Genomic DNA, 53,713 nt, shown 5'->3' with positions numbered 1-53,713 from the left:
GATACAACCAAGATTAACAATTAATTGAATACCATGTCACTTTAGATGCAAGGCTAGTGGATTCCGGCACCCGCAGGGCACATTCTGTATGAAATTTCATATATAATTCGCTAAAACCGGTGAATCTGGTGAATTGTATTCGATTTTTCGAACACAATGGTTGACTTAATCGGTCCGCAGCGCGTAAATCGGGCGCAGCTTGGCTGCCTTGTTCGCTGGAATCATCCCAAAGATGATGCCGATGAACAAGGAGAAGCCAAAGGCGATCAGGACGATCGGGAGCGATACGGTGGTCGTTAGCGACGAATAGTGGCCGATCAACGCGCTGGCGCCGTAGCCCAGCCCGATGCCAATCAAGCCGCCGAAGCCGCTAAGTGCCGTCGATTCGACCATGAATTGCATCAGGATGTCACGCTTTTTGGCCCCGATCGCTTTGCGAACGCCGATTTCCCGGGTGCGCTCGCTGACGGAGACGAGCATGATGTTCATGATCCCAATGCCGCCGACGAGCAGCGAAATGCCGGCAATGCCGCCGAGCGCCAGCGACAGTATTTGGGTTGTCGAATTTAGCGTGTCCAGCATCTCCTGGGAGTTAAAGATACTGTAGGCGTTGTCGGCATTTTGGAACTTTTTATCCAAGGTAGCTTCCAGCAACGCTTTGACGGTTTCAATCTGCTTGGTGTCCTCAACCTGTACCGTAATCGAACGCACGCCGCGGCTTTGCAGAAAGCGCTCGGCCGTAGCGATTGGGATCAGCAGCTTATTATCGTTGGAGGCGGTCAGGCTGGAACCTTTCGATTCCAACAAGCCAACGATTTTGAAACTGCTGCCGTTAAGCTGAATCGTTTGTCCAATCGGGTTATCTGTGCCAAAAAAAGTCTCGGCAGCTTCGGTCCCGATCAACGCCACCTTCATGCGGAACTCATTGTCCATGTCGATGATGTAACGTCCGGCTTGGACGTGGAAATCCTGGACCTCCTCGTAGGAAGGCGCGATGCCTTCTACCGAAAGACTGTCATTTACCGTTCCTTTCTTGGCCGTTACAGAGCCGTTGATCACGGGGGATACGGCCTTCACCCCTTCGATCTTCCCCAGAGCCATCGCTTCCTCAAAGGAGAGTGAGGTGGAGCTGCCCCGGCCCATGATGTTCACCGTAAGCAGGTCGGTTCCCAAGCCTTCGAGTTGGTCCGTAATCTGCGATGTGGTGCCTTGCCCCACAGATACGAGCGTAATCACCGAGGAGACGCCGATAATGATGCCTAGCATCGTAAGAAAAGAGCGGATCTTCGCTCCGGCGATGCTTTTCCAGGCCATTTTGATGCTTTGCAGAAGATTCATGCCCGGCTCCCCCGATCTTCAACAATTCGTCCGTCCTGGATTCGGATGACCCGTTTGGCTTGCTCAGCGATGGACAGATCGTGGGTGATAATAATGATCGTGTGGCCGAGTGCATTCAGTTCCTTCATCTTATCCATCACTTCGATGCCAGTCTTGCTGTCCAGCGCGCCGGTCGGTTCGTCCGCGAGCAGGAGCGGCGGGGAGCCGGCGATTGCACGGGCGATGGCCACCCGCTGCTGCTGCCCGCCTGACAACTCGGAAGGACGATGGTGCATCCGGTCTTCCAAACCAACGAGACGGAGCGACTCTTCGACTGATTTTTTTCGCTCCTTGTGCGGGACGTTGCGGTAGATGAGCGGCAGCTCAACATTTTCGTAGGCGGTTAATTTGGGCAACAGATTAAACTGTTGAAAAATAAACCCAATCTTCTCATTGCGAATCGTGGCCAGCTTGTTATCGGACAGCTTGCGTATGTCCTGCCCGTCAAGCAAATACGTCCCTTCGTTGGCGACGTCCAGACAGCCCAGCATGTTCATCAGCGTCGACTTCCCGGAGCCGGACGGGCCGATGATGGCGACGAATTCGCCATGCCGGACCTGAAAGCTGATATCGCTGAGCACGGTCATCATCTCTCCGGCCATACGGTAGCCGTGTCCGAGGTTCTGCACGTCGATCAGTGGGGGAGATATTGCCGCCATTATCGGCCACCTCCGCCGCTGAACCCGCCTCTTCCGGATGGAGCCGCACCGCCCCCGCCAGGAGCGGCGCCTCCGGCTCCGCCAAATCCGGCACTGCCTCCGCCGAACCCTCCCTGCATTCTCATTTGCTGTTGGGTGGAGGAACTCGAAGAGTTGCTGATGATCGTCGGGATCACAACCTCCTGGCCTTCGGTTAGTCCGCTGACAATCTCGATATATGATTCGTTATGCACGCCAACCTCAACGACCTGAATACGGCCGTTCATGCCGCTGGTGCCTCCGGCAGCACCAGCTGCGGCATCGGGCTGTGCAGTGCGGCCTGTGCTGGGCGTGCTGCCTTCGGCCGGTGCGCTGCCCGTGGTCGGCGCACTGTCAGCGGCCGGTGCGCTGCCTGTAGCCGGCCCGCTGCCCGACCCTTGCGGACTGGCTGCGCCACCTGCCGCACTTGTTCCGTCGCTCCCCGTTTCGGGCAGCATGACGAAATACCGGCCGGCCCGCTGCTGAACCGCCTCGATCGGCAGGGTTAAGATATCCTTTTTCTCCTCGGTGATGATCGTTGCTTCCGCTGACATGCCTACCCGCACGCCTTCAGAATTGTTCAGGGCGATCGTGACATCAAATAACGACACACCGCCCGAGGCAACCCCTTCATTCGCGATGTCAGAGACAACACCTTCAAAAGTCTGATCCGGAAAAGCGTCAACTTGAACGTTCGCCTTCATGCCCTTTGTGACGCTGGGGATATCCAGCTCGTCAACCTGAATTTTGACGCTGAGCTTCTGGTAATCGTTAATGACAAACAGCTCGCTTCCGCTTTTAGCCTGTTCCCCGGCGGTGATGTTGACTGCGGTGACCGTGCCGTCAATCGGGGAGGTTAACGGATCGGGAGGAACCATTGCCTCCTGCAGCTTAGCGATTTCCGCTTCCGTATTGCTGATGTTTAGCTCTTGCTTGGCAATTGATTTTTTCGTGGCGTTTAGTGTTTGCTCGTCGGCGCCTTCTTGCACTTGACGTTTAAACTGATTTTGCAAATCAACCAGGTCCAGTTTCTGCATTTCCAGGGAGGATTGCTGTTCCTTGATGTTGTCGGTATTATCCGTGCCCTCAAATGTCAGCAGCACCTGGCCTTCTTCCACGACGTCTCCCGTCTTTACAAGAACTTCGCTTACTTTCCCCTCGTCCTTCGTACGTACGCTTTCGCTCTCGGTTGAGACGATCGTACCTGATCCGGACACGCTAACGGTAATGTCGCCCTTGCTGACCCGGGTCGTATTCTGAACGGGCGCCGCCGTCTGATTCTGCTTGTCCGGCAGCTTTAGAACAAGGATGAGGGCAATGGCGATCAGAACCAAGGCTCCGCCCCCAATCCACAACCATTTCTTCTTCATCGAATCCCTCCAACGATGATGTATTCTACCGGCAGACGGCAGTGCTTGTACCGGTTCTCTGCAAATCAAAACCATTTTAGAAGATGAAGATGAGGCGAACCTTAAGTGAAGCTGAAAGTTTTCTGAATGATTTTTCATAAAAAGACCAATTCACGGGAAATAGCCATGGCGCCATTCACAACGATCAAGTACAATGGATGTAACATATTTTGGGGAGGACTTTTTTTTCATGGATCAACGTCCGTCTGAAACATCTTATTCGTATTCTACATTTAACCAATTTCCGCCGCCGCCGCCAACGACACCGCCAAAAACCAACGGCAAATCCATCGCCTCGCTGGTGCTCGGGATTCTCTCGATCGTGATTCCGTATGTCGGTTTTATTTTGGGGATCGTTGCGATTGTCTTCGCCAGCTTGTCGTTTAAGGAGATCAAGCGGAAGGGCGAGCAGGGCAAGGGACTTAGCATCGCAGGGCTCGTTTGCGGCATCATCGGTACGGCAGTGTACGGCGTCATTATTGTACTTGCCATTATTGCGATCGTAATCTTTGCGGCTGCAACGCCAGACATCTATGGTACGTTTTAAAGAACGGAATGAAAGCACCGTTGCCTGGGGCACGGTGTTTTTTTTCGTTGACGTTGACTTCCATGTCGCTGGACAAGCTGGAAAAGGCGCGCAAAGTTTGTGATAATAGAAACAATCGCAATTTTTTGAATGAAAGAGGGATAGGGCCATGGCGCAAACGGAGACGAACGGAACAGCGGTGCAAAGTACGGCCGATGCGGGGGAACAGGAGCGAATTATCGCCCAGATTGCGAAGGAGCTGGGACTCTCCCTGAAGCAGGTGCGAACAACGATCGGGCTGCTGGATGAGGGCAATACGATTCCGTTTATCGCCCGTTACCGGAAGGAAATGACCGGAGAGCTGGACGAAAACCAGCTGCGTAATATTGAAGAGCGGACGCAATACCTTCGCAACCTGGAGGAACGGAAGCGGGAAGTCATCCGGATGATCGACGAGCAAGGCAAGCTGACGGATGAGTTGGCAGCCGCAATCACGAAGGCCGTGAAGCTGCAGGAAGTGGAGGACTTATACCGACCTTACCGGCAAAAACGCAAAACCCGCGCGAGCGTAGCGAAAGAAAAGGGACTGGAGCCGTTGGCGGAATGGCTGCTTACGCAGCCGAAGCAAGGCGATCCGCTCACGGAAGCAGCGAAGTTCACCCAGGCTGCCGGGATCGAAGGGGGCGTGGAAACGGCCGAGGAGGCGCTGCAAGGGGCGATGGATATCGTCGCCGAGCAGGTCGCGGATGAAGCGGCAACGCGGGCATGGGTTCGCAAATATACGATGGACCACGGCATGATGGTGTCCGAAGCGAAGTCGCCGGAAGAGGAATCCGTCTACGAAATGTACTATAACTATCGGGAACCGGCCAAAAAAATGCCGCCTCACCGCATCCTCGCCATGAACCGCGGCGAGCGGGAGAACGTGCTGAAGGTGTCACTCGAAGTGGACGCCGAGGCGATCTGCCGCCACATCGCCGGTCAGGTGATCCGCGGGCGTTCCGCAACGGAGGACGTGCTGCGCGCGGCGATCGAGGACGCATACAAACGCCTGATCGCCCCGTCGATCGAGCGGGAGGTACGCGGCGAGTTGACGGAAAAAGCCGAAGCTCAGGCGATTTCCATCTTCGCCGCCAATTTGCGCAGCTTGCTGCTGCAGCCGCCGGTACGCGGCAAAACGGTGCTTGGCGTTGACCCGGCCTACCGCACCGGCTGTAAGCTTGCCGTTGTTGACGACACCGGCAAGTTGCTGGAGGTGGCGGTCACCTACCCGACGCCGCCCAACAACAAGAAAAAGGAAGCGGCGGTCAAGTTCCACGAGCTGATCGACAAATACGGGATCGAGCTGATCGTGATCGGCAACGGTACGGCTTCGCGGGAGACCGAGCAATTTGTCGCCGAGGTCATCGCCGAGCGTAAGGGCAAGGATCGCGAGCTGGCGTACCTGATCGTCAACGAGGCGGGAGCCAGCGTTTATTCGGCCTCCAAGCTGGCGCAGGAGGAGTTTCCAGATCTGGACGTCGCGGAGCGAAGTGCCGTATCCATTGCACGGCGGGTGCAAGACCCGCTGGCGGAGCTGGTCAAGATTGAGCCGAAGGCCATTGGCGTCGGTCAATACCAGCATGACGTATCGCAGAAGCATCTCGACGAAAGCTTAAAGAACGTGGTGGAGTCGGCGGTGAACCATGTTGGTGTGGACGTTAATACCGCTTCACCGGCGCTCTTGTCCTACGTGTCCGGCGTGAATGCGACGATTGCGAAGAATATCGTGAAGTTCCGCGAGGAGAACGGACGCTTCAAGAGCCGAAAGCAGCTGCAAAAAGTGCCGCGGCTTGGCGCCAAAACCTTCGAGCAGTGCGTAGGCTTCCTGCGAATCGACGGCGGCGAGAATCCGCTGGATAAGACGCCGATCCACCCGGAATCTTATGACGTGGTGCATCGCTTGTTTGCCGAGCTGGGGGTGTCGATGGAACAGCTGGGCTCTAAGGAGCTCAATGAGAAGCTGGATACGTTGAATCCGGATGAACTGGCCCCTCGACTTGAAGTGGGCGTTCCAACGCTGCGCGACATTCTGGAAAGCTTACAGCGCCCAGGGCGTGACCCGCGGGAGGAGCTGCCGCCGCCAATCTTCCGCACGGATGTGCTGAAAATTGAGGACTTGGTGCCCGGCATGGAACTGCAGGGGACGGTGCGCAACGTTATCGATTTTGGGGCTTTTGTGGATATTGGCATCAAAAACGATGGGCTTGTCCACATCTCCCAACTAAGCAACGGGTACGTCAAGCATCCGATGGACGTCGTCTCGGTCGGTGACAATGTCACCGTCTGGGTGCTGAATGTGGACGTGAAGAAAGGCCGGGTTGGATTGACAATGCGGGGACCTTCTGAGGTGAAGGCGCAATAAACGTCAGGAGAGCCGGTAAACGGGATTTCCCGTGGAGCCCGGCTCTTTTTTTGCGAGAGCGAGGGCCGTACTCCAGTAGATTTTCTGCTGTGGAGCCGGCCCTTGTTGCATTGAAGTGCTATTGCATTTGGTTTGAGGATTCGGTTTGGCTTTTTTGACGACTATAATAAAAAAACCAACAATCGTTTAACAGCCGAATTTGACGGCGATCTCTCTTGTTAAAGGCACGCATGATCTGATTGCTAAGCCAGTTTGGCAAGCGTATCCCCTCCTCCGGTAACCCATTGGTATGGTTAAGGTATGGGGAATTTCCCCAATCCGTGCAAGTCCCTTGCAAATCGACGGTAAATTCTGGATTGTGAGCACGGTGGGAAATCGGAAGGGACGGGGGCAGCTGGCCTGAGCTGACGACCGGGAGGGTGGTGCGAGGGTTGACGCCACTCTAACAGAAGTTTGGAGCGTTGGCGCTGCCTCCGCGTTAGTTGGGTCCATTCTAACGGAACTCAGAGACGTTATTTGCGAGGAAACGGGCATGATCCAATCCTAACGGAACCAGGAGACCTTATTTGGGGCGTGGATGGTGATATGGTCGCCAAAAAGGTGCAATAAGGTCATTACGTTCCGTTACAGCGGGAAATCGCCGGGAAATAGGCAAATAAGGTCTCTACGTTCCGTTAGAGTGGCGCTGGTTCGTTGGAGGGAGGGCGGTGGGCATGACGAGCCCTGCCCCCAAAAAACCCCGACGTTGGCGTGCTAAGCCCCCCAACCCTAAGCCAAAAAGCCGGCCGCTCCCCAACTTACAGAAAGGGATAACCGGCCGGCTTTTTTTGTTGCGGTTCTCTTGGCAGAAACTCAAGAGTTACGCGCCTTCTTCTTCGTACCATTGCTCCAGCTGAGCCTGGAGAGCACGGATTTCGGTGAGCAGCGAAATCAGGGGGTAATTTTCCTCGCGAATCGCGGAAAAAGCGGACTCCAGTCCGTTAATATAATCCAGCCCGCTGGTGATCTGCAGCGATTCCTGCAGGAGCTCAAGCTGGTCGCATTCGGCAATTGCACGCGGCAAGGTTGGAACCTTGGAAGCCGTCAGTTTATCGATTTCCTTGTTCAGCCGCAAATTCAAAGCGCTAAGCTGGTAGGCGTAATCACGGGGCATTTCAACGAAGATCAGTTCTTGGTCCTGCTGCAATATGACGTATCTCATTAGGGACATGCTTCACGATTCTCCTTTTCTATCCATCCTACTTGACAGTGTAGCGTAAGGAGAAGTTAAAATTCAAGTAATGAATCTAGCATTATATTTTGCATCTACGAACAGGAAGGGGAGAGGACGATGACGGATGAGCAGCTGCAAGCCTGGATCGAGCAAATCTCGCTGCGTTCTTTCGGCGTGCCTTTCCGGCATAAAGCCCGTTTTAACAGCCGGTTACGAACAACCGGAGGGCGTTATTTTATGAAAACCCATCATATCGAAATTAATCCCGCGCAACTGGCTGCCTACGGGGAAGAGGAAGTCGAACGCATCATCAAGCACGAATTGTGTCACTACCATCTGCACCTCGCGGGGCGAGGATACCAGCATCGCGACGCGGACTTTAAGGCCCTGCTTCAAAAAGTGGGCGGCAGCCGCTATTGCAACGCCTTGCCCGGAGCAAAACAGCGCAAAACATTGCCGCACCGCTATAAGCTGGTCTGCGCCGATTGCGGAATGACGTATCTGCGTAAACGCCGCGTGGATCCCGCCCGATACCGCTGCGGTCGATGTGCGGGGAAACTTCGGCTTTATTCATTATCCGAAGCTTAAGATGTGCTATACTGAAGTCAAACGATTGAAGGAGTGATGTCAGATGGCTCAATCTCAAGCCAAGAAACATCGGCAGAAGCTCATTCGAGAAGGCAAACGCAGCCCCGAGCTCAGCCGCAGCCCATTTGCGTTGCAGGATTTGCGAACCCGCAAGACGAAGACCAAGCAGGAACAACTTCATCGGCAAAAATATAAGAACCACGCTTCCTATTATGGAGACGATGGTTCTTATTATTTTAGTCCTCAGAATCTGTGCTTTTCGATACCGTTAAAAAAATCTCGTGCAACTCACTGTCCTCTGACGTCTTGGTCTGGTGCTGCATAAGAAACGCCGCGACCCAATCCTGAAACTCTTTCGCTTCCTGCGGGGTCAGATACACCTGATCCGTGGTCAACTGCGCAGAAGACGTTTGCGAGCGAGATGCTTTCAAGAACCGCTTCTTGCTTTCATCATATAAATTGTTGAGCAGCTTCTCGGTTTCTGACAAGGCGACCTGCCTCAGCGTATCGTCAAAATAACTTTTCTTAATCTGAATAGCCCCCTCAAAGGGCTCATAGTATTTCGCTGTAATGCCGTTGATGACCTTCGTATCCACAAGTTGCAGCAGGCCGATGCTCTCCAGTTTTTTGGCATGATAATAGACCTTGGCTGGAACCTCTCCCATCTTATCCGCGACTTCCTTCATCGTTGCCGGACGATTTAATTGCTTAAATGTATCCAGGATTTGAAGGCGATACGGGTCAGAATAGATCCGAATGTCCTCCAAGGTTTTTAATTCCTTCACATTGTCCACCTGCAAGCCCCCTACCCGAACCTCATGCGGTTGTCGTCGTTGTTTTTAGTATAGCTTGGGTCTATCAAATGCGCAAAGCAGGTGAAGGCATCAAATTTCCATAAAGCTTCGCTGCTTTAATAAGAACAGAAGCGGGATAAGTAGGAGGCATCCAAAGCTTACATACAGAAGGTGGACAGGCATCCATTCCCCTACAACCCCGGCCAGCGCGCTGCCTGCAGGAATCGCACAGGTGCAGACCATGGAGTACAATGCTCCAACACGGCCCAGCAGTTCCTTGGGGACACTTTCCATAAAATAGGTCGTGGATGGGGTGTTGCATAAGGAGACGGAAAGCCCCATGCCAAAGGAAAATAACGCAGCCAAAGCGAGCGGTTGAATCGGAACGACCGCAGGCAGGTACATCAGCGCATAGTTGGCTCCAAGCAGCAAGTAACCGGTGAGGATGAGATGGCTTTTTTTGTAGTGGGAGCCCCTCTTGCCAATCCATAACCCGCTGACAATGGTTCCAGAGATTAAGCTAACCCCCATCAGGCTTAGGCCGGCAGGACCGGAACCTAGAATTTCATCCACATAGACGGCGTTTAGGACGTTAAACGGGGATAAGCAGAAGTTAACGAAAGCCGCAGCCATCACGATGGTAATCAGCAATTTGTTGGATACGAGATATTTAAGCCCAGCCTTCAGTTCCTGAACAAAGGAGTCGTCTGGTTGTGCAGCATTGAGGTGAGGAGCAGGTGAATCTGGGTTGGCGCTTGGGCTGGAGGTGCGAATCAGAAAAATGAAGCCGGCCGCAAGGGTAAACGTAAGGCCGTCAATCAAAATTGCAGTGGAAATACCTAAGGTTGCAATAATACCGCCGACGGCGGCCATGCCCGCTAATTCAGCTGCCCGCGAAGCGGAAGTGCTGAACGAATTGCCGCTAAGCAGTTTTTCCTTAGGCAGCAGTTGAGGAACCAAAGCCAGCTCGGCAGGAGAGGCAAAGCATTCCAAGGTGGAGGTCAAGAATGTCAGCACATAGAGATGCCAGGGGGCGAGCCAGCCTTGCCAATAGAGGAAGGCCGTGAAGCAGACAATGAGGCCGCGCCCCAGATAGGTGAACGCCGCGACCTTCTTCTTGGACCAACGATCCACCAGCGTTCCCGCGAAAAAGCTAAAGGCGATGTTCGGGATGAAATTGAGGGCAAACAAGGTGCCCATCATCAAGGTGGAGCCGGTTAGTCTGTATACCATCCAGCTATAAGCAATAGAGTCAATAGAATCGCCAAAACGGGAAATGATACGAGCGAGCAAAAGGTACAGAAACGGTTTATAAGCTGCCAGTTCTCCGATCCGGATCAACGGCCGGCTTTTGACGCGCACGTCTTGAGACATGAAAACATTCCTCCTACAAAAATGTTAACACGTTAAAATTATTTTTACGTTAAGTTTATTTTATCGTTTTTTCGATGGAATGCAACCCTTTTTTTGGGGGGCTTGTTTGACGAAAAGCTGCGGCAACTGGCTGAACAGTTGTCACCGTGTGTGGAGAAAGAAGGAAGGGCTTACAAACTGCTTAGAATCTTGACTTTGCTGCGGAACCGTGATAAATTAAATGGTGTTCTCACTCATGTCGTTCCCCGATAGCTCAGTCGGTAGAGCACTCGACTGTTAATCGAGTTGTCACAGGTTCGAGTCCTGTTCGGGGAGCCATTTATATGGAGAGATACCCAAGTGGCTATAAGGGGACCCTCTGCTAAGGGGTTAGACTGCGTAAGCGGTGCGAGGGTTCGAATCCCTCTCTCTCCGTTCTGAATTACATCACAATAAGAGCCTCCGGTAATCTGGAGGCTCTTTGTTGTTTGATGGATGAGAACCCTCGATAGGTGGGTTCGTCGGAGCATAAGCTTCGGTAGGAATACATCGCAGTCTCGAACGAAGTGAGAGTATCTCTCTCTCTCCGTTCCCAAAATATTTTTTATATTTAGGGCTTGCAAGCCGGAAATCTTTTTGCTATACTCATTTTTGTCGCCGCTTCTAGTGGTGATGAAGCTGTGGCCCGTTGGTCAAGGGGTTAAGACACCTCCCTTTCACGGAGGTAACAGGGGTTCGAATCCCCTACGGGTCACCATCCCTTTTATTAATTTCATATGCGGTAGTGGTGGAATGGCAGACACGCTATCTTGAGGGGGTAGTGGGCGTACGCCCGTGGAGGTTCGAGTCCTCTCTACCGCATCCTAAGAAAGTGAAGAACCTTGCATTTAGCAAGGTTCTTTCTTCATGCCCAAAGGCTTAGACAGGGGCTAGATTTCGAGTAAAGTGCGAATTGCATAAGCCACTCCGTGTTCGTCATTGGTTCGGGTGACCGAGGTGGCCAGGCGCTTGACGTCATCTACAGCATTGCCCATAGCGATTTTGGTACCTGCGACTTGAAACATGGAGATATCATTATAGCTGTCACCGATCACCACGGTATCGGACATCTCGACGCCCAAATGGCCGGCGAGAAATTGTAATGCTTGGCCTTTGTCGGTTTCCTTCGCGATGACCTCTACAATATGCTTGGCGGAGGTAGTCGTTTGCACCTGAGGCTGTACGTTAAAATGTCGCGTGATTTCGTCGAGTTTTTCTTCGTTATAGGTAAATACCAGAAGTTTATATATAGGACGCTCTTGCTCGATGAGCTGCAGTGGATTGTCGAATCTCTCGAAACCAAATTGAACGAATTGGATTTTTGCGCTCTCCCACAATCGATCCCGATTGACCTCCGCATTTGCGCTGACCAGCATATCCATTTCAGCGAGCAGCTTTTGCTCGCCGCTTGACGGTGAATAGATGGCTTCAGGACAAAATATTTCGAAATAGACGTCCTGTTTCAGCAAATAACGAATGGCTTCCGCAGCAGCGTTCGAGTGAATTGGCGTTTCCCGCAGCAGCATTCCTTCCCGGTCGAACACTTCTGCGCCATTGGATGCGATAATGGGGATGGACAGCTTCCCGGTTAAATGTCGGGCATCAAAGCTTGCTCTACCGGTACACAGCGTTACAGTATGCCCCTGTTCTACGGCGTGCGAAATGGCGTCCAAGCCTTGGGAGCTCGGGCGGCTGTTCGAGGTCAGCAGCGTTCCGTCCAGATCAACAGCGATCAGTTTCATCGTTAGTTTCCTCCTATCCTCCCATTATGGGTGAGGGTTATCTTTATGGTTACGAGTATAAATTATGAAATGCATTTCAGGTCAAGGAGAGATCAAAACGTGGTAACTCAGCTTTGGATCATTGTTCTGATTGGAGCGGGAACCTATTTATTACGGGCAGGTTCCTTAGTATTAGGCAGCCGGATCCGGTGGTCCGATTCTACGAAGGAATGGTTAGCGTATGTGACGCCTGCCGTGCTTGGCTCGCTGATTGGCCCGCTGCTGCTGCTTGATGATGGGAAGTGGATACCGCTGGCGGAGAACCTGATGCTGTTTGCCGCGATTCCTACGATTTTGATCGCCTGGTGGACACGCCGTCTTCTGTTAACAGTAACCGCCGGCGTGCTGTTTTATGCAGGTTTTCACGCTTGGCTCGGCTGACCAGGATCAAAAGATAGATAGAGGGAGAGGAAGCATTCATGAATCGACCGAAACGAAGTGAAGAGATTCAACATGCCTTACGGGATGCATTTCCGATTCTGCTGGCTTATTTTCCATTGTCCATGACTTACGGTGTGCTAGCTGCGGCGGGTGGAATGCCGGGGGGAATGACTGTGTTCAGTTCGGTTTGGATCTTCTCGGGAGGGGCCCAGTTTATGCTGTTAGGTATGTTGGCATCCGCTGCGGCTCCCGTGACCATCGTAACGACACTGCTGCTGTTAAACATGCGTCATGTCCTCTATGGAGCAACGATGGGACCTTACCTGTCGACATGGCGGGAATTCCCCAAATGGTTGGCAGCGATTGGCCTAACCGATGAAGGGTTCGCGGTCACTTCCAGCCGGGCAGCCCAAGGGGAGCCGATATCGCCTGCTTATTATATTACTTTCGCATTGGCGATTTATGGGTCGTGGATTGCCGGTACAGCGGTAGGCACTGGATTGGGGAGCTTCGTTACCGCAGAATTGGCGGAAGTTTTAACTTTTGCGCTGCCGGCGCTCTTCATCGCGTTGCTTGCCGGGGGCGAGCGTACTGTGCCATTCCTAGCCGCAGCTGGCTGTGGGGCCGTGCTCGCCACCTTCGCAGGGATGCTCCAGCTTGGGGGCATCGGCTTGATTGCCGGAGGCTTGGCTGGTGCTACACTGGGGCAGCAACTCAGCCGAATGTTATCACGACGAATTTCGGCAGCCCAGGACAAAGCTGAACGTCCGTTACACTAACGCTCAGCTGAGTTCATTATGGTTCCTGCTGGGGCGGCAAGTCCAGGTTCGAGGAATATTTGGGATATAAAGCCCGGATGCAATCAGGGCAAATGTCATGCGTAAATTCAGCGTGGGTATGCTGGATCAGGTAAGCCTCGGTGTTACACCATCTGTTGTTGCCTTCATCCTTGATCTTCTTACATACGGCACAAATGGGAAGCAGCCCTCGGAGCGTGCGGGTATGTGCGAGCTCATGCTGAATTTGAAGTTGCAGACGCTTTATCCGGGTGATGTTGGTGCAGGTGATCACGATGCCTTGAGGTGAAGAGGCGTCCTCTTCGGCATAAGGAGTTAATTCGGCGAGAAACCAGAGCTCGTCATCGTTGGAGGGAACCTTGAATTCAATCTCAATATGGTCGGCTTCCCCGTTTAATATTTTGGAAAATTGATCCAACAGCAGATGGGGGTTAAAATAACGATGATGATGCGGCCCCTGCTGAAAAAACTGAAAAATGTTTAATCCGGGCCGTGCCCAGCCGTGAGCAACACCCAAAGAGGCGGCACGTTTGGCCCAAGTTCGGTTGACAGAGACGATCGTTCCATTCGGTTCAATGATTGCAACACTTTGATTCAAAGAATGATAGGGTGCCTTCCATTGGAAGTTGTCACTCATGGCGGGTACGCTCCTGTCATGAAACTGAGGGCAGTCTTCCGACCTATTAAGTACTTGCCAGTCGTATGTTAAGATATAGGTATAGTTCCAGCATTTCACTCTATTATAAACGCATCTAAGTTATTACACAACTTATAAATTACTTAAATGCGTCATCAAAGCTGTTGAGGAAGGTTGGAGAGAAGTTGTCAATCTACGAACGTATTGAACTGCTGATTAAAAACGCCGGCATGACCAAAAAGGCGTTTTGCCTCGAATTGGGGATCAGTACCGGGAACTTCGGGGATTGGAAGCGGGGAAAGTCCACGCCGAGCACGAATAAATTGATTGAGATCGCGGCTTTTTTCGATGTTAGTCTGGATTGGCTTATGACGGGAAAGGAAAAACAGGCGGAGTACGTGCAGGATCATAGAACGGAATATACCACCACCACCGATAAAGACTGGAGCTCGTTCATCGGCACGTTAACCGAAGCCGAGCGAGCTTTTGTTCGGGAATATATCGAATTTGTCCGTTACCGTAGGCGGAAGACCGGTCGGATGGACAAATAATTCCACTTTACTTTTGAAGACGGCAAAGCTATAATTACCATGTTCGTCTGAACCTAGACTTAACATATGCGGTAGTGGTGGAATGGCAGACACGCTATCTTGAGGGGGTAGTGGGCGTACGCCCGTGGAGGTTCGAGTCCTCTCTACCGCATGACAGAAGAACTTCTCGGAGGAATCCGGGAAGTTCTTTTTTTGATTCCTTTGAATTGGTGGAGCATGTGAGTATGGGAAGGTGACTTTTTGCACATATTAATAAAAATCTTGCGAAAAGTGCGTCAAATCAAGCCGTTTGGGCAGGTTTTCAAGTTGACACGCCGATAAAAATTCATTAATATGTCTAAGTACTAAAAGAGCTGCGCTCTGTGGAACGAAATTTGATAATACGGGTGATAACATGGCTTACAGACCGAATGTTGTAAATGTGACCAAGGCCGGCAGCAACGAGAATGACGGATTATACGAGTTTATCGTGAATCTGGCCGATGGTACGGCGTGCCGCGTGTTTTACCACCGTAATCCCGAATGGCGGTTAACCAACGTCAGCAGGCTGCAAAAGACACCTTGCCCGGTCTGCCGTAAAGACTTCATTTGCGGATGTATGGAGAAGTTTTCGGATGAAATCAACCGTCAGATGGTAGAAGGACAGTGGCTGGAGAAGCTGACGTCCTAGTAAAAACGCTTTGGCCAGCTGGCGACAGCAAGCACGGGAATGGTCCCGTGCTTTTTTCATATCTTCTAAATAGATGAGTAGATGGGTTCTGCGTTACCGCGAACAGGAGAGGAGGATGGAGGATGTCAGATAAACCAGTTGAACGGAATGAACATGTGATTTTATTTGACGGCGTCTGCCATTTATGCCAGGGAGCGGTCAAGTTTATTATCAAACATGACCCGGCTGGGCGGTTCCGCTTTGCCTCGCTGCAATCCCAGGCAGGGAGCCGGCTGCTGCAAGCGGCAGGGGCGCATGAGAAGTCGCTGGACAGCGTCGTGTTGATCGAAAATGGAACCTATTATATCCGCTCGGCGGCGGCGCTGCGCATTGCTAGAGGTTTACGCTACCCCTGGCCGCTGCTCTATGCGTTGATCGTCATCCCGAAGGGACTTCGAGATGCGGTCTATCAATTTATCGCCAAACATCGTTACCGTTGGTTTGGGAAGGACGAAACCTGCCTCGTGCCGACCCGGGAGCTGAAGGAGCGGTTTTTGGAGGAGTAGTATGGAATTTTATAACCAAACAGTTAAATTTTTTGTGTAAAATATCTGAATGTTTAGAAGTAATGTCAGTTTCATAAAGCAGAAAAAGCAATTCTACAAATTTAAGTGAATTAAAAAATAGACTGATATTTTTATTTTGAAGTTTTCTGCGAGAAAAAGCCCTTTTATTTGATTCAATTTTGATTGTGCCTCCAATGCTCTGGTGCTTGATCCCTTCTATGCCATAATTTTGTTGAAAAATTTGTAAAAGATACTACCTAAAAAATACAATACTAATCAAATGATTAGATAGATATATCAAAATAAACTAGGCTTGCGGTCAAATTTTGATCCAAGCTTTTTTATTTTATATTGCTAATTCTAAATAAATACATTATTAAGGTACTAAATATCTATTTTAGAATAAATGGTAGATTTTAACTTAACGATATGTTATAACTAATTATGGTTAAGACCTTGGTAAGTTGGCCAACTATCAGTCTTAGCAAAATTAAAGAAAAGGGAGTATAACACATGAAAAAGATACTACTTTCTAGCGTAATCGTGCTTGGATTACTTTCTCTCGCACCGTCTGCTTTTGCTGAATCCAAAAGTTACGATAGTCTGGGTAAGGGATTTGCCAGAGCCTGGACGTTAACTGATAGCGGAGGAAGCGGCTCAGCTACGTGGGAAGTTGAATATGGATTTAATAAATTTGCAATTGATGAAGATTTCATTCATGGTTATCATAATTCCAAAGGTCATACAGTTAAGCTAACTAATGGTAACGACACCTATTCAGATTCTAATTCTGCGGGTAAATGGTCTAGAATTGATGTAAGACATGCTGGTCAAACTGTCTATTATAATTTTAACTTCTAATTCATAAGTAATTGTTAGTAGTCCTCACCGCTACAAGTAAAATACTTGAAGCGGTGAGTCTACTTATACTGGGGGTTACCTATAGTGAAGTTATTGAAATACATCATATGCTTTTGCGTGTTTTTATTCGGTCTATTAATCATTGGAGAAAGTCAGAGATTCAGATTAGATAATTTTTTCACGCCATATCATTACACCTCTTTTTATTTGCAGTTTAGTCAAAATGAAAATGATATGAAGCAAGATATACTGAAAGCCTCTGAGAAAAATGGGGTTGAATTTTTTACTTTTATCAAAAACTCAAATCATAATGTGACTGAAATCAAGCTGTATGGATCTTCCGGTGCAGAGAAAAAAATTGAGGAGATTTCATCGATTCATTATAGAGAATATAAAACTTTGTTTTTGGGAGATATTCAATTTAGTTTTCACCCCTTTGAGCAAATCGAAGGACTGGAAAATATACATGATTTTTATCTCATTGGGACGAGTCGACAAGTGGAGCAATTTAAATCGGAATTAATTGACAAATATGCAGGGAACTTCCCTCAAGAAGGATATGTAAATCAAGACACAACATATTTAATTATCGGAATTTGGGTACTAATGATTTCTATCACTTTGGTTTTAACTTATTATGATGTTCTTTATCAGAAGAAAGAAAACCTTATACGAATTACAATGGGGGAGCAATTATCGACTCTCATTTGGAGAAATATAGCAATAGATTCTTTGGTGTATATTTTGATTTTAGCATGTTTATTTTTCCTGCTGGGTAAGGTAACATCTGTATTTCTTAGCTTACAAATTTCGTTTTATGGATTCAGTGCACTCCTGGTATTAAACGCCTTAGTATACTTAACTTCTCGATCCTATCCAATTCGAGAGGCATTTTCTAATGCAAACAGTAGTTCGAGAAAACTTCTTGCTATTAATTATATTTTAAAATTGATATCGGTTATGATAACCACATTTGCAATTTCTAGCAATCTGGTCTTTGCTTTTGATTCATACAATGTGTATAAGCAAAAAGTATTTTTTGAAGAATTTGCTGACTATTCCTATATTACTTTGAGGTATAGACCAATAGTCAAAAGTAATGGTGAAGGAGACCCTAAGTTTAAGGAGAGCGAACTGTTACAATCCAAATTTTATACTGATCATTTTAGAAATGCTAACGCTACATTGCTATCAAAGGTACACGACACACTAGGTACAATACCAACCATCATGGCCAATCGAAATGCTGTTTCTTATTTGATAGAGAAAATACCTGAACTAGAAAAAATTAGGAAGGATAAAAGTGTTTACTTTATTTTGCCTGACTCATTAGCTACGAATGAATCACTTTTACCTCAACTGGAAGATAAATATGATTTCTTTGAAAATAATAATATTGGTAAAGATTATGAAGTCCTTTATTATAAAAAAACTGTAAATTTAGTCGCTATCGATCAGAATCATATTTATGGAAGTGAAAGGGTAAAGAACCCTATTATTATACTTAATAACCTGTTACCAGAAGAAGAGCTTAAACTTAATTATATACCTAGTAAAGGAGTATATATATATGAAATCATGTATGACATATCGGACGAAGAATTTAGGCAATTTGTTCAGGAACATCACTTAACAGAGTCGACAGCTATCTTTAGCAAAATGAATGTTCTCAACAAATATAACGAAAGCTGGAATATTGCTAAAAAGGTGTTGTACATTAACTCCATATTTAGTGTACTTGTTTTGTTTCTTGAATTTATTATTATTGCATCGATTATTAAACTTGAATACGAAGTTAATGCCATTGAGTTATCCATCAAGAAAGTTCTAGGCTATAGTATTTGGCAAAAGAACTGGAAGATTATATGGATTACATTAGCTACAACTGCTATTAGTATTGGTTGTTCAGTAGTCATTTCCCTATACTTAGGGTTAGGTTTATCAAAATTTTTGCTCTTCGGAGGGATTATTATTTTTGTCTCTGAACTGATTGCCATTCTTACATATGTCCGAAAAGTTGAAAAATCAAAAATTTCTAAAATACTGAAAGGAGGAAATCTCTAATGATCAAAATTGAAAATCTATGCAAGTCATTTAACGGGGTTCCTCTCTTTCAGAACTTTAGTCTAACGGTTGAGACAGGGGAGTTTATCATTTTTTCCGGCCCTAGCGGCTGCGGTAAAACCACCTTACTAAATCTCATTGGGGCCATAGAAAAACCTGATGCAGGGGCGATATGGGTCGATGAAATGAATGTTGCGGATAAAAGAAACCAACTTCGGTTTTACCGAACAAAGGTGGGGTTCTTATTTCAAAATTTTGCTTTGGTCGATAACAAGACTGTGAAAGAGAATCTCCAATTGATTCGAAAGGATTGTAAGACAGATATCTCTATTACAGATGCTTTAAAATTTGTGGGGCTTGAAGATAAATTGAACAATAAAGTGTACACCCTCTCGGGAGGGGAACAACAACGGGTGGCATTAGCTCGTCTTATGCTCAAAAAATGTGATGTGATTTTAGCGGATGAACCTACAGGATCGCTGGATCGGAACAATGCGGATGTCGTTATGGGGTTGCTAAGGAAGTTTAATGAAGCTGGCAAAACAATTATTCTAGTAACACATGACGAAGAGATTAAAAAGCAGGGGGGACGAGTAGTTAATTTATGCGAAGTTTGAAATCTAAAATAGTTATTATAATTAGTGTTAGTCTTATCGTACTTTTTGGAATCTGGAATGTTGTATGGTATGTAGTGACCAATAATCGCTATCATGACTTTTTAACGGTCGTTCCAAAAAGTCAATTTGGTAATCACATTTTAAAAAAAGATGGATATGTATATAATGTTAAACCACCAGGTTATTTAAGTTTTACTGGGAACCTTGGTGTTCATCATTCTGAGACAGGCAATGCTCTAATAATTTGGCCATTAATAGAAGGAGGATATGAATATGGGGTTAGAATTGTAAAGGGAACAACCGTTTATGAATTAACATTAGATGAGCATATGAATCCAGTAGGTAATCAAAGAATAATAAAAGATATGGATGATATACAACCTGTAATAACAGAGCTAATAACAAGGGCTTCATCAGTCTGGGATCTACAATGATTAAACTACTTCAATAAATTAGGGAACAGCTTGATTTCGCTTTTTCGAAGCTTTCGTAAAGTCGGTTCAGACTCTTGACTAATGATGGAAAAAAGAGTAAAATAATTATAAAATCAAGGAAATTTGAACGGTAGCACCGTCCATTACTCGATTGTTAAATCGGGTTATTGGGCGGTGCTTTTTTTGTTCTCGTTTTCCTTGAAGGAGGGGATTGAGATTCCAATCAAATTGGTGCTGGCCGTGCAAGAGGAGGAGTATATCGAACCATTTTTGCATTATGTTCATGAGAGCGAGTTCGACCGGCGTTTGGTGGTAACTGCGTTTAGCCGGAAGGAGGCATTTGCCCAATATCTGCTGGAATCCGGCGGAGAGATCGATGCGGTGTTGGGTGACCAGATGTTCCTTGAGGCGGCAGAAGGCATGAAGCGCCCCGGGCTTTACTTCATTGAACTAGGGGAAGGCGGTGGGCCACAGCATTCGGATCGTTTGCGCGTCGACAAATATCAGTCGTTGCATCAGCTGCTTTCTGTGGTGATCGAGCTCGTTCAAGGAGCTTCAGGCAAGGAGGTGCTCATCGGCGGGCAGTCGTTGGTCATTGGGGTTTATTCAACCGTAGGAGGCTTAGGCAAAACGACGGTGGCGCTTCATTTAGCCCGACAGCTGGCGACCGAAGGGGGGAAGGTATTTTACCTGAACCTGGAGACGATTGGCAGCGAACCGCCGTTTACCGGGCAGAGATCAAAGGAGGAGAAGCCTGGTTTAGCCCGGCTGCTGTACGACTTGAAGGCGGCTGAGGATCGGCGGGAACCGCCCCGTTTTCCGATCTCCTCGTATGCCTACAGGCATCCCGTACTTCAAGGGGATACGCTGGCCCCGCCGGATAATCTGAATGAGCTATTGGAAATGGAGCGCAAAGATACAGTGGAGTTAATCGAGTACATTGCCGGCAGCGGTTTGTATGACTCGGTGATCGTCGATATGGATTCCTTTCCAGATGGACGTATGGATGCGGTGCTGGAACGGGCGGATCGTATTGTATGGATCGTAACGGAGGATTGGGGAGTAATGCGTAAAACCCGGGGATGGCTGACTCATCTGGAACGTACTCGGCCGGATTTTTACCGGTCGCTTCTGAAGAAAACCTGTTTTGCACTGAATCGATACACAGGCAAGCCGCTGGCTGATTTGCAGCGTCCCGAGATGAAACTGCGAGCTACGCTATCGTATATTCCAGCCTGGAGTCAGGGCAGCCGCCAAGGTGAATTGCTGCATTCGCCGCTGTATCAACGCGATATGATTCGGCTTTGCCGTGAGCTTCAGGGTGAGGAACCGTCATTCGCTGGTGCTGGAGGGATTCATGATGGAGGAAGCGGAATTTACCGCCCTGCGCAATGAAATTCGTCAGGGGCTGGATGTCACCTCTGTTCTGAACGATGACCAACTGATGGACTATATCGAGCGACGCGTTCTGGAGGATCGGAGATTAAGTGGGGCAACGGCGGCTGAGAAGCGGAAATGGGTGCGCAGGTTGTACGATTCGTTTCGCGGGCTAGATATTCTTCAGCCGCTCGTTGAGGATCGCAGCGTTACAGAGATTATGATCAACAGTCATGAGGAAATCTTCGTCGAACGGGAGGGGCAGGTTCAGCGGATTCCTGTCCGCTTTGAGTCCCGGGAGCGCTTGGAAGACATTATCCAGATGATCGTTTCCGGCGTGAACCGGGTAGTGAACGAATCGTCGCCAATCGTTGATGCGCGTCTGCGGGACGGGTCGCGGGTAAATATCGTACTGCCTCCCATCGCTTTAAAGGGCCCAACGATGACCATTCGCAAATTCCCGGAACGGCCGTTAACCATGGAGCAGTTGGTTGCGATTGGCTCCCTGAGCGAGGAAGCGGCGGAGCTGCTGCAGCGGCTGGTGCGAAGCAAATACAACATCTTTATCAGCGGCGGAACGGGCTCGGGGAAAACGACGTTTTTAAACGCCTTGTCCCAGTTCATCCCACCCGATGAGCGGGTGATTACGATCGAGGATTCCGCCGAGCTGCAAATCGTTACGGTCCCGAATCTCGTATCGCTCGAAACCCGGAATGCCAATACGGAAGGGAAAGGCGAAATTACCGTGCGCGAGCTAATCCGATCTTCGCTGCGGATGCGGCCCAACCGGATTATCGTTGGGGAGGTGCGCGGGGCGGAAGCGCTGGATATGCTTCAGGCCATGAACACTGGCCATGATGGCTCTCTTTCGACGGGGCATGCCAACAGCACAGCAGATATGATCAGCAGGTTGGAGACGATGGTGTTGAGTGGAGCCGAGTTGCCGCTTCCGGTTGTTCGTCAGCAGATCGCTTCGTCGATCGATGTTTTCGTTCATTTGTCGCGGTTGCGTGACCGCTCACGCCGAGTAACTGAAATTTCCGAGGTGGTTGGCCTGCGGGACGGGGAGGTGGTGCTTCAGCCGCTGTTTACGTTCCAGGAGGAAGGGGAGCAGAACGGCCGAATTGTGGGGCATTTACAGAGCAGCGGCGCTAAGTTAATCCACACGGACAAGCTGCGTATGGCTGGATTGCCGGTCGATTAATGCTGGGAAGGAGAGGGTTCATTTTGTTGCTGAAAGCAAGGTCCGGCTTGCAGCGCAGGAAGGCGGGGATAAAGCCGGCGACGGATCAAACAAGTCTTGCGGATTACCGGGTGTATCCTCTGTCTCCGCGACAGCGGCTGATCTGCACGTTGGTTGGAGGAACTGCTTTCTTTACACTAGGTTACATTTTCTTCCATTCCCTCCCGCTGGCACTGTTGCTTTCGTTAAGCGGCTTATACACGCCCAAGTTCTGGAGCCGTTACCTGCTGCGCCGAAGACGGGAGAATCTGAGCCTGCATTTTAAGCAAGCGTTATACTCGCTGTCCTCTTCATTGGCTGCTGGCCGCTCCGTAGAGAACGGCTTTCGTGAGGCGATCGACGATCTAAGACTGCTGTATCCGGACGGCGATAACGATGTCATGCGGGAGCTTGCGATCATCTGCGCCCGGATGGATTACGGTCAGCCTATTGAGGAGGCGCTGCTGGATTTCAGCCGACGTGCCGCCATGGAGGATATCGACAATTTTGCCGATGTGTTTACGACCTGCAAGCGTTCCGGTGGTGATCTGGTGGAAGTGATCCGGCGGACATCGAACCTGATCGGTGAGAAGCTGGAGATCACGCAGGAGATCAGCGTGATGATTGCCCAGAAACGATTTGAAGCGAAAGCGATGTTAGCAGCACCGGTCTTGTTCTTGCTCTTTATGCAACTCACATCTCCGGACTATATGCGTCCGCTGCATCAAGGTGCCGGGTTGCTGATTTCAGGCTTGGCGTTGCTTCTATACGCAATCTGCGCCTGGCTGATGTTAAAGATCATCAATATCCGAGTGTAAAGGGGGCGTTCGTTGATTGTACCTTGTGGTTTCGGGTTTGCTGCTATTCGTGTTGAGCGGAGGCTGGCTATACGTTTACCAGAACTCTCGTCCCCTCTATCGGTGGCATACGGATTTGCCTCTGGAGGGATTAAAGCTTGTTCGGTTTTCGCCGCCGATGCTGCTGCTCTTGGAACGAATGAAGGTATCACAGCGTTTTCCCGGCTTCTTCTTTAAGGTTCAGCGTGCCGTGCAGAAAATCGGCGGCAGCCGGCGCAGCCGCGAAATGACGCTGCTCTGGCTATCGGAGGCGCTCACGTACGGTTACATTTGCCTCCTGTTCGGGGGTCTGATGACGTTGTTGAGCGACGGCCCTGCCGGCTTAGGGATCGGCGTCCTGTTCGCTGTGTTGGTGCCGATGGCGCTGCTCAATGACCTTTATCGAAAGGTTCAGCGGCGGGAACAGGCTGTCTTGCTGGAGCTGCCGGAGCTGCTGAACAAAATTGTGCTGTTGGTAGGTGCCGGATCAACTGTTCAGCAGGCGATAAAGTTATGCCTTGAGCGCAAGCGGGAGCAAATCGGACATCCCTTATACCGGGAGCTGCTGCAGATGCAGAAGGAATGGGAAGGGGGGGATTCATTTCAGCAGGCGATGGAAGGATTCAGCAAACGCTGCGGCATTCAGGAGGTGTCGGCTTTTACGACGGCCGTTCTATTAAACTACCGCCGCGGCGGGGAGGATTTTGCTCTGGCTCTGCGAGACTTGTCCCATTCATTGTGGGAGAAACGCAAAGCCGTCAGCAGAACGTTGGGCGAGCAAGCTTCGTCCAAGCTGGTGTTTCCGATGGTGCTGCTGTTTATGGCCGTACTGATTTTGGTTGGGGCACCGGCTTTTATGATCATGAATTTGTAATGCACACAGAGGAGGAGAAAACATGTTAACGACAATTCGCAAAGAGATGAGAAGCTTTTGGCGTAATGAAGAGGGGCTTGGAATGCTGGAAATGATCCTGATTATCGCGGTGATTGTGATTATCGCTGCGATTTTTCGCAAACAATTGAAGGCGATTATTGAGAGCTTGCTCGATAAAGCTAAGACGAAAACGGAAAACTTCATGGACGAGACGTAAGAATGAAGCTTTGGCAGGATCAACGCGGGGTTTTTACGATCGAATCTTCTTTGGTGCTTCCGTTGATTTTTTACACGGTACTGATTCTTCTGTTCTTCTGTCTTTACCTTTATCAACAGGCACTATTGGGGCAAGCGGCCATCGTTGCGGCAGAGCGAACCGCTTATACCTGGGATAACAGCTACCGGGACGGCTTAACCGGAGCCTATGTCGATGGCAAGCACGACTCCCTCTATTGGCGACTCGGGGATGATGGGTTGCTGCAAGCGATTTTTGGCGGGGACGGCGGCAGCGGAGTGGTGAAGTTGACATTGCCTGCGGGTGCAGGTGATGGAGAGGGCCAGTCGCTTCCGTTAAAGAAGCTGAATCGGACAGGGACTAAGCTGCCAGAAGGCATCGACGGGGAGATGGGCTATGATAACCGATTACTGCTGCGCAAGGTCAGTGTTGCGCTGGATCGGCTGATCCCGCTGGCTCCGTTGGAGGCCTGGATTGACGATATCCATCAGCGCAGTCGGGCTGAATCGTATGTGGTCGAGCCAACAGAATGGATCCGGACCGTTGAACTGGCGCGATATTATGGCGAGAAGTTCCGAAGCGGTACAGGTGCGGGAGGAATGGACAAGCAGGAGGCGCAAGAAGCGTTGGTACGGTTCGGAAAATAACCGGATGGAGAAGGAGGCGGAGTTGTCGGTGTTTTCACGGAATCGCTCGGAGCACGGGGCGGTCACGGTATTTTTTATCGTCATATTTGCCGCGGTGTTTGCGTTTGTTGCCCTGTTTATCGATTTCGCCCGCATGTTTGCTTTGCAAGCTCAGGTGGAGACCTTGGTGCACGCAGCTTCGAGATCGGTCCTGTCAGCATACGATCGTGAATTGGCTGAACGGTACGGGTTATTTGCATACGGGCAAACGGATGGGAATTACATCATGTCGAAGGTGCTCCAAGACCAATTCGAGCTGGTCCGGCAAAAGGAAGGATTCCCTCTGCTAAATGCGAGGTTGGATTCCTCTGCCGTCGAATTCATGCATCCGATCGGGACATATCCGGTGTTCGAACAACAAATTCGCGAGCAAATGAAGTATCGGGCACCCATCGACATTACCATCGAGCTGCTTAATCGCTTTAAACCGATGGCTGGAGTCATGAAGGAAGCCTCGAATACGGTAGATTTGCTGGGGAAGCTGCAGAAGCTCTACGACCAGAGGGAGGCCAAGCTGGACCAGCTCCTGGAGCTGCAACGACAAGCCGGCAAGACGGTGGAGCCTTATGCGAAGGCGCTGTCAGGAGGCGGGGGGAGCGATAGTCTCTCCACGCTGGCTGATGCCGCTGCCGAATATCCTGAATTTGTGAGCCAAGTTGAGGCGGATGCAGGCCTGGAACCGGAGGATCGGATGTATACAGCGCAAATCAGCCGCTACCGTTCTGCAACCAGCGGGTTGTTTGCTGCATTGGATCGTGCATTGCGTACTGCAGAGCAGAAGCATGCCGCGGTCCTGCCGCAGGCAAAGTCGCTGCTCGATGAAGCGCGACGGATCAATGAACAGATGCGGCAAACGATCGCCGAGGCGGAGAATCGTCCGGAACAAGCGGCTTATAACGAGGTGTCCGCCGGGACAAGCACCCGCAGCGGCAGCTCGGATCCGGTTGGCGAAGGAGCGGCTATTGAAGAGATCCGGGCCCAAGCCGACTCCTTGCTGCTGTCCGATGAGTTATTCGCTAGCCTGGGCTCAGATATGGATCGGCAAACCACGGCATTTGCTGAACTTCGAAGCGCGGGAAATACGCTGCTGGCACAAAGCGGTTCCGTATTATCCGCCACAGCTCCGCCCAGCTCTTTTGCTTCGAGCGTGAATAGCGCTGTCAGGGCAAGTGATGCTTATTTGCGGCAATTCGTTACATCCGGTTCAGGCAATATTTTAGAAGCGAGTGCCCGAAGACTGGATGCCCACCGGTCCTCTGATAAGGAGCGGAAGGCTACAGAGAAGGCGGCCAGCGCTACACTGAAGGATGCTGCGAGTAGGATACGCAAGATCGAACAGCTCAAAAACGGACTAAAAGAACATCAAGCCCAATTCGATCAGCTAAAGGCGAAGATGGAAGCGAACCGTTCGTTAAACCGTTCCGTTGCCGGCGAGGAGGCGGGGGCTACGAGCGTAAACGATGATCCAAGTGAGGCAGGACGCGCCTCCATGGGGATGATGGACAATATCTATGGCGGATTAGCAAGCCTGATGGGCGGCATGTCGGACAACGTTTATCAAACGGAATACGTTGCGAGTTATTTTCATTTCCTGGATGTCAGTGTCTTAAATGGTTTGTTCGAGGGCAAAAACCAAGCTGATGCGCTGGAAGCGATTCGCGGCCAGCTGGCACCGGAGAGCCAAGAGGTTGAGTATATTCTGTACGGCGCGCACCATCCGGCGGGGAATATCGCTGCAGCGTTTGGTGAGATTTTTGCCATGCGGCTGGCAATTCGGACGATGGAGGGCTTGGTGAAAAATGCGGCTAAAGGCAACCCGCTGTTGGTGTTTGCCGCAGCCTTGTTGTACGGAGCACAACATGCGCTGCAGGACATGATTTCTTTAACCCGGGACGGAAAGATTCAACTAAGCGACTATCTGAAAGTCGATTTGACCTACCGGGATCATCTCAGATTATTTCTGCTGCTGCATGGGCGCAGTGAGCAACGATTGTCACGGATGTTGGCCATGATCGCGCTGAATACCGGAGTGGATCCAGCGGAACGGTCTACTTATGTCAAGGGCAACGTGACCGTGGCGATGCCGCTATGGTTCTTGCCGGGAGTAAGCAAAGCGCTGGGGAAGGTCGGCATACTCAAAGGACATGTGGAAGGAAGCCAGTATTATGTGGCCAAGCAAGCGGACTTTTCGTATTAACGGAACGATGAGGTGCGGCTTCCGGAAGGAATTGTCGAAAGGAAGCATCACTCTGGAAGCTGCCTTGGTCGCTCCGGTATTTGTACTGGTTGTCTTTTGGTTTGTGTTCCTCGTCCATATGACGCTGCTTTACGGGCAGCTGCATCTGGCCGCAGCCAATGCGGTAAAACAGATCTCTGCTCATATTTATCCAGTGGCGCTCGCCGTACAGGCTCAGCATACCGAGGGGCAAGGAGGGCAATCTCCAACCGCCAATCCGGAGAACGAGAATTCGGGAACTTCTTCGACTGGGGGAATTGGTAACCCTGAGAGTACATCGGGAAGTGATTCGTTTTCCTGGCAGATGCCATCTCTGTCGCTGGAGGAATGGGCGCAGCAATATGCGTCCAACTTGCCGCCGCCGCTGTCGACATGGGTAATCGACGCTGCCCGTAAAGGTGATCAACCGCTGCAGGAGCTTAAAACGAAAGTGTCTGAGGCTGTATTAGATCCGTTGATCAAGCCGATGTTGCGTCCTTTTCTTCGCGGTACCCTCCTGGAGGAAGAACGTCTGCATGTGACCCGCGTTACGGTCCCGAACTTAAAGACGGGGAAGCAGCCGTACTTTGGTCTTGAGTTAAGTTATGAGCTGCCTCTGAAGGTACCGCTTATCGGTCGGCAGCTGGTGCTGCAGACGAGGGCGGAGGAGCGGCTGTGGATCGGGGATACCGGAGAGCTGGAATCGGGGGACGGAAGCGGTGAAGAGACGGGGCAAGCAGCAGTCGTGATTGCCAAGCCTGACCCGGCATATGCTGGACGCCGGGCGACGGTTCTAGCTAAGGTTGCTCCGGGATCAACAGCCAAGCTGACCGTGTATTACAAGAGCGGGGTCAGCCAAGCGAAATATTTGGGTGAAGCAACGGCGGATGATCAAGGACAAATCAGCTGGACTTGGCTGGTCGGAGGAAACACCACGCCGGGGACGTGGAGTTTCGTAATTGAAACGGAGGAAGGCGTACATACGACGGCCACGTTCGAGGTGGTCAGCCCGCGTTCACAATAGGAGAAGGGAGTGGGGACAGATGATTGAGCTCTGGGGCTGTTTGCTGATGCTGCTTGCAGCCTTCGTAACGGATTTAAGATCGATGAAAATTCCTAACGTGATTACGGTTACGGGCATTTTTACCGGACTGTCTTATCACCTGTTAACGGATGGGTGGAGAGGCGCTTGGTTCTCAGCGGCTGGGGCGGCCGTTGGATTTGGACTGATGTTTGTTCTGTATTTGCTTCGAGCTGTTGGTGGCGGCGATGTTAAGCTGTTTGCAGGAATTGGGGCCTGGACGGGAATGGCTTTAACTTTATCGACGATGATGTACTCGATTCTAGCCGCCGGCTGCATCGGTCTGATTCTTTTGATTTGGCGGCAGGAGACCGGGTATCGTCTGCGTCGGATCGCCAGCAGTCTCCTCGGGGCAGCGGTATTGCGCAGCCCAGCTCCAATCCAAGCGGTCGCCAAACAGCAACTGCAGTTTCCGTTTATGCTGGCTGTGGTACCGGGGGTACTACTGGCGATTTACTCTATGTAACGTATGGGGAGGGATGGAACATGCCGGAGTTGGTTACTGATTTTGTCCGGGACGGCGGTACCTACATGATCCTGCAGGCGAAGGAGGGGCTGAGGCCGGAAGATCTGAACCGGGTTCAACGGTCTATGCTGGCCGCGGTAAGTGTACCGAATTTGCTGCGGCTTGATATTCGCGAAATCGATTATCAAATCAGCCTGCATTATGATATCACCGGAAAAAGAATGCTCTCCCAGTGTCTTCGCAGCGACAAGATCAGTATGCCGGAGTTTTATGGTTTACTGCTCCAAGTGGTGGCTGTACTGGAGGACAGCAAGCGGTATATGCTGTCGCCATCCGGCTTCTTATTGGATGAGACACATATTTTTGTGGAGGAGCCGTTGTCCAGCGGGGCGATGCATTTTACCTATGTCCCTTGGAAGGAAGCGCCGCCCGGTCTCCCGTTGTCTCAGTCACTGCTATCGCTGATTACCCGGATGCTCACCTGCGTCTCCCGGGTTGAGGGGGATGGGATTCCGCAGTTGGTCCGGTTATGCGGAGATGAGCTTTTTTCGCTAGGGGAACTGAAAAAAATGCTGCTCCATTTATTGTTGGATGAACCGAGTGCCAAGTCCATGAGCGGTGAGAGGGTTGGAGAGAGAAAATCCATACTTAACGAGCCGCTGCCAAGAATGGTTCCTCGACCTGCAGTCTCATCCTCCCGTTCTGCCGTTGTTAAGGAATATGTTCCTACAGATATATCAACCACGACCCAATCGTCTAAATTGTCTGGGGCGACTGCCCATGATTCAACTGATGCAAATGCAATCAGAGAAACGTGGCCGGGTCTCGAGGATGAAGCAATGGCAGCAGGTGTGACGCGAATTAAACCAACCTACCTTGTCCTCGGGCTCCTTCTGGTCGATGCTTTGGGTTGGAAGTTCCTCTATCTCGATCGTCCTGGAACATTAGGGTTAGCGCTTGGCGCTTTGCTTACCGTACTGTTAGGGGTTACAGGGGTTGTGTTGTGGCGTAAGTTTTGCAGCAGTTCGATCAGCCAGGAAGAAGAGGCAGGCGATGTTCCGGAGGAATCTCTTGGGTCGCTCGGAACGTTACGTCCGTTGGGCTTCACGAACGAACGGGAATTTGACTCCTCTTTCTTTGGCGAACATGCCGAAGTGTCGGAACGTTCGGAGTCTGGGGGGAAGGTCACGATGGAGGCATTTGCTCCTCGGTCAGGCCTTCCAGACATGAGGGTGGAGCCCTCCGGTTCCGTCATGCCTGAGTCGGAATCCGAAGTGAGATTATCACCGCCTACGGTCCTGCTTAGTCGGTCTGCTCTGGCAGGCCAGGACAACCCGGCCCGTGAACGCATTCCGCGTTACTATTTGGAGCGGTACGAGTCTGACGGCGGAACGGCGGAGCGCATTCCCCTGACGCCGGGCAGTTTCGTGATTGGCCGCTCGGAAGACATAGCACAATATGTGGAGAATACATCCGGTGTCTCCCGTGCGCATGTGGAAATCTTAGTGACACCGCAGGGCTGTACCTTAAAGGATCTTGGCTCAACCAATGGGACTTACCTCAACGGAGAAAATGTGGCGCCTTATAAAGAATACCCTTTGCACAATGATGACGTGTTCATGTTGGCGGAAACGAGGTTTAAGTTTGGGGTGGAAGCAGACTAAACTCAAATTTGAAATGACCGTAGATTCTCACCGGAAAAGCGAGTATAATGAACGAGAATTATTCTCAATTACAAGGTACATACATAGTTTGCTGGAAAACTGATTAAAGGATGGTTCTCGACATGTCTGCATTAACCCAATCTTCTAAACCTCGCTTGCGCTCCCGCCCTTTGGCGGCAACGTTCATTCTGATCGGCGGCGCGGCGTTGCTGCTATTTGCGATCAGTCTCTCGATTTCCGTCGGGGCGGCGGACATTAAACTCGCGACCGTCTGGGATGCGTTGTTCCACTTTCAAGCGGAACAAACCCAGCATCAAATTATTGTGGAGCTGCGTCTCCCACGCGCTTTAGCCGCAGCTTTGATCGGGGCGGCGCTGGCGGTAGCCGGTGCGATCATGCAGGGGATGACCCGCAACCCGATGGCCGATTCGGGCTTGCTGGGGCTGAACTCCGGCGCGGGCTTGGCGCTGGCCATTTGCTTCGCATTGATGCCGGGCACCCCGTTCCTGCTGACGATGCTGTATTCGTTTATCGGGGCCGGTCTGGGTGCTGGGCTCGTCTTTGGCATTGGCTCCTTGACCAAAGGCGGCTTGTCCCCGGTTCGGCTGACCTTGGCCGGTGCCGCCGTCAGCATGCTGCTGACCGCGATCAGCGAAGGGATCGCTATCTATTTTAAGATCGGACAGGATCTTGCCTTCTGGTACGCTGGTGCGATTGCCGGGGCCAACTGGCTGCAAATCAAGATGGTATCGCCCTGGGTCTTCGCAGGTTTGCTATGCGCCTTGCTGCTGTCAAGATCGATAACCCTGCTGAGCCTTGGCGAAGAGGTAGCGACCGGTTTGGGGCAAAGAACCGGCTTAATCAAAGTGCTGGGCATGATCATCGTCTTGGTCCTTGCCGGAAGCGCCGTTTCGATCGTCGGCGCGATTGGTTTTGTAGGACTGATGGTACCGCACATCGCCCGTTTTCTCGTGGGCGTCGATTACCGCTGGGTGATCCCTTCCTCGGCGCTGCTTGGCAGCTTGCTGATGGTGTTTGCAGATATTTTGGCACGATTGGTTCATCCGCCGCATGAAACGCCAATCGGCGCGCTTATCGCTGTCATCGGGGTACCGTTCTTCCTCTACCTTGCCATGAAGCAGAAGGGGGGATTGGAATGAACCGGATCGAAGCTCCTTTACACTTGCGGCAGAAAGCCCGTAAAGCTTATATCGTCATGACCGTATTTGCGCTGCTGATTATCGCGGTGTTCATTTTTAGCATGAATACCGGTTATATCAGGCTGTCGCCAATGGATGTTTTTAAGACCTTAGTTGGGATGGGGACCGACAAACAAGAGCTGATCCTCTACGAATTCCGCTTGCCGCGAATTGTCATTTCCGTGCTGATCGGGATGGGGATGGCCGTAGCAGGTTGTATCTTCCAGGGGATATCCCGTAACCCGTTGGCGGATCCCGGCGTGCTGGGGATTAATGCTGGCGCGGGCCTTGCGGTCACGCTGTTTATTTCATTTTATCCGACGACGGCTAGTGCGCCCGTCTATTTAATGCCGGTCTTGGCGTTCCTCGGATCGGCTGGGGCAGCCACATTAATTTATGTGCTCTCGTTCAAAAAAAATTACGGGCTGCTCCCGATCCGGATGGTGCTGGTCGGGATCGCGGTCGCAGCCGGCATCAACGCGGCGATGATCGTGCTGCAGCTGCGACTGCGTCCGGAGAACTTCCAAATGCTGCAGATCTGGTTGGTCGGCAGCATCTGGGGGACGTCCTGGAAGTACGTGCTGGCGCTGTTGCCTTGGCTGATCGTATTGCTGCCCTATGTGTTCTCGAAGTCCCGCTCGCTGAACGTGCTGAACCTGGGGGATCAAACCGCTACAGGCCTTGGCACTTCGCTGGAGCGCTCCCGTTTGGGGCTGCTGGCGGCAGCTGTCGGTTTAACCGGCTCCTGCGTTGCGGTGGGCGGCGGCATCTCCTTCGTGGGGCTGATTGCACCGCACTTGGCCCGCCGACTGGTTGGGCCCAAGCATGAGTATTTGCTCCCGGCCTCTGCGCTGGCCGGCGGCTTGCTGGTGATCCTCGGCGACACGCTGGGCCGATGGGTGCTGCAGCCGGCCGAGATCCCAACGGGCATTGTGGTGGCCATCATCGGTGCACCGTATTTCTTGTACTTGTTATCGAAGTCTCGAATTTAATCGAGAGGCAAGATCACGAAAGGCCCGGAGAACTGGATATTCCAGTCTTCCGGGCCCTTTTTACTTCAAATCGGCGACGGCCGATTCCAGGTCAGGGAAATCGAAGGTGAATCCCGCAGCTAACAGCGCTTGGGGAACGACCTTCTGCCCTTCAAGCAGCAGCATGGACATCTCGCCTAATGCTGCTCGTAGCACCGATGCCGGGAGCGGCAGCCAGAAGGGACGGTGATGTACGCGGCAGACCGTCCGCCCGAATTCCTGGTTCGTCACCGGCTGTGGACTTACCGCGTTCACCGCCCCGTGAATGGACGGAAGGGCAGCGCAATAATCGATCAGCCTCACCATGTCCCGCAGGTGAATCCACGGGACCCACTGTTTGCCGCTGCCGAGGTTGCCTCCAACGCCAAGCAGATAGGGCAGACGCATCAAAGGGTAAGCCCCTCCGTTTCGCCCCAGCACGACTCCGGTCCGCAGCTTCACGAGGCGAACGCCATGGAACTCATAGTCCGCCGTCTCTTCCCAGGCTGCAGTTACCTCGGCGAGAAAATCGGGAGGCGGCGATGGGATTGCGGCTCTCTCGTCAAACGTTTCGGTGAACGAGGTGCCATAGATGCCGACCGCGGAGCCTTGTACAACGACTTCGGGCTTGCACTTCATCCGCGTGACGGCGCGTGCCGCCGCCCGGGTAGACTCCAGGCGGGATTCCAAGATCCGCCGTTTCGCCTGTTGCGACCAGCGCTGGCTTAGCGTAGCTCCGGCCAGATTGACGATCACGGAGGCGCCATCCAACAACGAGGAGGTGTGCTCAACCTCAGCCCATGTTACAGAGGTCAGCCTCTCATTCCTATAGGCGGTCTCTCGCAGCCAACGATTTCCCTTAACCGCTCCCCGCGTGACGACGATAACCTCCTGTCCAAGGTCCAGCCAATATTCAGCTAACGCCCGGCCGATAAACCCCGATCCCCCGAAAATGACCGCTTTCATTCGACGAATCCTCCTTCATGCAAAAACATCCAGCAACCTAGTCAAGACAAGGTGCCGGATGTGATTTTGCGGGGTAGACGTTACTTGTTCATTAAATGTTGGTAAGGGCGATAATCGATCTGATTCTTCTCCAAAAACTTGACGAGGAACTTGTTATCCCGTTTTGGCGTCGCGATGATATAACCTCGGATGCAGTGCTCCTGTGTAACCTCAGGGGCGTTCTCCTGCACCGCGATTTTACCGATCTCGGCAGCAATCGAATGCTTGGCGATATCCCGGAACGGCCCGGGAACCGGCTCAACCAACCGATCGAGGAACGACTTGGCCTCGTCGGTCCAGAGATGACGGCTCTTCTCCACCCAATAGTTCTGCCAGTCCAGCTTCGACATGCCGTCGGCCTTCGGGAGCACCTTCAGGAATTTGCGGAACATAAAATATCCGCCAATCGCCATCATGCCGAGCAGCACGAAGCCCCAAAACGCAATGCTGTTCATAAACCAGCGGTTAGGGCCTTGGGCGCTTAATATGTAACCGAACGTTTGCAGCACATTTATCACCTCAGAACGGATTTCGCTTTTCGCGAAAGATTCAGCTATTATGAAATAGTAGGAATTAAATCTTTTTAAATCGAAGATAATCAGCTAAATTATACCTTATTTCTTTATTTATTTCAGCATTCAAGCTAAAATAGGTTTGTTTAGCGATTTATTGTCCAAAAGGGGGAAAACACTTTGTTGAAAATTGGTTCCCATGTTTCGTTCTCGGACAAGGGTCTGCCCAGCGCTACGGCCGAGGCGGTAAGCTACGGCTCCAGCTCGTTCATGATATACACGGGGGCACCGCAAAACACGCGGCGTAAACCGATTGAATCGATGAATATTGAAGAAGGCAAAGCGGCGATGGAGCAAGCCGGAATCGGCGAAATCGTCGTCCATGCGCCTTATATTATCAACTTAGGTTCTTATAAATCGAACACCTATCAGCTGGCAGTTGATTTCCTGCAGGAGGAAATCCGCCGGACGCATGCGCTGGGTGTACGTAATATCGTGCTTCATCCCGGCGCTTTTACGGACAAGGATGCCGAGTACGGGGTGAACCGCATTGCTGAGGGATTAAACGAAGTTCTAAACGGCACGAACGAAACGGATGTGTGCATTGCCCTGGAAACGATGGCCGGCAAAGGCACCGAGGTTGGCCGGAGCTTCGAAGAGATTGCGCAGATCATTGATAAAGTTCAACACAATGAGCGGTTAACGATCTGCCTCGATACCTGCCATATCCATGACGCGGGGTACGATATTGTCAATGATTTGGACGGGGTATTGAAGAAGTTCGATGACACGATTGGACTTAAGCGGATTGAAGTCGTGCATATCAATGACAGCAAAAATCCGGTAGGCGCGGCCAAAGACCGCCATACGCCGATCGGCTCCGGCTGGATCGGATTCGAAGCGATCAACCGCGTTGTGCACCATGAGGCGCTGCAAGGCCGGCCGTTCATTCTGGAGACACCTTGGGTTGGGAAGGATGCGAAGACGCAACGCCCGATGTACGAGGTTGAAATCGCTCTGCTGCGCGGAAACGTTGCCGAACGGTTTGGCGATGGCTTCCTGAACGATGTGGAGCGGTTGGCTGACTTCTTCGCCAAGCAGGACATCCATTCGCGTTCCTATGTGTTAGACACGTGGAATTTGCTCAAAAATGACGCCAAAGCGAAAAAAGCGGACCCGCGTGAACCGATGGAGCGCCTGTACGACCTCACCGTCGAAGCCAGCTTGTTCCCGGATTTGACGGAAGAACAGATCAACCATCGCCTGGTGGCCTGGTTCGCCAGCGGTAAATAAGATATAGATAACACAAGAAGCAAGGGGATCAGAAGAACAATGGATACACATGTCAAAACGGGCGGACAACCCGTGAAGCCTCATGAAAGCAATCGCGCGCGCATGTTGATTTCCTGTCCGGACGGACCAGGGATCGTTGCGGCCGTATCCCGCTTCCTGTATGAGCATGGAGCGAATATCGTGCAATCGGACCAATATACGATGGACCCCGAGGGCGGGATGTTTTTTATGCGGATCGAGTTTGATTTGGACGGATTGGACGGGCGGATCGACGCGCTCAAGAGCGATTTTGAAGCGATCGCTTCACAGTTTAAGATGCAATGGAACATCTATCAGCTCAGCCGCAAGAAGAAGCTGGCCATCTTCGTATCGAAGGAGGATCATTGCCTCGTTGAGCTGCTCTGGCAGTGGCAGGCCGGCGACCTGGACGCTGAAATCTCCATGGTGGTGAGCAACCATCCGGATATGAAGGAGTACGTCGAGTCGTTTGGGATTCCGTATTACCATATCCCCGTAACGCCGGAAACCAAACACGAAGCGGAGCAAAAGCAACTTGAGATCGTTGGCGGCAAAGTTGACCTGATCGTGTTGGCAAGATACATGCAAATTCTCTCTCCGGCCTTGATCGAGCCGTATCGCAATCGTCTCATCAATATCCATCATTCGTTCTTGCCCGCATTTGTCGGCGGGAAACCGTATGCCCAAGCGTATCAGCGCGGGGTGAAGATCATTGGTGCGACTGCGCACTACGTGACCGAGGAGCTGGACGGCGGGCCAATCATTGAGCAAGACGTGCAGCGTGTCAGCCACCGGGACGATGTCAGCGAGCTGAAACGCATCGGCCGCACCATCGAACGGGTTGTGTTGGCTCGGGCAGTGAAATGGCATATCGAAGACCGAATTTTGGTGCATCAAAACAAAACGGTAGTGTTTAACTAACTCGCTGTGCAATTTCCACCAAAAATGAAGCTGGCCACCCAGACGAATCGTCAGGGTGGCCGGTTTTTTTGGGCAATGATTAGGCTCCCCGGTAGGCAATCCCGTCGACCCGAGAAATACTCAGTCACCGGCAGCAACGGCGGATGAGTAACTATAGAACATACGTTCCTGCGCCGCAATGACTTTTTTGAAAATCAGCCGGCATCATCACAAAAAATATCATTCGTGTAAGAAGGTTTGGGAATAATGGAATAATGGTATGGAAAAGGCGAGAAGGAAGTGCTACAATAGATAAAGTCAAAATGATTTTTTCAAAATGATTGTTTTGTAATTGCAGCGTTAAAGTTTCATGAGTTTCAAGACTTTTTTCATCATTAAGGAGGAAACACGAATGCCACTTACAGACAACAATTCGATCGACAATCTCTCGATCACCACAATTCGTACGCTGGCGATCGACGCGATCGAAAAAGCGAAATCCGGTCATCCGGGCATGCCGATGGGCTCTGCTCCGATGGGTTATCAATTGTTCGCCAAAACGATGGTCCACAATCCAGATGAACCAACCTGGATCAACCGCGACCGTTTTGTTTTGTCCGCTGGTCATGGTTCCATGCTGCTGTACAGCTTGCTGCACCTGTGCGGTTATGACCTTCCGATGGAAGAAATCAAGCAGTTCCGTCAATGGGGCAGCAAAACGCCAGGCCATCCAGAGTATGGTCACACTGCCGGCGTTGATGCAACCACCGGTCCGCTGGGCCAAGGTTTGGCGATGGCCGTGGGGATGGCGCTTGCCGAAACGCAACTGGCCGCGACCTACAATAAAGGCGATCTGAAAGTCATCGACCACTATACGTACGGCATCTGCGGCGACGGCGACTTGATGGAAGGCGTAGCCAGCGAAGCTGCATCGCTTGCCGGTCACCTGAAGCTGGGCAAGTTGATCTTCCTGTATGACTCCAACGATATCTCGCTGGACGGTAAGCTGAACCTCAGCTTCTCGGAAAATGTACGTCAACGCTTTGAAGCTTACGGCTGGCAAACGCTGCGCGTCGAAGACGGCAACGATCTGGCTGCAATCGAAGCAGCGATTGAAGAAGCTAAACGCGATACCGAACGCCCAACGCTGATCGAAGTGAAGACGATCATCGGCTACGGCAGCCCGAACAAGCAAGGGAAAGGCGGCCACGGCGGTACGCACGGATCTCCGCTGGGACCTGAAGAAGCGAAGCTGACGAAAGAAAACTATAAATGGGTTTACGAAGAAGATTTCTATGTGCCGCAAGAAGTGCGCGAGCATTTTGCTAAAGTCAAAGAACGCGGTATCGCGGCATATCAAGCTTGGCAAGAAACGTTCAAGCAATATAAAGCACAATATCCAGAGCTGGCGGCTCAATTCGAGCGCGCGATTGCGGGCGACCTGCCATCCGGCTGGGATGCGAAGCTGCCGAAATACAGCCCGTCGGACAAAGCCGTTTCGACTCGCGTTGCATCCGGTAACGCACTGAACGGACTGGCTCCGAACGTGCCTCAGCTGCTGGGCGGCTCCGCTGACCTGGAAAGCTCGACGATGACGCATCTGAACGACCTGGCAATGTATACGCCGGAAACCCGCGACGGCCGCAACCTGTACTTCGGCGTACGCGAGTTCGGCATGGCTGCAGCGATGAACGGGATCATGCTGCACGGCGGTTTGAAAGTATTCGGCGGTACGTTCTTCGTGTTCACTGACTACCTGCGTCCAGCTGTACGTTTGTCCGCTCTGATGAAGCTGCCGGTAACTTACGTGCTGACGCATGACAGTATCGCGGTTGGCGAAGACGGCCCAACGCATGAGCCGATCGAACAATTGGCTTCCCTGCGCATCATCCCTGGCTTGACGGTCATCCGTCCGGCAGACGCAAACGAAACGTCCGCAGCATGGGCTTATGCCGTAGAAAATAAAGCGAATCCGGTAGCTCTGGTGCTGACGCGTCAAAACTTGCCGATCCTGGAAAGCACGGCGGAAAAAGCACGCGAAGGCGTGAAACGCGGCGGCTACGTTGTATCCGATGCGAAGGACGGCAAGCCGGTGGCTCAGATCATCGCGACAGGCTCTGAAGTTCAACTGGCCGTCAAAGCGCAAGCAGCCTTGGCTGAAGAAGGCATCCATGTTCGCGTCATCAGCTTGCCAAGCTGGGATCTGTTTGACAAGCAAGATCAAGCTTACAAGGACTCCGTCATCCTGCCGGATGTCAAAGCCCGCGTAGCTGTAGAAATGGCACATCCGTTTGGATGGGAACGTTTCGTCGGCGAGAAAGGCTCGGTCATCGGCATCGACAAGTTCGGGGCATCCGCGCCTGGCGACAAAGTGATTGCAGAGTACGGCTTTACGGTTGAGAATGTCGTGAGCCATGTGAAAGCTCAATTGAAATAATGGACGTGTAAGTTCACCAAGCCAGGTTAAGGCCGGCTTGGTGAACGACCTCTTATTAGGGGATGGAAGGGAGAGGGGAACGTGACCCAGCAACTGCAAAATGTGACTGTAGATAAGCAAGCTAACATATATTTCGACGGCAAAGTCACGAGCCGGACCGTATGGCTTCCTGACGGAAACAAACTGACGCTGGGGATCATGCTCCCCGGCGAGTATGAATTCGGCACGGATTCGCTGGAAGTGATGGACATTTTGTCCGGGGACCTGAAGGTACTGCTTCCAGGCGAAACGCTGTGGCGCGAAATTAGCGGGCGTGGAACGTTCACCGTTCCCGCCAAGTCTTCCTTCAAGCTGGAGGTGCGCAGCGTGACGGATTACTGCTGCTCTTACGGAGCGGGAGCCGAGGCGTAAGCCCCTTTGGCAGGATAACAACCAAAAAGGCAGGTATCAGCGAAAGAATTGCATCGCTGAACCTGCCTTTATGTTCCTCTTCTGTTCGAACCGGCTGTTGATTATTCGCCGATTTGCTTGCCGATCCAGGCTTCATACACTTTGACGATGGAGGAGAGATCCTCATCGCCGAAGCCTTGGGTTTGCCCCGCTTGGAACAGGCTCTTGGCCAGATTCAGCATCGGGGCCGGGATGCCGGAGCCGTCGGTTAACGAAGATGCGAGCTTCAAATCTTTGAGCATCAACGCCAGCGAGAACTGATTCGTAAAATCATGTTCGATGATTTTGCGGCCTTTCAGTTCGGCGGCTTTACTGCCGGCGGAGCCCAACTGCACGAGCTCCAGGAATCGGTCGGCTGGCAGACCGGACTTGGCCGCGATGGCAAAGCCTTCGGCCAGCGCCAGGTTGTTGATGCCAACGATCGTGTTATGGGCCAGCTTGGCGACGGCGCCGCTGCCGTTGTCGCCCATGTGCAGCACTTTTTTGCCCATCGTATCGAATAGATCCATTACTTGCGCCAGTGTTTCCGCTGAGCCGCCGACCATAAAGACGAGCGTGCCGTCGATGGCGGCCGGAGAGCTCCCGGTGACCGGGGCGTCAAGGAACGAACTGCCAAGTGCAGCAATCTGCTTAGCCAGACGTTGGACGAGCGCTGGTGAGATGGTGGAGCAGTCGATGACCGTGGTTCCTGATCGAATTCCGGCTAAGACACCGTTATCCCCTTCGTAGACTTCGATAATGGAATCATCATTGCTGACCATCGTAATGACAACGTCCGCTCCAGCGGCAGCTTCCTTTGGTGAAGCAGCTACAGTAGCACCCAATTCGGTTAACGGCGCCGCTTTAGAGGCGGTCCGGTTATATACAGTTACAGGATAACCTGCGCGAAGCAGGTTCGAAGCCATCGGTGCACCCATCGTCCCGAGGCCGATAAATCCGATTGATTTCAAGTTCGTCACCAACTTCCTATAAGAATTGAACATCATTTAATTATTTTAGCACGGGTTGTGGAAACCTGTATATTGTGCCCTTGTCATAGCTGGGAAATTACAGTATCCTAGGTTTAAGTTATTTGAGGCGGCGTTCAGCCGGATATATTTACCAGATTGCAGCTACCAGCAGATATTGAACGTTTCCTCTTGGATAGGGCCAGCTTGATAAATATGAGAAAGAGGAGAGTATCAGCAATGTCCAAAAAAGTGACTTTTGACTACAGCAACGCCCTGCAATTTGTTGGGCAACATGAGATCGATTATTTCGCCGAGCCTGTTCGTGTCGCTCATGAGCAATTACATAATGGCACCGGAGCAGGTTCCGACTTCTTGGGTTGGATCAATCTGCCGACCGATTATGATAAAGAAGAATTCGCTCGTATCCAGAAGGCAGCCGCCAAAATCCAAAGCGATTCCGACGTTCTGATCGTCATCGGGATCGGCGGCTCTTACTTGGGGGCGCGCGCCGCAATCGAATCGCTGTCCCATTCGTTCTATAACCTCTTGCCGAAGGACAAGCGTAAGACGCCGGAAATTTATTTTGCCGGAAACAACATCAGCTCCACTTACGTAAATCACTTGCTTGAACTGATCGAAGGCAAGGATTTCTCCGTGAACGTTATCTCCAAATCGGGGACAACTACGGAGCCTGCGATTGCTTTCCGTATTTTCCGTGCAGCCTTGGAGAAGAAGTACGGCAAGGAAGAAGCGCGTAAACGCATTTACGCGACGACCGACAAAGCAAGAGGCGCGCTGAAGAAGCTGGCTACCGAAGAAGGTTACGAAACCTTTGTCATTCCGGACGATGTTGGCGGACGTTATTCCGTATTAACTGCGGTTGGCCTGTTGCCGATTGCGACGGCAGGTATTAATATTGAAGAAATGATGCAAGGGGCTGCCGATGCACAGAAGGAATTCAGCAACCCGAACTTGGCTGAGAACATGAGCTATCAATATGCAGCTGTCCGGAACGCGCTGTACCGGAAAGGGAAAGTTACAGAAATTCTTGTAAACTACGAGCCTTCCCTCCACTATGTATCGGAATGGTGGAAGCAGCTGTATGGTGAAAGTGAAGGTAAGGACTACAAAGGGATTTATCCGGCATCGGTTGATTTCTCCACCGACTTGCACTCCATGGGTCAATTTATCCAAGAGGGCAACCGGAATATCTTTGAAACGGTCATCCAAGTAACCGAGGTGCCTAGCCACATCACGATTGAATCCGATCCTGCGGATTTGGACGGCTTGAACTTCCTGGCTGGCAAAACGCTGGACTTCGTGAACAAGAAGGCGTTCCAAGGTACGCTGCTGGCGCATACAGACGGTCAAGTTCCGAACTTGGTTGTGAATGTGCCGGATTTGACGCCGTACTCCTTTGGTTACCTGGTGTACTTCTTTGAAAAAGCCTGCGGTATCAGCGGATACCTGCTTGGCGTCAATCCGTTCGACCAACCGGGCGTCGAAGCGTATAAGAAGAACATGTTTGCGCTCCTTGGCAAACCGGGGTACGAGAAGGAAAAGGCTGAACTCGAAGCACGTCTTTCCAAGTAATCTACGTCATTTCGATTAAATGTTTATCAGCGCCAGAAGCAGTTCACCGGCAAGTTCCGGAGGAGCTGCTTCTTGGCACATTCATAAGGATGGTCTCATATGCTAGAAAAGTACAAGACGGTCAGGCAATCCGGAGAGAAGGAAATCGTCATCAAGAAATCAAGGTTCATCGGACATGTGAAGCCGGTGGAAACCGAAGCTGAAGCAATCCAGTTTATCGAGGAAATCAAGAAGAAACACTGGAACGCGACACACAACTGTTCCGCTTATATGATTGGGGAACGGGACGAGATCCAGAAGCAATCCGACGACGGAGAGCCAAGTGGTACGGCCGGCAAGCCGATTTTGGAGGTGATCAAAAACCAGGGCCTCAAGAACGTTGCAATCGTCGTAACCCGGTATTTTGGCGGGATCATGCTAGGGGCGGGCGGCCTTATCCGTGCATACACTGACGGAGCTGTCGCAGCGCTTGAAGCAGGTGAAGTCATTACCCGCGTATTACACCAAGAAGTGTTTGTTGAGCTGGATTACACCTGGCTGGGCAAAGTGGAAAATGAACTGCGTAACCGCGGCATTCGTACGGGAGAGACGGAGTTCGCGGATAAGGTGACATTATGCTGTCTGCCGCTTCATCCGGAGGCAAACGCCTTCATGGATTGGATGACCGATTTGACGGGCGGTCAGGCCGTGATGACGGAAGGTGACAAGGTTTATTTTATTGAAGGGGAATAATGCCTATGGCAAGAAGAGCAGTTGATCAGGAGTTGTCGAGAGAAAGAATTATGGAAGCGGCCCGTCATTTGTTCATTACCAAAGGGTACCGCGGAATATCCATGAGGAGCATCGGTCAGCATTTGGGATACAGCCACGGCTCGCTATATTATCACTTCAAGGAAAAGGCCGAATTATTTTACGCCATCGTTGTAAAAGATTTCGAGTCGCTTACCCACCTGTGCGAGCAAGTGACAAAACGCCCCCCAGCTGAAGGGCTGACCAAAGCGGAGCAGCTGATGCTGGAATTTATTAAATTTGGCTTGGAGCATCCGCACCAATACGAAATCATGTTTATGCTCAGGGATGAGGAAATCCTAGCATACTGTCGCAACGAACAAGCTAAATGTTTTAATATGTTCGAGTCGCTCATTCGCAGTTTTCTGCAGGAAGAGAAGCATCCGCTGGAGAAGCATCCGTCTCTTCCGCTCAGTATGTTTTTGGGTATGCATGGATTTATCTCTTACTACATCCAAGATCGACTGACCTTTGAAGAGATTAAGCCGGCTGCTGTCGCCCACGTAAAGTTATTAAGCCACAGCGTTTACCGTGTAACGTCATAAGGCGTTTTTGTTTTCACTTCGCACTTTATCCAATTACACCAGTATAGCATCAATACTTTATAACACTAATTGACAAAACCGGCAATCCGAGTTGAAGTTCATCGGGAAATGCCGGTTTTGCGTTTGGGATTTGGCGAAAAAAGCCGTATATTCCGCTGTGGGGGTACTTTTTTTCAGATTGACGAAATGCCTGGGCTTTGGTAATCTATTCTTAACATTAATCCAAGTAAATTTATCAGAATTCAACGAATGATAAAACGGATTTGGGCAGCATTGGGATGAACGGCAGCAACTTGACTTGGGCTTTCGATATTGGAAAGGATGTGGGGTTTGGCATGCATGTAGAAGTGCGGAACTTAAATAAGCATTTTGGCAGCTTCCATGCCGTTCGAGATGTGAGTTTTGGCATCAAGAAGGGGCAACTCATCGGCTTGCTGGGGCCGAGCGGCGGCGGTAAAACGTCCATTCTTCGCATGCTCGCGGGTTTGGAGCAGCCGGATGAAGGGGAGATCCTGTTCCATGGACAGCGGGTGAATGAGTTAAAGCCGCAGGATCGCGGAATCGGCTTCGTATTCCAGAGTTATGCCCTCTTTAAGCATATGACCGTATTCGATAATATCGCTTTTGGGTTGCAGGTGAAGAAAGTCCCGAAGGCAGAAATACGGGAGCGGGTGATGGAGCTGGTTCAGCTGACCGGGCTGAGCGGATTCGAGAACCGCTACCCGCATCAGCTATCCGGCGGGCAGCGACAACGGGTTGCTTTTGCCCGGGCCTTGGCGCCGCAGCCGCAGCTCTTGCTGCTGGACGAACCGTTTGCGGCGATCGATGCGAAGATCCGTCAGGAACTGAGGTCGTGGCTGCGTGAGCTGATCGAGCAGGTGGGCATCACCTCCATCTTCGTTACCCATGACCAAGATGAAGCGATTGAAGTTGCTGATGAGATTATGATCATTAACCAAGGCCAGCTGGAGCAGAAAGGGACGCCTTGGGATATTTATAAAGAGCCGCAGACCCCATTTGTCGCCTCGTTTATTGGCCAATCCACGCTGGTGGAGCGTGCCGCCGATCTGAAGGGCTTCGAGGAAGAATGCGGAGGGCCGGCGACCAAAGCGTTGATTCGTCCAGAGTACATTGAAGTGGGGAACGAGCATGAGTTTACGTTGCTCTCCGCAACCGCCCCGGGTGTGGTGAAGCATCTCCACTTCCGCGGCAGCGAATGGCTGGTGGAGGTCGAGGTGGGCGGACATACACTGACAACCTTCCGTTCCCTGGAGAAGGAAACGTTGAAGGCCGGACAAGAAGTACGCGTGTTGGTGCACCGCGCTTATCTGTTTGACGACGAACGGAGCTGGATTCTGGAAAATCCGTTGAAGCGCGAACCGCTCAGCGTGATCATTTAAACCTAAAGGGCTGTATCAAGGAAAGCGTCTGCGGCTTTCCACGATACAGCCCTTTAGTTGTTATTTCATACCGGAAATCGAATAGTTTTCGATAATATGTTTTTGGAAGATGATGAAGATGATGATGATCGGAACGACCATAAATGCGGAGCCCGCCATCTGCAAGGCGTAATCGCCTCCGTACTGGCCCTTAAGCAACTGCAGGCCAACCGACAAGGTATACAGGCTCTCGTCGTTCGCGATGATCAGCGGCCAGAGGAAGCTGTTCCAACCGGCGATAAAGGTCAGGATGCCTTGAACCGCCAGGATTGACTTGGAAATCGGCAAAGCGATCTGTACGAAAATGCGGAATTCGCCAGCGCCGTCCAGACGGGTAGCCTCCATCAGCTCGTCGGGAATCGTCGACATGAACTGGCGGAACAAGAAGATGCCGAAGGCTCCGACTAAGCCCGGTAGTACAATCCCAACCATGGTGTTAGTTAAGCCCATCATGTTCAGGATCAGATAGACCGGAATCATCGTGACCTGTCCGGGAATCATCATGGTGGCCAAGACGAGATAGAACAGACCATCCCGCCCCTTAAACTTATACTTCGCGAAAGCAAAGCCGGCCATGGCGTTCAGGAACAGGCCCAGGAAGGAGAAGACAACAATGATTAACGTATTTCGCAAATAGACGCCAAACCGCATGTTCTCAAACAGTTCTTGGAAGTTTTCCAGCGTGAACTGGTGGGGCCATAGGGTAGGCGGGATTTGCGCTACTTCGCTTTCCGGTTTAAATGACGACAGGATCATCCAGACGAATGGCAGCAGCATCAGCAGGCCCATCACACCGAGCAGAATTCCGACCAGCCATTGCAGCGCTTTATCGCCCGAGGTTCTGGTTTGCATATGTGTACACCTCCCGGGATGACATCAGACATCCGCTTCCTTGTTTTGAAATTTGAATTGAATCAGCGTGATTAGGATAATCGCGAAGAACAGAATAAAGGAGCCTGCTGCAGCATATCCAAATTTGCTGAATTGAAAGCCGTTGTTATAAATAAACAAAGCTACGGAGATCGTGCCATCCAGCGGACCGCCTTTGGTCATGACAAAAGGTTCCTCGAAGAACTGCAGCCAACCAATCATCGTGGTGATGGACACAAAGAAGATGGCGAAGCGCAGCAGCGGAATCGTAATCGACCAGGTCTGCCGCCAGTTGCTGGCCCCGTCGATTTGCGCCGCTTCATAATACGTTTTCGAGATACCTTTGATCGCAGCGATGAAAATAATCATATTTAAGCCAATTGCCCGCCATACGGCCAGGATAATCAGCGAGATTTTCGCCATGACCGGATCTTGCAGCCAAGGGACAGACCCGAACCCCAGCGAGTTCAAAATATAGTTGAGCAGTCCCAGCGACGGGTTGTACAGGTAGCTCCATACGACGGCTACCGCCACGACGTTGGTAACCGACGGCATATAGAAGATGACCCGAAATGCTTTGAAAATACGGGCTTTACCGAAGTTGATCAGCAAGGCGATCAACAGGGAAATGATGATAACGAGCGGTACGCCGATAATAACGTAAAATAACGTGTTAAAAATGGATTTTCGAAACGAAGGGTCCAGCAGCACTTCCTTATAATTATCGAAACCAACAAAGCTGATGTTGGAGAGGTCGGCCAACCCGGCTAAATCCATGTCGGTGAAGCTGATCACCAGGGCAATGGCGATCGGAAGCAGCGAAAAGAGCGCCAGCAAAATCAAGGTCGGCGCAATGAACAGGTAGGGTGCATTTTTTTGCGATAAGCCTTTCATCTCGGATCACTTCCTTTATTCAGCGCGTCTAAGCTAACGTCACCACCTCTGCCCGCCGGGGAGCCGGAGCTGCCGGCGGGCTGGAGGCGGTATGGTAAAGCTTTCGCTTACTTACTGAGGATTTTCTCAGCTTCGGCGTTGAAGGCGTCCATTTCTTTTTGGACATCCGCGCCGCCGCGAACGATACGTTCAAAGCTCTTCAAGTAGGTTTGAGCAATTTGCTCCCAAGTGGTGAGCAGCGGCATCGGTTCGGAATGCTCCAGCTGCTCTTGCAGCGCCTGATAGTTCGGATCGTCTTTGAGGGACGGATCTTCCCAAGCTTTCAAGTTGGTCGGCAGCGATTTGGTCAGCTGCATCCACTTGATTTGCGTTTCCGGCTTGCTCATGTATTGAATGAACTTCAAAGCTTCGTCCTGATGTTTCGTATATTGGAATACCGACAGATCGGAGCCGCCCAGCGCGGAAATATTGTTCTTCTTCGCCGGCAGCGGAGCCACCGCCCATTTGCCTTCCAAATCCGGTGCTTGCGTCTTGATGGAGTTAATCATCCAAGGGCCGCTGATGAACATCGGAACAACGCCCTCGCCGCTAAGCCCTTGTACCGGGTCCAATCCGAGGTCAATCGGCGCGGATCCGTCCTTAAAGAATCCGTTCAGATATTCCACAGCTTCAACGAACTCCGGCTGGTTAAACAGCGGCTTGTTCTGTTCGTCGAGCAGCTTGGAGCCGTTCTGGCGGGCGAACATAAACGCCAGCGATTGCTCGTTCATATCGATGCTGATCCCGTATTTCCCTTTGCCGCGGTCAGCCAGCTTCTTCGCTGCATCGCGAAGTTCATCCCATGTTTTTGGCGGTTGGTCATAGCCCACTTCCTTCAACAGGTCAGTCCGGTAGAAGAGGACGCGGGTTTCGGTATACCACGGAATCCCCACGATTTTACCGTCATATTTGGTCGTGTTTACGGCGCCCGAATAAAATTGATCCTCTTTAAACTCAGGATACTTGTCCACCACCGAAGTCAGATCCATCAGCGCGCCGGCATTCGCAAACTCCGGAATCCAGGTTGTCCCCATTTGGATGACGTCCGGACCTTTCTTCGAAGCGACTGCGGTCAGCAGCTTGTCATGTGCATTGGACCAAGGCAGGGCTTGAACATCCACCTTAATGTTGGGGTTCTCCTTCATGAAGTCATCCGCGATTTGCGGCAGCGATTTCGCTTCGTCGCCCATCGCCCATACGCTAATTTGCACTTGTTTGTCGCCGCCGTTTGCGGCCCCATTCCCGCCATTCGCAGCATTATCTTTCGATCCGCAGCCAGCAAGAAGGCTAGCGAGCACCAGTGAGCTGGTAATGAGGGTAGTTGCTGTTTTTTTCCACATAAGGATCGTCCTTTCTGAAAATAATAGCTGTAAGTAATATGAGACATTATTTAACTTTTTTATGCAGAACAGATGAGCCGGCCTTGAGGACAGCAACACCTCCTTCTCAAGTATCGAAATGAGTCCCCTTGAATTAACAAAGTTGATGTCGCCAGTTGCGCGACCATAAACCGGTGAAACGTTTCGATTTCGAAAAATATAAACCCGGTTCCTAGAAAACCAGAACCAAGTGAAACGTTTCGACTAATTATAAAACAGATTGTAATCGTATTCAATATCTTTTTTTCGGATCATTACCTGATGCTCAGTTTGTTAAAACGACTTTATTGAAACGTTTCTATAAATTATGAAATCGCCTTCTATGAAAATTGACGGATTTTTTGATTCGATATATAATCCAACTATTCCAATAATCGAAACGTTTCACCGATATGCTATTAACCATAATCTTTATACCGAAAAAGGTGGGGAACCCATGACACAACAACCCATAGAGAATTACCTGAAGCAGATGACCCTGGAGGAGAAGGTTGACCAGTTGCTGCAGCTTGCCGTCCCTTTCTTTGAAGGAGCTCAGACGGAAGGGGAAATCACAGGTCCGATGCAGGAACTGGGCGTAACCGAGGAGACGGTGCGAAACACAGGCTCGGTTCTTGGATTATCCGGGGCGCAGGAAGCAATCAACGTGCAGCAGGCGCATTTGAAGAAGAACCGTTTAGGTATTCCACTATTGATGATGGCCGATATCGTTCATGGCTTTAAAACGATCTTCCCCGTACCGCTGGCCATCGGCTGTTCTTGGGATTTGTCTCTAGCGGAGCGAAGCGCTGAGATTGCTGCGAGAGAAGCCGCCGTGTCAGGGGTTCATGTTACGTTTGCCCCGATGGTCGACCTGGTGCGCGATCCCCGGTGGGGGCGAGTCATGGAATCGACGGGCGAAGATCCATACCTCAACAGCGAATTTGCTCGGGCATTTGTCCGCGGCTTCCAAGGACGCGATTTGCGGAGCGATACCAGCCGGGTGGCTGCCTGCGTGAAGCATTTCGCCGCTTATGGTGCGGCTGAAGGCGGACGGGATTATAACACCGTCGATATGTCGGAACGGCAGCTCCGCGAGACTTATCTGCCGGCTTACAAGGCCGCGTTGGAAGAGGGCTGCGAAATGGTCATGGCGTCGTTTAATACGGTGGATGGCATTCCGGCAACCGGTAATCGGCGCTTGTTACGTCAGCTGCTTCGCGAGGAATGGGGCTTTGACGGCGTGATTATCTCGGATTGGGGCGCAGTCAAGGAATTGATCCCGCACGGAGCTGCAGCTGACGAGAAGGAAGCGGCCCGCCGCTCAATCGAAGCGGGCATCGACATCGAGATGATGACCACCTGTTATATGAAGCACTTGACGGAGCTGGTGAAGACCGGGGTGGTTGAGGAAAAGCGGATTGATGAAGCTGTGCTGCGGATCCTGCAACTTAAAGAGAAGCTGGGGCTGTTTGACAATCCTTATCGCGGTGCAGATCCGAAGCGGGAAGCGGAGATCGTCTTCTGTGACGAACACCGGGCCGCTGCCCGCGAGCTGGCAACCAAATCCTGCGTTCTGCTCAAAAACGACGGCGTGCTGCCGCTGCGGCGGGATCAGTCCATCGCGTTGATTGGTCCGTTTGCGCAAAGCGGCGACATTCTTGGGCCGTGGTCCTGGCAGGGGTCGACGGAAGCGGCGGTTCGGCTCTATGACGGCCTCGTCGCGAAGGCAGGCGCAAGCCGCATCGTTGTAGCAGAGGGATGCGGTATCGAGGAAGGCGATGAGCGCCAGCTTGAGGAAGCGGTGGCTGCAGCGGCTCGCGCCGATGTGATCGTGCTGGCCTTAGGCGAAAGCTCGGAAATGAGCGGTGAGGCAGGAAGCCGGGGAGATATCCGGCTGCCGCAGGTGCAGCTGGCGCTGATCGAGCGCCTGGCTGAGTTGGGCAAACCGATGGCGGCGGTGTTGTTTAACGGCCGGCCGCTGGATCTTCACGGCGTAGCGGATCGCGCCCATGCCGTGCTGGAAGCGTGGTTCCCGGGCAGCGAAGGCGGCCACGCGATCGCCGACCTATTGTATGGAGACGTACAGCCGTCGGGACGGTTGTCGATGTCTTTTCCCTATGCTGCAGGGCAAATTCCTGTGTACTACAACCATTTCAACACCGGACGTCCGAAGGGAGCGCCAGATGCTCAGATCAGATACGTTTCGCAATATTTGGACATGCCAAACGAGCCTCTATTCCCGTTTGGATTCGGTCTTAGCTACACCACATTTGAATATGGCGAGCCGGAACTTTCGACAACGGTGATGACACCTAAGCAGCCGCTAACCATCAAGGTGAAGGTGACGAATACCGGATCGGCAGCTGCTGAGGAAACCGTACAACTCTATATCCGCGATATCGCGGGGGACGTGGTTCGACCGGTCAAGGAGCTGAAGGGATTTCGCAAAATCTTGTTGCAGCCCGGGGAAACGCAGGAAGTCACTTTTGACATCAACGAGGCGCAGCTGCGATATCATCACAGCGATTTGACTTACAGCAGCGATGCGGGCGAGTTTATTGCCTTTGTAGGTCCCAACAGCCGAGATGCTGCCGGCGTGCGATTTATTTTGCAAAAATAGAAATCATCATAAGGATCAAAGGAGTGGAAAGGATGACGACAGCAACGGAGGCGAGGAAAGTTCTTCGTGCGGGGGACTTGACCTTTACGTTATGGAACAGCGGCGATCTGTACGAAATGAAATATCGGGACATCCTGATGAATCAGCTGTTATCCGGCCCGGTGGAAGGATCGATGAACAATCTGTATTTACGGCTGCATCATCCCGAAGGGATTCGGGCCATTCCCTTACTCGGCATTCGCTCGAACAGTCGGCTGAGCTTTGGAGCGGATCGTGCGGTTTGGAAAGGGGAAGTCGAAGGGATTCAGTACGAGGTCGTTTTGAGACTCGATTCCCGGGGAATTTGGTTCTGGGATGTTCGGTTGGAGGGGCAAACCACGGTTGAGGTCGATGTGGTTTATGGCCAAGATATCGGGCTTGCCGAACCGGGAGCGGTGCGAAGTAATGAAGCGTATATGTCACAATACATTGACCATACCGTCTTTCAACATGAACGGCGAGGGGCGGTCATCTGCTCGCGGCAAAACCAGCCGCAGCGCGGGAAATTCCCATATCTGCAGCAAGGGGCGCTGACTGGAGCAACGGGATTTTCGACCGATGGCTTTCAATTTTTTGGGTTGTCCTATAAGGAGACGGATCACCCCGAAGCGCTGACGTGCAAGGAACTGGCGAATGAAGTATATCAATATGAATTTGCGTACGCAGCGCTTCAAACAGGTCGTCAGGTGCTGAATGGGCAAGCGCGGGTTGTCTTCTACGGGCTGGTGCGGGAGGATCATCCGGAAGCGATCGAGACGTTGGAATTCGAGGAGTTGATTGAAGATGCGTGGCGCGAATTAGAGGCCGCTCCTGGAAATGCGGTTGAGGCTGCAGCTTCCGTAGCCTTGGCGAAGGAAATTGGTGAGCCGTTGTCGGGTTTACCGATGGACGACGCCGAAATCGAGGCTGCGTTCCCGCATCGTCAGCACGAGGAGCGGGATGGCGGGCAGCTGCTGTCCTTCTTTACGGATACGCACGAGCATGTCGTTTTGAAGGCCAAAGAACTTCGAGTCGAGCGTCCGCACGGCATCATCTTGATGTCCGGCGGGAACGACCGGGTGGGCGGCGAAGTGCTCACCACAACTTCGTACATGTACGGCGTCTTTAATTCCCAAGTCGTCGTGGGCAACACCTCGTTCCACAAGTGGGTATCCAACGTACGTAACGCGCTGAACGTATCCAAAGCGTCCGGGCAACGGATCTATGTGGACGTGGACGGAGTGTATCGGCTGCTGACGATGCCGTCGATGTTTGAGATGGGCTTTAACTATGCCCGTTGGACCTATAAACTAGCGGACGATACAATCGTGATCACCAACTATACCGCAACGAATTCCCCGGAACTTGCGTTAAACGTCGTATCTAAAAACGGCCGAGCGTACCGTTATTTGGTGACAAACCAAATCGTTATGAATGATTTGGAGTTCCAACGTTCTTTTCTCATGGAGCAAAAAGAATCGGTGCTGACGTTCCGGGCCGACCGCGAAGCGCTGTCTGCTTCCGTATATCCGGACCTAGCTTACCGGATGCACGTGTCGGGAACAGGCTTTAACGTATATGATGAACGCCGGCTGGCTCCGGGTGCCGCGCCGGGCAGCTCGTCACTGGTGGTGTTGGAAACAGAGCCTAGCAGCCATTGGACACTGACGGTGCAAGGGCTGCTGCACGGCGGGGAATCGCAGCCAGCGATTCAGGAAGTCCAGGAAGAAAGCGTTCGGTATCGTGCGTTTTTGAGCCGAGTGATGAACGGTTTCCGGTTATCGCTGGAGGAAGCGTCCGCACCTGCAGCTCAGGAGCTGCAAAAGCTTAATACGCTGGCCTGGTGGTATACGCACAATATGCTCGTTCATTTCTCGGTGCCTCACGGGCTGGAGCAATACGGCGGGGCGGCTTGGGGAACCCGTGATGTGTGCCAGGGGCCGGCGGAATATTTTTTGGCGACGCAAAAATACGAGGTGGTCAAGGACATCCTGAAGACGGTGTATGCTCACCAATATGAGGACGATGGCAATTGGCCGCAATGGTTTATGTTTGATCGGTACTTCCGGATTCAGCAAGAGGAGAGCCACGGCGACATCATCGTTTGGCCGCTGAAGGTGCTAAGTGATTATTTGACGGCGACCGGGGACTATGGACTGCTGGATGAAAAGGTTCCGTATACGGTCAAAGGAAGCTTTGAACCGTCTGCTGCATCGGCGACGATCCGCGAGCATGCGAAGAAGGAAATTGGCTATATCCGCAGCCATTTCTTGCATGACACCTACTTGTCTTCCTACGGCGACGGGGATTGGGATGATACGCTGCAACCGGCGAACGCCCAGCTCAAGCGCTTTATGAGCAGCAGCTGGACGGTGGCGTTAACGTACCAGACGTTCCGTCAGTTGGCGGAGGCGCTGTCGGAAGAGGAACCGAGTTGGGTGGAGGAACTTGCGGAGCTGGCGGAGGGCATCAAGCGTGATTTTAACAAGTATATGCTGAGCACCGAAGTAATCCCGGGCTTCGTCTATATGGAACAACCGGGCCAAGCCGAACTAATGCTGCATCCATCGGATACGAAAACGGGAATTCATTACCGCCTGCTGCCGATGACTCGCAGCATGATCGCCGAGTTGCTTACCTCGGAACAGGCGGAAGCCCATTACGGCGTGATTAGAGAGAAGCTGTACCATCCGGATGGCGTACGGTTGATGGATCGGCCGGCCAAGTACCGAGGCGGTGTAAGCACGCACTTCAAGCGGGCGGAGCAGGCGTCCAACTTCGGGCGTGAGATCGGACTGCAGTACGTCCATGCCCATATCCGCTTCATCGAAGCGATGGCGAAGCTGGGCAAAGCCGAGGAAGCGTGGACCGGATTGCACAAGATTAACCCGGTGGGGCTGAAGGATGTCGTGCCAAATGCGGAGCTGCGGCAAAGCAACGTCTACTTCAGCAGTTCGGACGGTAAATTCGCCACCCGTTACGAGGCGGAGGAGCGGTTTGATGAGCTGCGGAGCGGGAAGGTGCCGGTGAAAGGCGGCTGGCGAATCTATTCCAGCGGCCCCGGAATCTATATGAACCAGCTGATCTCCAACTGCCTAGGCATTCGAGTGCGAGGGGAGGACCTAATCATCGACCCTGTGCTGCCGCCGCATTTAGATGGACTGCGGTTTGAATTTGCGTGGATGGGCATCCCCACCACGTTCATCTACCACCTGAAAGGCCAAGGCCGCGTGGTGCGGATCAACGGCCAAGAGATCCCGGTCCGGGAGAACCCGGGCTTTTACCGGAGCGGCGGCGTTCGGATCGGCCGGCAGGATTTTGCGGCGTTCGGGTCGAATGATCATAACGTCGTTGAAATTTGGATGTAAGCTGAATTCAAGATTCGACGTCGAGTTTG

The 53,713-nt window shown here is 51.6% G+C and carries 50 protein-coding genes and 5 tRNA genes; 40 read left to right on the top strand and 15 right to left on the bottom strand.

Annotation, left to right across the window (positions count from 1 at the left end):
* Positions 1–165 precede the first annotated feature (165 nt).
* Genes PBA01S_RS13750 through PBA01S_RS13740 form a run of 3 tightly spaced genes read right to left on the bottom strand, consistent with a single transcriptional unit; the run spans position 166 to position 3,424 of the window.
* Complete coding sequence (locus PBA01S_RS13750; RefSeq protein ID WP_028539680.1) at positions 166–1,338, bottom strand: ABC transporter permease; 1,173 nt, start codon at positions 1,336–1,338, stop codon at positions 166–168.
* On the bottom strand, positions 1,335–2,036 hold the full coding sequence (locus tag PBA01S_RS13745; protein WP_028539681.1) for an ABC transporter ATP-binding protein: 702 nt from the start codon (positions 2,034–2,036) through the stop codon (positions 1,335–1,337). The genes PBA01S_RS13750 and PBA01S_RS13745 overlap by 4 nt, the downstream gene beginning before the upstream one ends.
* Positions 2,036–3,424 carry an efflux RND transporter periplasmic adaptor subunit gene (locus PBA01S_RS13740; protein WP_028539682.1) on the bottom strand — a complete coding sequence of 463 codons (1,389 nt, stop codon included), beginning with the start codon at positions 3,422–3,424 and terminating at the stop codon, positions 2,036–2,038. The genes PBA01S_RS13745 and PBA01S_RS13740 overlap by 1 nt, the downstream gene beginning before the upstream one ends.
* A 229-nt stretch (positions 3,425–3,653) precedes the next feature.
* Here PBA01S_RS13740 and PBA01S_RS13735 point away from each other — a divergent pair, with 229 nt between their 5' ends.
* Entirely contained in the window at positions 3,654–4,010 is a 357-nt protein-coding gene (locus tag PBA01S_RS13735) for a DUF4190 domain-containing protein (protein ID WP_016313114.1), read from the top strand.
* 148 nt (positions 4,011–4,158) lie between these two features.
* Positions 4,159–6,393 carry a Tex family protein gene (locus tag PBA01S_RS13730; protein ID WP_028539684.1) on the top strand — a complete coding sequence of 745 codons (2,235 nt, stop codon included), beginning with the start codon at positions 4,159–4,161 and terminating at the stop codon, positions 6,391–6,393.
* 118 nt (positions 6,394–6,511) lie between these two features.
* Here the strand turns inward: PBA01S_RS13730 and cmpA are convergent, their stop codons facing one another.
* Together cmpA and PBA01S_RS13720 are read right to left on the bottom strand one after the other, a co-directional pair.
* Positions 6,512–6,652: a cortex morphogenetic protein CmpA gene (cmpA, locus tag PBA01S_RS13725; RefSeq protein ID WP_127576196.1), complete on the bottom strand. Its 141-nt coding sequence runs from the start codon at positions 6,650–6,652 to the stop codon at positions 6,512–6,514.
* 600 nt (positions 6,653–7,252) lie between these two features.
* Entirely contained in the window at positions 7,253–7,603 is a 351-nt protein-coding gene (locus PBA01S_RS13720) for a hypothetical protein (protein ID WP_028539685.1), read from the bottom strand.
* 120 nt (positions 7,604–7,723) lie between these two features.
* On the opposite strand from PBA01S_RS13720, the gene PBA01S_RS13715 reads away from it, so the two are divergent.
* Together PBA01S_RS13715 and brfA are read left to right on the top strand one after the other, a co-directional pair.
* Positions 7,724–8,194 carry a SprT family protein gene (locus tag PBA01S_RS13715; protein WP_028539686.1) on the top strand — a complete coding sequence of 157 codons (471 nt, stop codon included), beginning with the start codon at positions 7,724–7,726 and terminating at the stop codon, positions 8,192–8,194.
* Between the two features lie 43 nt (positions 8,195–8,237).
* Positions 8,238–8,519 carry a ribosome rescue factor BrfA gene (gene brfA, locus PBA01S_RS23455; RefSeq protein ID WP_016313110.1) on the top strand — a complete coding sequence of 94 codons (282 nt, stop codon included), beginning with the start codon at positions 8,238–8,240 and terminating at the stop codon, positions 8,517–8,519.
* On the opposite strand, the gene PBA01S_RS13705 is transcribed toward brfA, so the two are convergent.
* Entirely contained in the window at positions 8,431–8,988 is a 558-nt protein-coding gene (locus PBA01S_RS13705; RefSeq protein ID WP_016313109.1) for a winged helix-turn-helix domain-containing protein, read from the bottom strand. The genes brfA and PBA01S_RS13705 overlap by 89 nt on opposite strands.
* Positions 8,989–9,078: 90 nt before the next feature.
* Entirely contained in the window at positions 9,079–10,362 is a 1,284-nt protein-coding gene (locus PBA01S_RS13700; protein WP_016313108.1) for an MFS transporter, read from the bottom strand.
* 242 nt (positions 10,363–10,604) lie between these two features.
* On the opposite strand from PBA01S_RS13700, the gene PBA01S_RS13695 reads away from it, so the two are divergent.
* The 4 genes from PBA01S_RS13695 (at position 10,605) to PBA01S_RS13680 (ending at position 11,202) form a co-directional block, all read left to right on the top strand.
* Positions 10,605–10,680, top strand: a tRNA-Asn gene (locus PBA01S_RS13695).
* A 7-nt stretch (positions 10,681–10,687) separates the two neighbouring features.
* Positions 10,688–10,776, top strand: a tRNA-Ser gene (locus PBA01S_RS13690).
* A gap of 247 nt (positions 10,777–11,023) precedes the next feature.
* Positions 11,024–11,098, top strand: a tRNA-Glu gene (locus tag PBA01S_RS13685).
* A gap of 21 nt (positions 11,099–11,119) precedes the next feature.
* A tRNA-Leu gene (locus tag PBA01S_RS13680) sits at positions 11,120–11,202 on the top strand.
* Positions 11,203–11,270: 68 nt separating this feature from the next.
* Here PBA01S_RS13680 and PBA01S_RS13675 read toward each other — a convergent pair.
* The gene (locus PBA01S_RS13675; RefSeq protein ID WP_127576195.1) at positions 11,271–12,122 is read right to left on the bottom strand and encodes a Cof-type HAD-IIB family hydrolase; all 852 of its coding nucleotides are present in this window, start codon (positions 12,120–12,122) and stop codon (positions 11,271–11,273) included.
* A gap of 99 nt (positions 12,123–12,221) precedes the next feature.
* Here PBA01S_RS13675 and PBA01S_RS13670 point away from each other — a divergent pair, with 99 nt between their 5' ends.
* On the top strand, positions 12,222–12,542 hold the full coding sequence (locus tag PBA01S_RS13670; protein ID WP_254899750.1) for an AzlD domain-containing protein: 321 nt from the start codon (positions 12,222–12,224) through the stop codon (positions 12,540–12,542).
* 38 nt (positions 12,543–12,580) lie between these two features.
* Positions 12,581–13,321: an AzlC family ABC transporter permease gene (locus PBA01S_RS13665; RefSeq protein ID WP_127576194.1), complete on the top strand. Its 741-nt coding sequence runs from the start codon at positions 12,581–12,583 to the stop codon at positions 13,319–13,321.
* A gap of 16 nt (positions 13,322–13,337) precedes the next feature.
* Here the strand turns inward: PBA01S_RS13665 and PBA01S_RS13660 are convergent, their stop codons facing one another.
* The gene (locus tag PBA01S_RS13660; protein ID WP_016313104.1) at positions 13,338–13,976 is read right to left on the bottom strand and encodes a PAS domain-containing protein; all 639 of its coding nucleotides are present in this window, start codon (positions 13,974–13,976) and stop codon (positions 13,338–13,340) included.
* Between the two features lie 230 nt (positions 13,977–14,206).
* Between PBA01S_RS13660 and PBA01S_RS13655 the strand changes: the two genes are divergently transcribed.
* From PBA01S_RS13655 to PBA01S_RS13560, 20 genes are all read left to right on the top strand, one after another.
* Positions 14,207–14,527, top strand: coding sequence for a helix-turn-helix domain-containing protein (locus tag PBA01S_RS13655; RefSeq protein WP_051134981.1), 321 nt, complete (start codon positions 14,207–14,209; stop codon positions 14,525–14,527).
* A gap of 68 nt (positions 14,528–14,595) precedes the next feature.
* Positions 14,596–14,678 (top strand) — tRNA-Leu (locus PBA01S_RS13650).
* Between the two features lie 243 nt (positions 14,679–14,921).
* On the top strand, positions 14,922–15,197 hold the full coding sequence (locus PBA01S_RS13645) for a hypothetical protein (protein ID WP_016313102.1): 276 nt from the start codon (positions 14,922–14,924) through the stop codon (positions 15,195–15,197).
* A 122-nt stretch (positions 15,198–15,319) separates the two neighbouring features.
* Positions 15,320–15,742, top strand: a complete 423-nt coding sequence (locus PBA01S_RS13640; protein WP_127576193.1) for a thiol-disulfide oxidoreductase DCC family protein — start codon at positions 15,320–15,322, stop codon at positions 15,740–15,742.
* Positions 15,743–16,255: 513 nt separating this feature from the next.
* Entirely contained in the window at positions 16,256–16,603 is a 348-nt protein-coding gene (locus PBA01S_RS13635; RefSeq protein WP_127576192.1) for a mediterrocin family bacteriocin, read from the top strand.
* Between the two features lie 84 nt (positions 16,604–16,687).
* On the top strand, positions 16,688–18,667 hold the full coding sequence (locus PBA01S_RS13630) for a DUF1430 domain-containing protein (RefSeq protein WP_127576191.1): 1,980 nt from the start codon (positions 16,688–16,690) through the stop codon (positions 18,665–18,667).
* On the top strand, positions 18,667–19,284 hold the full coding sequence (locus tag PBA01S_RS13625) for an ABC transporter ATP-binding protein (protein WP_127576190.1): 618 nt from the start codon (positions 18,667–18,669) through the stop codon (positions 19,282–19,284). Before PBA01S_RS13630 ends, PBA01S_RS13625 begins: the two co-directional genes overlap by 1 nt.
* A complete protein-coding gene (locus PBA01S_RS13620; protein ID WP_127576189.1) occupies positions 19,272–19,718 on the top strand; it encodes a hypothetical protein in 447 nt (148 codons plus the stop codon). The genes PBA01S_RS13625 and PBA01S_RS13620 overlap by 13 nt, the downstream gene beginning before the upstream one ends.
* A 174-nt stretch (positions 19,719–19,892) precedes the next feature.
* Positions 19,893–21,113, top strand: a complete 1,221-nt coding sequence (locus PBA01S_RS13615) for a nucleotide-binding protein (RefSeq protein WP_255315359.1) — start codon at positions 19,893–19,895, stop codon at positions 21,111–21,113.
* Positions 21,079–22,299 carry a TadA family conjugal transfer-associated ATPase gene (locus PBA01S_RS13610; protein WP_127576187.1) on the top strand — a complete coding sequence of 407 codons (1,221 nt, stop codon included), beginning with the start codon at positions 21,079–21,081 and terminating at the stop codon, positions 22,297–22,299. Before PBA01S_RS13615 ends, PBA01S_RS13610 begins: the two co-directional genes overlap by 35 nt.
* Positions 22,300–22,322: 23 nt before the next feature.
* On the top strand, positions 22,323–23,135 hold the full coding sequence (locus PBA01S_RS13605) for a type II secretion system F family protein (RefSeq protein ID WP_174844487.1): 813 nt from the start codon (positions 22,323–22,325) through the stop codon (positions 23,133–23,135).
* Between the two features lie 16 nt (positions 23,136–23,151).
* Positions 23,152–24,027 (top strand): type II secretion system F family protein, encoded by an 876-nt coding sequence (locus PBA01S_RS13600; protein ID WP_127576185.1) that lies wholly within the window; start codon positions 23,152–23,154, stop codon positions 24,025–24,027.
* A gap of 22 nt (positions 24,028–24,049) precedes the next feature.
* Positions 24,050–24,244 (top strand): Flp1 family type IVb pilin, encoded by a 195-nt coding sequence (locus tag PBA01S_RS13595; protein ID WP_016313096.1) that lies wholly within the window; start codon positions 24,050–24,052, stop codon positions 24,242–24,244.
* A 2-nt stretch (positions 24,245–24,246) separates the two neighbouring features.
* Positions 24,247–24,909 (top strand): TadE/TadG family type IV pilus assembly protein, encoded by a 663-nt coding sequence (locus PBA01S_RS13590; RefSeq protein WP_127576184.1) that lies wholly within the window; start codon positions 24,247–24,249, stop codon positions 24,907–24,909.
* Entirely contained in the window at positions 24,824–27,145 is a 2,322-nt protein-coding gene (locus PBA01S_RS13585; RefSeq protein ID WP_255315358.1) for a TadE/TadG family type IV pilus assembly protein, read from the top strand. The genes PBA01S_RS13590 and PBA01S_RS13585 overlap by 86 nt, the downstream gene beginning before the upstream one ends.
* A complete protein-coding gene (locus PBA01S_RS13580) occupies positions 27,114–28,187 on the top strand; it encodes a pilus assembly protein (RefSeq protein WP_127576183.1) in 1,074 nt (357 codons plus the stop codon). The genes PBA01S_RS13585 and PBA01S_RS13580 overlap by 32 nt, the downstream gene beginning before the upstream one ends.
* Before the next feature lie 19 nt (positions 28,188–28,206).
* Positions 28,207–28,710, top strand: a complete 504-nt coding sequence (locus tag PBA01S_RS13575) for an A24 family peptidase (RefSeq protein ID WP_127576182.1) — start codon at positions 28,207–28,209, stop codon at positions 28,708–28,710.
* Positions 28,711–28,730: 20 nt separating this feature from the next.
* Positions 28,731–30,374 (top strand): DUF6382 and FHA domain-containing protein, encoded by a 1,644-nt coding sequence (locus PBA01S_RS13570; protein WP_127576181.1) that lies wholly within the window; start codon positions 28,731–28,733, stop codon positions 30,372–30,374.
* A gap of 122 nt (positions 30,375–30,496) precedes the next feature.
* Positions 30,497–31,534 carry a FecCD family ABC transporter permease gene (locus tag PBA01S_RS13565; protein WP_254899754.1) on the top strand — a complete coding sequence of 346 codons (1,038 nt, stop codon included), beginning with the start codon at positions 30,497–30,499 and terminating at the stop codon, positions 31,532–31,534.
* Positions 31,531–32,565 carry a FecCD family ABC transporter permease gene (locus PBA01S_RS13560; RefSeq protein WP_028539743.1) on the top strand — a complete coding sequence of 345 codons (1,035 nt, stop codon included), beginning with the start codon at positions 31,531–31,533 and terminating at the stop codon, positions 32,563–32,565. The genes PBA01S_RS13565 and PBA01S_RS13560 overlap by 4 nt, the downstream gene beginning before the upstream one ends.
* A gap of 60 nt (positions 32,566–32,625) precedes the next feature.
* Here the strand turns inward: PBA01S_RS13560 and PBA01S_RS13555 are convergent, their stop codons facing one another.
* Together PBA01S_RS13555 and PBA01S_RS13550 are read right to left on the bottom strand one after the other, a co-directional pair.
* Positions 32,626–33,549 (bottom strand): TIGR01777 family oxidoreductase, encoded by a 924-nt coding sequence (locus PBA01S_RS13555; RefSeq protein WP_127576180.1) that lies wholly within the window; start codon positions 33,547–33,549, stop codon positions 32,626–32,628.
* 80 nt (positions 33,550–33,629) lie between these two features.
* Positions 33,630–34,043 carry a DUF2621 domain-containing protein gene (locus PBA01S_RS13550; protein WP_217808300.1) on the bottom strand — a complete coding sequence of 138 codons (414 nt, stop codon included), beginning with the start codon at positions 34,041–34,043 and terminating at the stop codon, positions 33,630–33,632.
* A 237-nt stretch (positions 34,044–34,280) separates the two neighbouring features.
* Between PBA01S_RS13550 and PBA01S_RS13545 the strand changes: the two genes are divergently transcribed.
* The 4 genes from PBA01S_RS13545 (at position 34,281) to ppnP (ending at position 39,159) form a co-directional block, all read left to right on the top strand.
* Positions 34,281–35,393, top strand: coding sequence for a deoxyribonuclease IV (locus PBA01S_RS13545; protein WP_016313086.1), 1,113 nt, complete (start codon positions 34,281–34,283; stop codon positions 35,391–35,393).
* Positions 35,394–35,432: 39 nt separating this feature from the next.
* Complete coding sequence (gene purU / locus PBA01S_RS13540) at positions 35,433–36,332, top strand: formyltetrahydrofolate deformylase (RefSeq protein ID WP_016313085.1); 900 nt, start codon at positions 35,433–35,435, stop codon at positions 36,330–36,332.
* Between the two features lie 391 nt (positions 36,333–36,723).
* Positions 36,724–38,748 carry a transketolase gene (gene tkt, locus PBA01S_RS13535; RefSeq protein WP_016313084.1) on the top strand — a complete coding sequence of 675 codons (2,025 nt, stop codon included), beginning with the start codon at positions 36,724–36,726 and terminating at the stop codon, positions 38,746–38,748.
* A gap of 81 nt (positions 38,749–38,829) precedes the next feature.
* Positions 38,830–39,159, top strand: a complete 330-nt coding sequence (gene ppnP, locus PBA01S_RS13530; RefSeq protein ID WP_016313083.1) for a pyrimidine/purine nucleoside phosphorylase — start codon at positions 38,830–38,832, stop codon at positions 39,157–39,159.
* 101 nt (positions 39,160–39,260) lie between these two features.
* Here ppnP and PBA01S_RS13525 read toward each other — a convergent pair whose 3' ends face one another.
* Positions 39,261–40,148 (bottom strand): NAD(P)-dependent oxidoreductase, encoded by an 888-nt coding sequence (locus PBA01S_RS13525; protein ID WP_028539739.1) that lies wholly within the window; start codon positions 40,146–40,148, stop codon positions 39,261–39,263.
* Positions 40,149–40,385: 237 nt separating this feature from the next.
* Between PBA01S_RS13525 and PBA01S_RS13520 the strand changes: the two genes are divergently transcribed.
* The 4 genes from PBA01S_RS13520 to PBA01S_RS13505 all read left to right on the top strand — a co-directional run bounded on the left by PBA01S_RS13520 (position 40,386) and on the right by PBA01S_RS13505 (position 44,475).
* The gene (locus PBA01S_RS13520) at positions 40,386–41,741 is read left to right on the top strand and encodes a glucose-6-phosphate isomerase (RefSeq protein ID WP_016313081.1); all 1,356 of its coding nucleotides are present in this window, start codon (positions 40,386–40,388) and stop codon (positions 41,739–41,741) included.
* A 99-nt stretch (positions 41,742–41,840) separates the two neighbouring features.
* A complete protein-coding gene (locus PBA01S_RS13515; RefSeq protein ID WP_085170038.1) occupies positions 41,841–42,473 on the top strand; it encodes a YigZ family protein in 633 nt (210 codons plus the stop codon).
* A 5-nt stretch (positions 42,474–42,478) separates the two neighbouring features.
* Entirely contained in the window at positions 42,479–43,075 is a 597-nt protein-coding gene (locus PBA01S_RS13510) for a TetR/AcrR family transcriptional regulator (RefSeq protein WP_127576179.1), read from the top strand.
* A gap of 335 nt (positions 43,076–43,410) precedes the next feature.
* Complete coding sequence (locus tag PBA01S_RS13505; RefSeq protein WP_085170046.1) at positions 43,411–44,475, top strand: sulfate/molybdate ABC transporter ATP-binding protein; 1,065 nt, start codon at positions 43,411–43,413, stop codon at positions 44,473–44,475.
* Positions 44,476–44,535: 60 nt separating this feature from the next.
* On the opposite strand, the gene PBA01S_RS13500 is transcribed toward PBA01S_RS13505, so the two are convergent.
* From PBA01S_RS13500 to PBA01S_RS13490, 3 genes are all read right to left on the bottom strand, one after another.
* The gene (locus PBA01S_RS13500; protein WP_127576178.1) at positions 44,536–45,366 is read right to left on the bottom strand and encodes a carbohydrate ABC transporter permease; all 831 of its coding nucleotides are present in this window, start codon (positions 45,364–45,366) and stop codon (positions 44,536–44,538) included.
* Positions 45,367–45,390: 24 nt separating this feature from the next.
* Positions 45,391–46,278: a carbohydrate ABC transporter permease gene (locus PBA01S_RS13495; RefSeq protein ID WP_127576177.1), complete on the bottom strand. Its 888-nt coding sequence runs from the start codon at positions 46,276–46,278 to the stop codon at positions 45,391–45,393.
* A gap of 107 nt (positions 46,279–46,385) precedes the next feature.
* Entirely contained in the window at positions 46,386–47,657 is a 1,272-nt protein-coding gene (locus PBA01S_RS13490; RefSeq protein WP_127576176.1) for a sugar ABC transporter substrate-binding protein, read from the bottom strand.
* 475 nt (positions 47,658–48,132) lie between these two features.
* Between PBA01S_RS13490 and PBA01S_RS13485 the strand changes: the two genes are divergently transcribed.
* Positions 48,133–50,298, top strand: coding sequence for a glycoside hydrolase family 3 N-terminal domain-containing protein (locus PBA01S_RS13485; RefSeq protein WP_028539734.1), 2,166 nt, complete (start codon positions 48,133–48,135; stop codon positions 50,296–50,298).
* Between the two features lie 32 nt (positions 50,299–50,330).
* Positions 50,331–53,684, top strand: coding sequence for a GH36-type glycosyl hydrolase domain-containing protein (locus PBA01S_RS13480; protein ID WP_127576175.1), 3,354 nt, complete (start codon positions 50,331–50,333; stop codon positions 53,682–53,684).
* Positions 53,685–53,713 lie beyond the last annotated feature (29 nt).

This window comes from Paenibacillus barengoltzii NBRC 101215, from assembly GCF_004000745.1.
Taxonomy (GTDB): domain Bacteria; phylum Bacillota; class Bacilli; order Paenibacillales; family Paenibacillaceae; genus Fontibacillus; species Fontibacillus barengoltzii.
Note: the sequence above shows the minus strand (reverse complement) of the source record. Positions and strands in the feature narration are given on the sequence as shown.

Excerpts from the sequence above, each read along its gene's own strand:
- PBA01S_RS13580 (WP_127576183.1), top strand. The coding sequence starts at position 27,114 with ATGTGGCCAAGCAAGCGGACTTTTCGTATTAACGGAACGATGAGGTGC.
- PBA01S_RS13735 (WP_016313114.1), top strand. The coding sequence starts at position 3,654 with ATGGATCAACGTCCGTCTGAAACATCTTATTCGTATTCTACATTTAAC.
- PBA01S_RS13495 (WP_127576177.1), bottom strand. The coding sequence starts at position 46,278 with ATGAAAGGCTTATCGCAAAAAAATGCACCCTACCTGTTCATTGCGCCG.
- PBA01S_RS13715 (WP_028539686.1), top strand. The coding sequence starts at position 7,724 with ATGACGGATGAGCAGCTGCAAGCCTGGATCGAGCAAATCTCGCTGCGT.
- PBA01S_RS13700 (WP_016313108.1), bottom strand. The coding sequence starts at position 10,362 with ATGTCTCAAGACGTGCGCGTCAAAAGCCGGCCGTTGATCCGGATCGGA.
- PBA01S_RS13620 (WP_127576189.1), top strand. The coding sequence starts at position 19,272 with ATGCGAAGTTTGAAATCTAAAATAGTTATTATAATTAGTGTTAGTCTT.
- PBA01S_RS13750 (WP_028539680.1), bottom strand. The coding sequence starts at position 1,338 with ATGAATCTTCTGCAAAGCATCAAAATGGCCTGGAAAAGCATCGCCGGA.
- PBA01S_RS13555 (WP_127576180.1), bottom strand. The coding sequence starts at position 33,549 with ATGAAAGCGGTCATTTTCGGGGGATCGGGGTTTATCGGCCGGGCGTTA.
- purU (WP_016313085.1), top strand. The coding sequence starts at position 35,433 with ATGGATACACATGTCAAAACGGGCGGACAACCCGTGAAGCCTCATGAA.
- PBA01S_RS13590 (WP_127576184.1), top strand. The coding sequence starts at position 24,247 with ATGAAGCTTTGGCAGGATCAACGCGGGGTTTTTACGATCGAATCTTCT.
- PBA01S_RS13500 (WP_127576178.1), bottom strand. The coding sequence starts at position 45,366 with ATGCAAACCAGAACCTCGGGCGATAAAGCGCTGCAATGGCTGGTCGGA.
- PBA01S_RS13575 (WP_127576182.1), top strand. The coding sequence starts at position 28,207 with ATGATTGAGCTCTGGGGCTGTTTGCTGATGCTGCTTGCAGCCTTCGTA.
- PBA01S_RS13740 (WP_028539682.1), bottom strand. The coding sequence starts at position 3,424 with ATGAAGAAGAAATGGTTGTGGATTGGGGGCGGAGCCTTGGTTCTGATC.
- PBA01S_RS13625 (WP_127576190.1), top strand. The coding sequence starts at position 18,667 with ATGATCAAAATTGAAAATCTATGCAAGTCATTTAACGGGGTTCCTCTC.
- PBA01S_RS13745 (WP_028539681.1), bottom strand. The coding sequence starts at position 2,036 with ATGGCGGCAATATCTCCCCCACTGATCGACGTGCAGAACCTCGGACAC.
- PBA01S_RS13640 (WP_127576193.1), top strand. The coding sequence starts at position 15,320 with ATGTCAGATAAACCAGTTGAACGGAATGAACATGTGATTTTATTTGAC.
- PBA01S_RS13515 (WP_085170038.1), top strand. The coding sequence starts at position 41,841 with ATGCTAGAAAAGTACAAGACGGTCAGGCAATCCGGAGAGAAGGAAATC.
- PBA01S_RS13565 (WP_254899754.1), top strand. The coding sequence starts at position 30,497 with ATGTCTGCATTAACCCAATCTTCTAAACCTCGCTTGCGCTCCCGCCCT.
- PBA01S_RS13730 (WP_028539684.1), top strand. The coding sequence starts at position 4,159 with ATGGCGCAAACGGAGACGAACGGAACAGCGGTGCAAAGTACGGCCGAT.
- PBA01S_RS13505 (WP_085170046.1), top strand. The coding sequence starts at position 43,411 with ATGCATGTAGAAGTGCGGAACTTAAATAAGCATTTTGGCAGCTTCCAT.
- PBA01S_RS13645 (WP_016313102.1), top strand. The coding sequence starts at position 14,922 with ATGGCTTACAGACCGAATGTTGTAAATGTGACCAAGGCCGGCAGCAAC.
- PBA01S_RS13490 (WP_127576176.1), bottom strand. The coding sequence starts at position 47,657 with ATGTGGAAAAAAACAGCAACTACCCTCATTACCAGCTCACTGGTGCTC.
- PBA01S_RS13660 (WP_016313104.1), bottom strand. The coding sequence starts at position 13,976 with ATGAGTGACAACTTCCAATGGAAGGCACCCTATCATTCTTTGAATCAA.
- PBA01S_RS13560 (WP_028539743.1), top strand. The coding sequence starts at position 31,531 with ATGAACCGGATCGAAGCTCCTTTACACTTGCGGCAGAAAGCCCGTAAA.
- PBA01S_RS13720 (WP_028539685.1), bottom strand. The coding sequence starts at position 7,603 with ATGTCCCTAATGAGATACGTCATATTGCAGCAGGACCAAGAACTGATC.
- PBA01S_RS13510 (WP_127576179.1), top strand. The coding sequence starts at position 42,479 with ATGGCAAGAAGAGCAGTTGATCAGGAGTTGTCGAGAGAAAGAATTATG.
- PBA01S_RS13480 (WP_127576175.1), top strand. The coding sequence starts at position 50,331 with ATGACGACAGCAACGGAGGCGAGGAAAGTTCTTCGTGCGGGGGACTTG.
- PBA01S_RS13485 (WP_028539734.1), top strand. The coding sequence starts at position 48,133 with ATGACACAACAACCCATAGAGAATTACCTGAAGCAGATGACCCTGGAG.
- tkt (WP_016313084.1), top strand. The coding sequence starts at position 36,724 with ATGCCACTTACAGACAACAATTCGATCGACAATCTCTCGATCACCACA.
- PBA01S_RS13610 (WP_127576187.1), top strand. The coding sequence starts at position 21,079 with ATGGAGGAAGCGGAATTTACCGCCCTGCGCAATGAAATTCGTCAGGGG.
- PBA01S_RS13675 (WP_127576195.1), bottom strand. The coding sequence starts at position 12,122 with ATGAAACTGATCGCTGTTGATCTGGACGGAACGCTGCTGACCTCGAAC.
- brfA (WP_016313110.1), top strand. The coding sequence starts at position 8,238 with ATGGCTCAATCTCAAGCCAAGAAACATCGGCAGAAGCTCATTCGAGAA.
- PBA01S_RS13570 (WP_127576181.1), top strand. The coding sequence starts at position 28,731 with ATGCCGGAGTTGGTTACTGATTTTGTCCGGGACGGCGGTACCTACATG.
- PBA01S_RS13520 (WP_016313081.1), top strand. The coding sequence starts at position 40,386 with ATGTCCAAAAAAGTGACTTTTGACTACAGCAACGCCCTGCAATTTGTT.
- PBA01S_RS13585 (WP_255315358.1), top strand. The coding sequence starts at position 24,824 with ATGGCGAGAAGTTCCGAAGCGGTACAGGTGCGGGAGGAATGGACAAGC.
- PBA01S_RS13655 (WP_051134981.1), top strand. The coding sequence starts at position 14,207 with ATGACCAAAAAGGCGTTTTGCCTCGAATTGGGGATCAGTACCGGGAAC.
- PBA01S_RS13595 (WP_016313096.1), top strand. The coding sequence starts at position 24,050 with ATGTTAACGACAATTCGCAAAGAGATGAGAAGCTTTTGGCGTAATGAA.
- PBA01S_RS13635 (WP_127576192.1), top strand. The coding sequence starts at position 16,256 with ATGAAAAAGATACTACTTTCTAGCGTAATCGTGCTTGGATTACTTTCT.
- PBA01S_RS13550 (WP_217808300.1), bottom strand. The coding sequence starts at position 34,043 with ATGAACAGCATTGCGTTTTGGGGCTTCGTGCTGCTCGGCATGATGGCG.
- PBA01S_RS13665 (WP_127576194.1), top strand. The coding sequence starts at position 12,581 with ATGAATCGACCGAAACGAAGTGAAGAGATTCAACATGCCTTACGGGAT.